This is a genomic window from Thermostichus vulcanus str. 'Rupite' (assembly GCF_022848905.1).
Taxonomy (GTDB): domain Bacteria; phylum Cyanobacteriota; class Cyanobacteriia; order Thermostichales; family Thermostichaceae; genus Thermostichus; species Thermostichus vulcanus_A.
Window position 1 is genome coordinate 1 of record NZ_JAFIRA010000015.1, and the last position, 57,671, is coordinate 57,671.

The 57,671-nt window shown below is 55.9% G+C and carries 48 protein-coding genes, 1 tRNA gene and 2 pseudogenes (1 of these 51 running past the window's edge); 31 read left to right on the forward strand and 20 right to left on the reverse strand.

From position 1 onward, the window contains the following. The coding region (locus tag JX360_RS07360; RefSeq protein ID WP_244350013.1) for an AAA family ATPase at nt 1–706 on the reverse strand (706 nt) is incomplete at its 3' end. A gap of 303 nt (nt 707–1,009) precedes the next feature. Further along, nucleotides 1,010–1,665: pseudogene (locus JX360_RS07365) on the reverse strand (IS1 family transposase). 112 nt (nt 1,666–1,777) lie between these two features. Here JX360_RS07365 and JX360_RS07370 point away from each other — a divergent pair. Beyond that, complete coding sequence (locus JX360_RS07370; RefSeq protein WP_244350014.1) at nt 1,778–3,955, forward strand: AAA family ATPase; 2,178 nt, start codon at nt 1,778–1,780, stop codon at nt 3,953–3,955. A gap of 215 nt (nt 3,956–4,170) precedes the next feature. Here JX360_RS07370 and JX360_RS07375 read toward each other — a convergent pair whose 3' ends face one another. Beyond that, entirely contained in the window at nt 4,171–5,175 is a 1,005-nt protein-coding gene (locus tag JX360_RS07375) for a carboxypeptidase-like regulatory domain-containing protein (RefSeq protein WP_244350015.1), read from the reverse strand. Between the two features lie 156 nt (nt 5,176–5,331). Next, a complete protein-coding gene (locus tag JX360_RS07380; protein WP_244350016.1) occupies nt 5,332–7,278 on the reverse strand; it encodes a carboxypeptidase regulatory-like domain-containing protein in 1,947 nt (648 codons plus the stop codon). A gap of 166 nt (nt 7,279–7,444) precedes the next feature. Here JX360_RS07380 and rpmJ point away from each other — a divergent pair, with 166 nt between their 5' ends. From rpmJ to prfA, 10 genes are all read left to right on the forward strand, one after another. After that, nucleotides 7,445–7,561 carry a 50S ribosomal protein L36 gene (gene rpmJ / locus JX360_RS07385; RefSeq protein WP_011433187.1) on the forward strand — a complete coding sequence of 39 codons (117 nt, stop codon included), beginning with the start codon at nt 7,445–7,447 and terminating at the stop codon, nt 7,559–7,561. 202 nt (nt 7,562–7,763) lie between these two features. Further along, complete coding sequence (gene rpsM, locus JX360_RS07390) at nt 7,764–8,147, forward strand: 30S ribosomal protein S13 (protein ID WP_244350017.1); 384 nt, start codon at nt 7,764–7,766, stop codon at nt 8,145–8,147. Nucleotides 8,148–8,222: 75 nt separating this feature from the next. Continuing rightward, nucleotides 8,223–8,609 carry a 30S ribosomal protein S11 gene (gene rpsK / locus JX360_RS07395; RefSeq protein ID WP_244350018.1) on the forward strand — a complete coding sequence of 129 codons (387 nt, stop codon included), beginning with the start codon at nt 8,223–8,225 and terminating at the stop codon, nt 8,607–8,609. 124 nt (nt 8,610–8,733) lie between these two features. Continuing rightward, nucleotides 8,734–9,729, forward strand: a complete 996-nt coding sequence (locus JX360_RS07400) for a DNA-directed RNA polymerase subunit alpha (RefSeq protein WP_279611329.1) — start codon at nt 8,734–8,736, stop codon at nt 9,727–9,729. Between the two features lie 60 nt (nt 9,730–9,789). Beyond that, nucleotides 9,790–10,140: a 50S ribosomal protein L17 gene (gene rplQ, locus JX360_RS07405; protein WP_244350019.1), complete on the forward strand. Its 351-nt coding sequence runs from the start codon at nt 9,790–9,792 to the stop codon at nt 10,138–10,140. A 15-nt stretch (nt 10,141–10,155) separates the two neighbouring features. Continuing rightward, complete coding sequence (gene truA, locus JX360_RS07410; RefSeq protein WP_244350020.1) at nt 10,156–11,001, forward strand: tRNA pseudouridine(38-40) synthase TruA; 846 nt, start codon at nt 10,156–10,158, stop codon at nt 10,999–11,001. Between the two features lie 18 nt (nt 11,002–11,019). Beyond that, nucleotides 11,020–11,475, forward strand: coding sequence for a 50S ribosomal protein L13 (rplM, locus tag JX360_RS07415; RefSeq protein ID WP_244350021.1), 456 nt, complete (start codon nt 11,020–11,022; stop codon nt 11,473–11,475). After that, nucleotides 11,472–11,882: a 30S ribosomal protein S9 gene (gene rpsI, locus JX360_RS07420; protein WP_244350022.1), complete on the forward strand. Its 411-nt coding sequence runs from the start codon at nt 11,472–11,474 to the stop codon at nt 11,880–11,882. The genes rplM and rpsI overlap by 4 nt, the downstream gene beginning before the upstream one ends. A gap of 80 nt (nt 11,883–11,962) precedes the next feature. Then, nucleotides 11,963–12,187 (forward strand): 50S ribosomal protein L31, encoded by a 225-nt coding sequence (gene rpmE, locus JX360_RS07425; protein WP_244350023.1) that lies wholly within the window; start codon nt 11,963–11,965, stop codon nt 12,185–12,187. Nucleotides 12,188–12,244: 57 nt separating this feature from the next. Further along, nucleotides 12,245–13,333, forward strand: coding sequence for a peptide chain release factor 1 (gene prfA / locus JX360_RS07430; protein ID WP_244350024.1), 1,089 nt, complete (start codon nt 12,245–12,247; stop codon nt 13,331–13,333). 56 nt (nt 13,334–13,389) lie between these two features. Here prfA and JX360_RS07435 read toward each other — a convergent pair whose 3' ends face one another. The 3 genes from JX360_RS07435 to JX360_RS07445 form a co-directional block, all read right to left on the reverse strand. Next, complete coding sequence (locus JX360_RS07435) at nt 13,390–15,657, reverse strand: RelA/SpoT family protein (protein ID WP_244350025.1); 2,268 nt, start codon at nt 15,655–15,657, stop codon at nt 13,390–13,392. 229 nt (nt 15,658–15,886) lie between these two features. Then, complete coding sequence (locus JX360_RS07440) at nt 15,887–16,117, reverse strand: DUF4327 family protein (protein ID WP_244350026.1); 231 nt, start codon at nt 16,115–16,117, stop codon at nt 15,887–15,889. A gap of 331 nt (nt 16,118–16,448) precedes the next feature. Further along, nucleotides 16,449–17,582, reverse strand: coding sequence for a PP2C family protein-serine/threonine phosphatase (locus tag JX360_RS07445; protein WP_244350027.1), 1,134 nt, complete (start codon nt 17,580–17,582; stop codon nt 16,449–16,451). A gap of 445 nt (nt 17,583–18,027) precedes the next feature. Here JX360_RS07445 and JX360_RS07450 point away from each other — a divergent pair, with 445 nt between their 5' ends. The 13 genes from JX360_RS07450 (at nt 18,028) to JX360_RS07510 (ending at nt 33,970) form a co-directional block, all read left to right on the forward strand. Continuing rightward, nucleotides 18,028–19,839: a hypothetical protein gene (locus JX360_RS07450; protein WP_244350028.1), complete on the forward strand. Its 1,812-nt coding sequence runs from the start codon at nt 18,028–18,030 to the stop codon at nt 19,837–19,839. Between the two features lie 135 nt (nt 19,840–19,974). Continuing rightward, entirely contained in the window at nt 19,975–20,139 is a 165-nt protein-coding gene (locus tag JX360_RS07455; protein WP_244350029.1) for a hypothetical protein, read from the forward strand. A 60-nt stretch (nt 20,140–20,199) separates the two neighbouring features. Further along, nucleotides 20,200–21,240, forward strand: a complete 1,041-nt coding sequence (locus tag JX360_RS07460; RefSeq protein ID WP_244350030.1) for an NADP(H)-dependent aldo-keto reductase — start codon at nt 20,200–20,202, stop codon at nt 21,238–21,240. Nucleotides 21,241–21,478: 238 nt separating this feature from the next. Continuing rightward, nucleotides 21,479–23,281: an S-layer homology domain-containing protein gene (locus JX360_RS17540; protein WP_279611331.1), complete on the forward strand. Its 1,803-nt coding sequence runs from the start codon at nt 21,479–21,481 to the stop codon at nt 23,279–23,281. A 116-nt stretch (nt 23,282–23,397) separates the two neighbouring features. Further along, complete coding sequence (locus JX360_RS07470; protein ID WP_244350031.1) at nt 23,398–24,354, forward strand: hypothetical protein; 957 nt, start codon at nt 23,398–23,400, stop codon at nt 24,352–24,354. 60 nt (nt 24,355–24,414) lie between these two features. Then, on the forward strand, nt 24,415–25,635 hold the full coding sequence (locus JX360_RS07475; RefSeq protein ID WP_244350032.1) for a DUF445 domain-containing protein: 1,221 nt from the start codon (nt 24,415–24,417) through the stop codon (nt 25,633–25,635). A 74-nt stretch (nt 25,636–25,709) separates the two neighbouring features. Continuing rightward, entirely contained in the window at nt 25,710–27,371 is a 1,662-nt protein-coding gene (locus JX360_RS07480) for a bifunctional metallophosphatase/5'-nucleotidase (RefSeq protein WP_244350033.1), read from the forward strand. 144 nt (nt 27,372–27,515) lie between these two features. After that, nucleotides 27,516–28,319, forward strand: coding sequence for a nucleotide exchange factor GrpE (gene grpE / locus JX360_RS07485; RefSeq protein WP_244350034.1), 804 nt, complete (start codon nt 27,516–27,518; stop codon nt 28,317–28,319). Nucleotides 28,320–28,607: 288 nt separating this feature from the next. After that, nucleotides 28,608–30,419: a molecular chaperone DnaK gene (dnaK, locus tag JX360_RS07490; protein WP_244350035.1), complete on the forward strand. Its 1,812-nt coding sequence runs from the start codon at nt 28,608–28,610 to the stop codon at nt 30,417–30,419. Nucleotides 30,420–30,549: 130 nt separating this feature from the next. Further along, nucleotides 30,550–31,734 (forward strand): molecular chaperone DnaJ, encoded by a 1,185-nt coding sequence (dnaJ, locus tag JX360_RS07495; protein WP_244350036.1) that lies wholly within the window; start codon nt 30,550–30,552, stop codon nt 31,732–31,734. Beyond that, the gene (locus tag JX360_RS07500) at nt 31,731–32,012 is read left to right on the forward strand and encodes a sulfurtransferase TusA family protein (RefSeq protein ID WP_244350037.1); all 282 of its coding nucleotides are present in this window, start codon (nt 31,731–31,733) and stop codon (nt 32,010–32,012) included. Before dnaJ ends, JX360_RS07500 begins: the two co-directional genes overlap by 4 nt. Beyond that, nucleotides 32,009–33,130 carry a ribosome small subunit-dependent GTPase A gene (gene rsgA / locus JX360_RS07505; RefSeq protein WP_244350038.1) on the forward strand — a complete coding sequence of 374 codons (1,122 nt, stop codon included), beginning with the start codon at nt 32,009–32,011 and terminating at the stop codon, nt 33,128–33,130. Before JX360_RS07500 ends, rsgA begins: the two co-directional genes overlap by 4 nt. Before the next feature lie 108 nt (nt 33,131–33,238). Next, on the forward strand, nt 33,239–33,970 hold the full coding sequence (locus tag JX360_RS07510) for a hypothetical protein (protein WP_244350039.1): 732 nt from the start codon (nt 33,239–33,241) through the stop codon (nt 33,968–33,970). Between the two features lie 191 nt (nt 33,971–34,161). Here the strand turns inward: JX360_RS07510 and JX360_RS07515 are convergent, their stop codons facing one another. Continuing rightward, nucleotides 34,162–36,687: a serine/threonine protein kinase gene (locus tag JX360_RS07515; RefSeq protein WP_279611332.1), complete on the reverse strand. Its 2,526-nt coding sequence runs from the start codon at nt 36,685–36,687 to the stop codon at nt 34,162–34,164. 256 nt (nt 36,688–36,943) lie between these two features. On the opposite strand from JX360_RS07515, the gene JX360_RS07520 reads away from it, so the two are divergent. From JX360_RS07520 to JX360_RS07530, 3 genes are all read left to right on the forward strand, one after another. Then, entirely contained in the window at nt 36,944–37,909 is a 966-nt protein-coding gene (locus tag JX360_RS07520) for an NAD(+) kinase (protein ID WP_244350040.1), read from the forward strand. A gap of 65 nt (nt 37,910–37,974) precedes the next feature. Continuing rightward, on the forward strand, nt 37,975–38,613 hold the full coding sequence (locus JX360_RS07525; protein ID WP_244350041.1) for a histidine phosphatase family protein: 639 nt from the start codon (nt 37,975–37,977) through the stop codon (nt 38,611–38,613). A 106-nt stretch (nt 38,614–38,719) separates the two neighbouring features. Further along, nucleotides 38,720–39,679 (forward strand): patatin-like phospholipase family protein, encoded by a 960-nt coding sequence (locus JX360_RS07530; protein WP_244350042.1) that lies wholly within the window; start codon nt 38,720–38,722, stop codon nt 39,677–39,679. 6 nt (nt 39,680–39,685) lie between these two features. On the opposite strand, the gene JX360_RS07535 is transcribed toward JX360_RS07530, so the two are convergent. Both JX360_RS07535 and JX360_RS07540 read right to left on the reverse strand, forming a co-directional pair. Continuing rightward, on the reverse strand, nt 39,686–40,858 hold the full coding sequence (locus JX360_RS07535) for a DUF58 domain-containing protein (RefSeq protein WP_244350068.1): 1,173 nt from the start codon (nt 40,856–40,858) through the stop codon (nt 39,686–39,688). Between the two features lie 62 nt (nt 40,859–40,920). After that, complete coding sequence (locus tag JX360_RS07540; RefSeq protein ID WP_244350043.1) at nt 40,921–42,078, reverse strand: DegT/DnrJ/EryC1/StrS family aminotransferase; 1,158 nt, start codon at nt 42,076–42,078, stop codon at nt 40,921–40,923. A 233-nt stretch (nt 42,079–42,311) separates the two neighbouring features. On the opposite strand from JX360_RS07540, the gene JX360_RS07545 reads away from it, so the two are divergent. Further along, nucleotides 42,312–43,313: a glycosyltransferase family 9 protein gene (locus JX360_RS07545; RefSeq protein ID WP_244350044.1), complete on the forward strand. Its 1,002-nt coding sequence runs from the start codon at nt 42,312–42,314 to the stop codon at nt 43,311–43,313. Here JX360_RS07545 and JX360_RS17865 read toward each other — a convergent pair. After that, nucleotides 43,310–43,402, reverse strand: a pseudogene (locus tag JX360_RS17865) (sugar O-acetyltransferase); the annotation flags it as partial. The gene JX360_RS07545 and the pseudogene JX360_RS17865 sit on opposite strands and share 4 nt — an antisense overlap. A 199-nt stretch (nt 43,403–43,601) precedes the next feature. Here JX360_RS17865 and recJ point away from each other — a divergent pair. The 3 genes from recJ (at nt 43,602) to JX360_RS07560 (ending at nt 49,924) form a co-directional block, all read left to right on the forward strand. Then, nucleotides 43,602–45,866 carry a single-stranded-DNA-specific exonuclease RecJ gene (gene recJ, locus JX360_RS07550; protein ID WP_244350045.1) on the forward strand — a complete coding sequence of 755 codons (2,265 nt, stop codon included), beginning with the start codon at nt 43,602–43,604 and terminating at the stop codon, nt 45,864–45,866. 218 nt (nt 45,867–46,084) lie between these two features. Beyond that, nucleotides 46,085–49,252, forward strand: coding sequence for an AAA family ATPase (locus JX360_RS17720; protein ID WP_244350046.1), 3,168 nt, complete (start codon nt 46,085–46,087; stop codon nt 49,250–49,252). 78 nt (nt 49,253–49,330) lie between these two features. Beyond that, nucleotides 49,331–49,924 carry a DciA family protein gene (locus JX360_RS07560; protein ID WP_244350047.1) on the forward strand — a complete coding sequence of 198 codons (594 nt, stop codon included), beginning with the start codon at nt 49,331–49,333 and terminating at the stop codon, nt 49,922–49,924. 34 nt (nt 49,925–49,958) lie between these two features. On the opposite strand, the gene JX360_RS07565 is transcribed toward JX360_RS07560, so the two are convergent. The 9 genes from JX360_RS07565 to alaS form a co-directional block, all read right to left on the reverse strand. After that, entirely contained in the window at nt 49,959–51,137 is a 1,179-nt protein-coding gene (locus JX360_RS07565) for a 1-deoxy-D-xylulose-5-phosphate reductoisomerase (protein ID WP_244350048.1), read from the reverse strand. Nucleotides 51,138–51,380: 243 nt separating this feature from the next. Then, nucleotides 51,381–51,791 (reverse strand): GerW family sporulation protein, encoded by a 411-nt coding sequence (locus JX360_RS07570; protein ID WP_244350049.1) that lies wholly within the window; start codon nt 51,789–51,791, stop codon nt 51,381–51,383. An 82-nt stretch (nt 51,792–51,873) separates the two neighbouring features. Further along, nucleotides 51,874–52,137 carry a DUF2973 domain-containing protein gene (locus JX360_RS07575; protein ID WP_244350050.1) on the reverse strand — a complete coding sequence of 88 codons (264 nt, stop codon included), beginning with the start codon at nt 52,135–52,137 and terminating at the stop codon, nt 51,874–51,876. Continuing rightward, on the reverse strand, nt 52,137–52,448 hold the full coding sequence (locus JX360_RS07580) for a DUF2605 domain-containing protein (RefSeq protein WP_244350051.1): 312 nt from the start codon (nt 52,446–52,448) through the stop codon (nt 52,137–52,139). Before JX360_RS07580 ends, JX360_RS07575 begins: the two co-directional genes overlap by 1 nt. A 77-nt stretch (nt 52,449–52,525) precedes the next feature. After that, on the reverse strand, nt 52,526–54,001 hold the full coding sequence (locus tag JX360_RS07585; protein WP_279611334.1) for a cobaltochelatase subunit CobN: 1,476 nt from the start codon (nt 53,999–54,001) through the stop codon (nt 52,526–52,528). A gap of 135 nt (nt 54,002–54,136) precedes the next feature. Next, nucleotides 54,137–54,748 carry a pentapeptide repeat-containing protein gene (locus JX360_RS07590; protein WP_244350052.1) on the reverse strand — a complete coding sequence of 204 codons (612 nt, stop codon included), beginning with the start codon at nt 54,746–54,748 and terminating at the stop codon, nt 54,137–54,139. Between the two features lie 170 nt (nt 54,749–54,918). After that, nucleotides 54,919–55,001: transfer RNA gene (locus JX360_RS07595), tRNA-Leu, on the reverse strand. Between the two features lie 165 nt (nt 55,002–55,166). Then, nucleotides 55,167–57,104: a precorrin-3B C(17)-methyltransferase gene (gene cobJ, locus JX360_RS07600; protein WP_244350053.1), complete on the reverse strand. Its 1,938-nt coding sequence runs from the start codon at nt 57,102–57,104 to the stop codon at nt 55,167–55,169. 109 nt (nt 57,105–57,213) lie between these two features. Further along, on the reverse strand, nt 57,214–57,671 hold the final stretch of the coding sequence (gene alaS, locus JX360_RS07605) for an alanine--tRNA ligase (RefSeq protein WP_244350069.1). 2,206 nt of this gene lie beyond the right edge of the window; only the last 458 of its 2,664 coding nucleotides appear in the window; the start codon falls outside the window, past its right edge; its stop codon occupies nt 57,214–57,216.

Here is a 57,671-nt window from a genome sequence, read left to right on the forward strand (position 1 = left end):
TTCTGTTTCTATCACGTAGGACTTTGTAGACTTCATCTGCAACAGCAGAGATGCCAACGAGTTCGGTAAGATCCCGTTGATTGGGGTCAAAGTCAATAACTAAAGCTTTCCAACCTTGAATAGTCAGGGTAGCCGCTAAGTTGATCACTAAAGTTGTTTTTCCTACACCACCTCTGTTGTTGTAAACTGAGATTGTTAGACTTCGCTCAGGATGATCTATTTTTTGCTTCATTTTCTGCACTATCTCATCTACATTCTCAGAGCTAATGGGTGTGCAGGTAGTAGCTGGGAAGATAGCTCGACCATGCTTGCGAAAGAGCTGGATATGATTAGCATTGGTGAGGATCCCCCACCGAGCTGAATGAATACATTTTGGAGCTAGCAGATAGGTCTCCAGTTGCTGTCGGGTTTCGATGTAGCTCTTACTGCCCGGACTGAGATCACAGTTTCTTCCCTTTAGCTCTACGAGTACGGTTGGATTTTTTTTGGTTTGGAGAAAAATGTCATCGGTTGAGGTGTTCTTCCGCAGAGCATAGTCAACAGCGCTCCCACCGAGAGATTGTACCTTAAATTGAGGGACAGTTTCTCCCTGTTGAAAGCCCAGCGCCTCGAATAGCTTTGGAGAAAAGATGTTGCTAACAATGGATTCTGATGCATCTTCGGGGAGAACACGGAGGGCCTGCTGGAGGGGGTTGGAAGTTTCCATAGTTAAGACTGCCAATGAGGAGCAGGTAGTGTAAGACACGTTTACTGCGTCTGGTAAAACATTTTACCGCTAAATTGTGAAGGGGCTTTTAATCTTTTAATAAAGGAGCAATGTTTTTCAGGAAATCAGCCTTGTGACCATTGCCTCAGGTGAAGGTTCCTTGCAGGACTAGATGGACAGAACCATAACGCGGCTATCCCCGTCTTCAGCGAAGCAAGGCGGGGCAGGATAGCAGGCAGGCTGAAGGGTTCAATGCCCTGAAGACTGCCAACTAACCTCGAGTATGAAACTGAATGGGTAGTGCTAAACAAGTAATGACGCATTGTAATGATAGATGAAATACCAGAGCGCACCGATGGGATTCTCCAGAGATTTTGCGAAGGACAAGGTTGTTCGGACGAGTCGAGACACCCGTTGCCTCAAAGTATTGTTGAATCGCTCGCTGTAACTGGTTTTGCCGGTTTCCTTGCCAACGTCTCAATGACGCTTGCTCGCTAGCACCGCCCCGTAGGCTGCCCAAAAATCCGTGTAAGCAATGGCCCATTGACGATAAACCGGAGGCAATGAGTCCCACACTTGCACGGGTGTCCGCATCAAGCGCCAACCAAACCCACTGCTTATTGCCCTTGTTGTCCACAAATGACCATAACTCATCACATTGAATCGTTAATCTCCCCTTTTTTTGGGTGTCACCTGCACTTGCCGGGGCACCTGGGCAGATTTCTTGTTGACGTAGGTTTGGAGCCATTGCTCAGAGACCTGGGTAGCACGGGCAATGCCCGCTCGAGAAATCTGTTCTAAAAGCAAGCGGTCCATCAGTTCACGAGTGGCTTGGTCAATTTTATTGGGTTTTCAATGAACTGTCGTCCGCATTCGTGGCATTTGAACCGTTGTTTTCCATTGTGAATGTGACCATCCTTGACCGTGTGGGAAGATGCACAGCTAGGACAGACAGGCATGGGAGCAGGACACCGTGAAACTCTACTTCTCCATCGTTACATCTTGAGTACTACCCCCGGAGATGGGGATAAAGTAGACCTGTCGGGTTAGGTCAAGTGTATGCCGTTTCTCATGACGCTACTAGTAGTGCTGGCATTGCCGTTTGCCACTGGCTCTGCCCAAGCCCAAACCTCCTCTTGCCCCTATGCCAACTTGCGTTTTGAGTCCGTTCTGGCGGTGGATGCCAACCGAATCTGTGAAGCGGCTGCCCCCTGGTCAGAAAAAGGCTTTCGGGTGCTGGTTTATCTAACGGATGCACGGGATCCCACGGAAAATGCTTGGTTCGAGCGGATTGACCGCGTGGAAGCCGAAGCCGGGCTACGGGATCTTTCTCAAGCGGATTTTTATGATCGCAACGGGTTAACCCTGGCCGCTAGCACCGATACCACCCTGCCTTGGGGCTTCAACATCACCTACGGCGAAACCCTCTACGGCACCCGTCTCGACACCTCCGACCGCGAGTACGAACGCATCCGAACCAATGTGCGCTATCTGCTCCGCCAGGGGGATCCCTCACAAGCCCTCGTGACCGGACTGACGGAGAGCTATGCCCTGGCCTATCCGCCGCCCACTTCCCGCTGGCTGTTGGAAAGTTTGGGGATAGGCGGCGGGGCTGCAATCGGCAGCGTGATCTATCTGTCCAGACAGCGCCGCCGCAAACAACTCCAAAACCAAATCCAGGCCCTGCAAGCCTCTGTCGCAACCCTGCTCCTGGCCTTAGAGCACCTGTTGCCCAGCGAAAAAGCGGAAGAGATGATCTTGTATCGCCTCTACCTAGGGCTGGGGGGGGATCGCTACCCCCATCTGAGATCCCAAATTTTGAATACCCTGCAAAAGTGCCGTCGCTCCCTCACCCAAGCCTTTTTGGTGCAAGGACAACTGTCCGACCAAACTGCTACAACCCTCCCCGAACTGGAGCAACAGGTAGAAGCCTGGGAACGCCTTTACGTCAGCCTGGTGGGTAGCCGTGAGCATCTCCTCAACCTCACCGAAGAGCAACTGCAAACCCTCCTCAACCCCGTGCAATTTTTGCCCTCCGACCAGCGCCAGGGATCCCTCAGCCATCAACTGGAAGACCTGCGCCAACAGCTAGAGGGCCGCCCCTTAAAAGTGACGCTGCTGCGGGTGGATCCCAAGCAGCTGGATACCGATGGGATTTTGGGCCTGATTGACCAAATTCACCAGGATCTCAACCGGTTACAAACTGCCCCTACCCGCTTGCCTGCTCAACTGGCCACCCTAGGAAACCTGCTGCGCCGGCCTCCGGCGAGAATCCCGGTGCAGCAACTGGCTGGCCTACTCCGCCAAGCTCAGGCCTTGCGGCAAAACGGCCTGGATCTGGATGGATTGGAGTTGGTAGAAGCCGGGATCCGTTGCGTGGAAGTGTTGGCGCAAATTCAAACTTGGCGGGAACAGGGCTACCGCTTCCCCAAGCTAGCAACGGAATTGGCCCAACTCCAGGCGGCTCTGGGATCCCTGCTGCAAGTGAACCCCGGTCAACTGGCCAGCGCCATCCCCAGCCTGCAAAAGGCCATCGATGCCCTCGACAACCACAGTCGTGCTCACGTTCAACAGCACCAGAAAAACCAAGCCGAGCTCAGCCAAATTCAAACCCAACTGCAAACCCTCAGCTGCCAACGGCTGCCTGACTTGGAGCGCCGCATCGCCAAAGCTTCCAGAGGGTGGAGGATGTCGGGGATTCGCTTTCCCCTCCTTGATGAGGATCTCAACGCCGCCAAACAGCTTCTCTTTTATGTGGAACAGGAAGGGATCCCAGCCATCCAACGCTGGAACAGCCTGTCCGATCACGCCAGCGGAACGGAGTCCTCACAACAATTTGAGCGGGCAGAGCAGGAAATCAATCGAGTCAAGGCATCCCTACAGCGCTGCCAGGAAACCCTTGATCGCATCGAAAAGTACCTGCGACAAATCGAACAAGAAAGTTACGACTACGACCGCAGCAGCGATACCGTGGTGGTGGTCAAGTCGGAAAAGTCTACCTGGCGAACCCCTTCCAAGAGTTTGGATAAGTACTCCTCCAGCAGCCCGTATTGGCAAGATTCACCTAAACCCAATCCTAGAGCTTCTAAAAGTTCGGGTATGCACTCCTCCAGCAGCCCGCATTGGCAAGATTCACCTAAACCCAATCCTGGAGCTTCCAAAAGTTCGGATATGCACTCCTCCAGCAGCTCTTCTTGGCAGGACAATTCTTCCCGCGACTCCTCTGGGGGATCCTCCCGCCGCCGGTAAACGACTTTTCCACCGTGGCCAAAGCCGGCAGGGTGGGGAATAATACCTGACGATGGGTTCCCACAAGGTTGTCTATAGGGTTGTCCTCCAAGTATGAGTGACCGTAGAGGTTGTCAACTCGTAGTTAGAATACAAACCACTAACCTTTGAATCGAAACATATTAATTAACCCTAGCAATTCTAAGAACCACACTCCGGGATCCCGGCTAGGGAAACTAGGGGGGGGCGGGAGTGGCGGGGTCAGCAGGAATGCGCAGCTCAACCGTCGTATCCAGGCGAGAACGAGGGGGTGGGGCTTCTCCGTCTGCCGGTTCTAGGTACTGGGCGAGGGGGTGATTGTCCTGCCAACGGGATCCCACTTCCTGAGCCATCTGGGTCACCTGAATTTGATAGAGCTGCGCCAGTTCTGCGGCATTGAGATTGCTACGCTCCACTTGATCGCGACTGGCCTCCGCCAGGACTTGCACCACCAAGTTGCCCTGCTCATCAAACCGCCACAACTCCAGGCGGCTACGGGAGCGCAGGCTTAACTCCGTCGGCGAAGCGGGGCGGGTGAGGACATCGACTCGGGCAATCACAATCGCTTCTAAACCCAGGTAATCGAAAAATTGGGCGACCGCTTCCGGTTTGCGGCGATCCCACTCAAACAGCTCGTAGATCGGCCAACCCACCTTGCGCAGGATGGGCTGAATGCGGCGATTGTCCAGTGGGACGACCGTTTCGCCATCCGGGATCAGTCCCAGACGTACCACCTCCAGGGTCAATCGTTGTCCCAAAAGCTGGGTTTGCTCCAGCCCCCCCACCCCCAAAATACCGAGGCGACGACGCGGCTGGGGTCGGATCGGCACCTGTAGCACCACATCCACTGGTGTGGTCAGGCCCGCTTGCAACACAATCTCTTGCTGGGCCGATTCGTAATCCGGATGCCACACCGTTAGCAGCCGTCGTCCCGGTTGGGCTTGGTTGAGTTCAAAAGCACCCCGTTCATCGGTTTGAATCGGTTCATTGGGGTTCTCAGTTCCCTCCAGTTGTACTTGTGCGCCGACCACGGGTTGTCCCACACTGTTGCTCACCTGCCCCACCACCCGGGCGGATCCCTGGGGGTTACTTTGGGAACCATTCCCGTTCGCCGGAGGAAAGGGCGGGTTTTGAAAGGGAAACAGAGGCGTCAAGCGAGGAATAGGGGTAGCGGGAGCTTGTGCCCATGCTCCAGAAGACAAAGCCAGCCAACTCCAAAGGGAAAGGATCCCCGATCTAAAAGCTCTGTGGGTCTTGAGCATTCGCATTCTCTGCGGGGTGAGGGGGAAGAAAACACACATGGGCAACCGTATCGGTTAAGTCGAAAACACATCCGGCATAAAGCCCTGCTGCAGGGATCATGACCCAGAAAAGGGGTTATTGGATTGCCATTGATCGACGAAGACGGGCACCATGTTCCGCACCTGCAACCGAAACAGGCCCGCCGCTGCATCTTCAAACATCGGATCCCCACCCACATCATCCCGTCCGTAGGCTTCGTAGTAGCGAGCCCGATCTCCGGGCCGATCCCGCTGTAGATCCACCACCACCACCAATCCGCGGCTGCGCAACTGGTTGGGAGTAAAGTTGGGGATCTCCACCGGTACCATCGGGGCGACGAAGCGCAAGGCCGTATTCAATAGAGAACTCCCCTGGCGGCTGTAATCGCGTGAGATTTGCATCTGGGTCAAGAGGATGTAGCGCAATCCCAAGGCATCGCCAATCACCTTCAGTTTGGCCAGATCAGGTGTGTACCGTTCATCCCGATCCAACAAGGTGAGGCCACGGGTGAGGGGCAAAAGCGGTTCAAATTGCGGATCCGGCCCCAAAGGCCCATTCAAAAGCATCACCTGCCGATGGGGCTGTAATTCCCTCAGGGCAGTGCTGAGATGACGGGCCAACTCATCCGAATAGACCGGTTCATCCGGCAGCAGGCCAATGCCCTCCGGCTTGCGCACGGGATCCCCTGGCGGCAGTCGAATGTCTTGGGTGGCCACAAAGCCCGCCCGCACCTCCACTTGGGTGCTGGTGACCGGAAAACCCGGAACCTCCACATCCACCAGGTACAGTCCCGCCGGCAATTCCGGGAGCACATAAGTGCCATCGGCAGCAATGCGAACCTGCTGTTGGGGCTGGGTGGCAGTGGCATTTAGGGTCAAAACCCCCGTCTGGACGGGCTGACCGGCAATATCCAGCACTCGCCCCGTCACTACACCCCGATTGGCCGTGGCCGCTCCGTCCAAGGATCCGCCATTGTTGGCCACTGCTGCCCGGGCTTGACCTTGAATATCCTCCAGCCAGCGCAAAGCCGGGATCCCTGCCGAGACGACCAGCAGATCCCGCGTTCCCAACACCGCCAGTCCCGTCGGTTGTCCTTCTAGGCGTAACGAGGCTTCCAACCGTCCCGTCTCCAAGTTCACCACCTGCAAACGGTCGCTATCCCGAGAGGTGACATAGGCCCAACGGCCATCGGGAGATAGCGCCAGCCGAGTCGGTCGCCAGTCGAGGCCAATGCGCTGCAGGGCTTCGCCCCCTTGATTGAGATCCAGCACTGTCAGATCTTGACTACCGGAGTTGAGCACCACCAAGCGCCGCTGTTCCGCATCCAGCGCCACCATCTCTGGGGTATCCCCGCCGCGCCACCGCGCCAACAGCTCGCCATTATCTGGATTGACCACCACCAAACTGAGGGGATCCTCTCCAGCCAAACCGACAAAGAGGGATCCCCGCTCCGGGTCATAGACCAACGCCAAAGGCGGCCCCGGCATCGGCAAGGTGCGCGCCTGCGGTTGATCGGGTTGGATCACGGCCAAACTTTGGGCCGAGGGCATAGAGGCAAAAACCCGTCCTGTGGCTGGATCTAGGGCAATATCCAACACCCCTGCCGCCAATCCATAGGCTTGAATCAGCTCTCCCGTCAGCAGGTCAATGGCCACCAACCCGGGTGCATTCGGGCCAGAAGCATAGAGCAGCTGCCGCGCCTCATCCACCCGCACAATACTGGGGGCAAAACCCACCGATACTCGCCACAAGGGATCCCCACTGGCCAAATCTAAAAGAGTGACCGCCTGATCCTCCAGCAAGCCAACGGCAATCCAACCCTGCTCCGTCACCCCATCAATCCGGTCGGCAGAGCTGCTCAAGGGCAGCAGCAAATCTGTCTCTGCTGCCCACCCCTTCTTGTCCGCAGCAGATTCCTCAAGCGAAGAGGGAGAGCCTGACACAGGTGCGGAGATGGCTTGTCCCAACACAGGGGATCCCAGCCCCAGCACACCGCTCACCACCACTAACCATTGCCACCGCATTCACCTTCTCCACTCCACAACCCAGCAGGCCGCAGACTTAGCCAGCACTTGCTCAACCAGCATAGCCAACCCACTCCATCCATCCACTCAGGAGACCCAAACAAGTTTTGACAGGTTGCACAGATAAACTTAGAATGGATATTCGCTGGTTTTGTCAGGATCAACCATGAAGGTGCGGCCCTCCGTCCGTCGGATCTGTGAAAAGTGTCGTGTCATCCGCCGCCACGGTCGGGTGATGGTGATTTGTTCTTCCAACCCGAAGCACAAACAACGGCAGGGATAAAGCTTTTCAGCCTTTCTTTTGGGTTGGGTATCCACCCGAGATTGGGGTAAGTCTAGCCTAAAGCTGAATTCAGAGCTGAACACTCCCTAAGGTTGCACCCTGTTAACCTAAACAACTTATTGATCCGAGAACAGGAACAGCGAGATCCGCCGCAAACCCCACCTCAAGTTTATTCGAGTTTGTTTGGAAGGTATCACCAACTATGGCACGGATTGCGGGAGTTGACATCCCACGCGAAAAACGAGTTGAGATCGCCCTTACCTATATCTACGGGATCGGCTTAACTCGCGCCCGCCACATCTTGGCAAAGACCGGGGTTAACCCAGACACCCGCACCCGCGACCTGACGGATGCAGAAGTGGCTGCTCTCCGGGCAACCGTGGAAGGTGACTACCAGGTGGAAGGCGATCTGCGCCGCCAAGAGGCGATGAACATCAAACGGTTGATCGACATCGGTACCTACCGAGGCCGTCGCCATCGTCTGGGCCTTCCCGTCCGGGGGCAGCGTACTCGCACCAACGCTCGTACCCGCAAAGGGGCAAAGAAAACGGTGGCTGGGAAGAAAAAAGCGCCTGCCAAAAAATAATCGCCGCCTTTTGGCAAAAGGCAAGACAATCCCAATCCCGGATCCCAAACAGTTGAGAAAAGGACGCACAGGTACATGGCTCGGCAGCAACGGCGCGGACGTAAAGTCAAAAAGAACATCCCCAGTGGGGTGGCTTACATTCAGTCCACCTTCAACAACACCATCGTCACGATTACGGATCCCAACGGCGATGTGGTGTCTTGGGCTTCGGCAGGATCGACCGGGTTCAAGGGTGCCAAAAAAGGTACCCCCTTTGCAGCCCAGACCGCGGCAGAAAGTGCAGCTCGTCAGGCGATGGACAATGGTATGCGCCAAATTGAGGTGATGGTGAGCGGTCCTGGAGCGGGTCGAGAAACAGCGATTCGTTCTCTACAAGCAACGGGCTTGGAGATCACCCTGATTCGGGACATCACTCCCATCCCCCACAATGGATGTCGTCCCCCCAAGCGGCGGCGCGTCTAGGGAAAAGCTCAGGATCCCTGCGGTTCACAACTTTGCCTGGGATCCCCTCAGGGATGACCGATTCCCAAGAGTTAACAGAGAGTTACCAGTTTTGTCAGAATCGAGCCAAACGGACGGGGCCCCTATGATGCAAACCAGTCGAACACTCCACAACTTGGGCAGCAAGGGGGGGTTTAGTACCGCTGCCTATCAAACTGAGTGCGTCGAATCCCACCAGGATGCTGCCGGTGTTCACTACGGCAAATTTGCCTTGGGGCCATTGGAGCGCGGCCAGGGGATCACGGTGGGCAATGCGCTGCGCCGAGTCTTACTCTCCAACCTGGAAGGGGCGGCGGTTACAGCCGTTCGTATTGCCGGGGTGAGCCATGAATTTTCTACGGTGCCGGGGGTGCGGGAGGATGTCATGGAAATCCTCCTGAACATGAAGGATCTGGTACTGCGTTCCACAGCCCCAGAAAATCAAATGGGCCGTTTGGTTGCCCAGGGGCCAGGGGAAGTCACTGCCGAGAAGCTGCAACTACCTAGCGAAGTGGAGGTAATCAACCCCCGCCACCATATCGCCACCCTCTCTGAAGGGGCGATTTTGGAAATGGAGTTCATGATCAGCCGTGGACATGGCTACCGTGCGGTGGACTACTCCGATAGTCAGGCGATGGCCATTGACTTTTTGCAAATCGACTCCATCTTTATGCCGGTGCGCAAGGTGAACTACTCCGTGGAAGCGGCCCGCGTTGGGGAATCTTTGGAAAAAGATCGTCTCACCTTGGAAATCTGGACCAACGGCAGCCTCACCCCCCAGGAGGCCCTTAGTCAAGCCTCGCGCATTTTGGTGGAATTGTTCTTGCCGCTGCAAGAGGTCAGCTTTGATGCCCCGATTGCGCCACAGCAAACGGAAGACAATCAGAAAAATCAGATCCCGATCGAGGAGTTGCAGCTGTCGGTACGCGCCTACAACTGTCTGAAGCGGGCTCAGATCAACACCGTTGCCGATTTGTTGGTCTACACGGAAGAGGATTTGCTTGAGATTAAAAACTTTGGCCAGAAATCTGCCGAAGAAGTGGTGGAGGCCCTGAAGCAGCGCTTGGGTCTGACCTTGCCGCGTGAAAAGGGTAAGGCTTAGGGAGGGATCCCACTGCTCCGTTGATGGATTGAGATGGATTGAGTCAGGATAAGGTTTACCATGCGTCACCGTTGTCGTACCCCCCACCTGAATAAGCCGGCTGACCAGCGCAAAGCCCTGTTGCGGGCGCTAACCACAGCCCTGTTGCGGGAGGGGCGTATCATCACCACCAAAGCGCGTGCCAAGGCGATTCGGGCCACCACCGAGAAAATGATCACCCTGGCTAAAGACGGATCCCTGTCTGCTCGTCGGCAGGCCATGGGCTATGTCTACGACAAGGCCCTGGTTGGCTCCCTATTTGAGCAGGCTCCTGAGCGCTATCGGGATCGGGCAGGTGGCTATACCCGCATTCTGCGCACCGTGCGACGGCGGGGAGATGGGGCAGAAATGGCTGTGATCGAGCTGGTCTGACAGGCAAGGGATCCCATGCAGTACCGTCGCATTGCCCTCAGAGTTCAATACCTCGGCAGCGCCTTCCATGGTTGGCAGCGTCAGGCAGCCCACCGCAGTGTGCAGGGGGTGTTGGAAGAGGCGATTGCGTCTCGGGCCGGACACAAAGTCACTGTGCATGGGGCAGGCCGGACGGATGCTGGGGTTCATGCAGCTGGGCAAGTGGCCCATTTCGACACCACCTCCACCATTAGGGATTGGAGCCTGGTTTTGAATGCCTGTCTGCCGGAGGATGTGGCGGTACTGGCCTCGGCAGAAGTACCCAGTTCCTGGCATGCTCGTTTTTCGGCGACACGGCGACGGTACCGCTACTTGATCCTGAACCGGGAGCGCCCGGATGTCTTCTGGCGACCGTTCAGTTGGCATGTGCGCTGGCCCCTTCAGGTGGAGCGTATGGCGGAAGCCCTCAACTCACTGCTGGGGGAGCACAGTCTGGAAGCCTTTCGCTGTACGGGATCCAAGCGAGCCCACTCGACTGTGCAGGTGCAGGAGGTGCTCTGCCAACGGTTGGGGGAGATGGTCAGCATCGAGGTGCAGGCCAGTGGTTTTCTCTATCGCATGATGCGGCTGTTGGTGGGATCCCTACAGGTGGTGGGTCGGGGTGAGTTGAGCCCGGAAGGTTTTGTGCGTCTGTGGCAACACAACGACTGGAGCCAGATGCGCACCCGCTACAGCGCCCCGCCCCAAGGGTTATGCCTGACGGATGTGGGTTATGCTGCGGATCCCTTTGGCCAGCTGTTTGCCCATTCCCCCCCGTTTTGGGCAATACCCCTTGCTGCTCCCCCTTCCACACTTGCTCCTCTTGCCCATTCTTTTGCTTGACCTTTTCCCTCCTCTGCTATGAACAAAACCCCCCTTCCTACCCTGCAAACCACGACCCCTCGGTGGTACCTGGTGGATGCCACCAATCAACGCCTCGGTCGCTTGGCTGCCACTGTTGCTACATTGCTTCGCGGCAAGCACAAGCCCGACTTCACTCCCCATTTGGATACGGGTGATTATGTCATTGTGATCAATGCCGAGAAGGTCGCGATTACCGGTAGAAAGCGTACCCAGAAGATTTACCGGCGCCATTCTGGCCGTCCCGGTGGGATGAAAACCGAAACCTTTGCCCAACTCCAAGCCCGCCTGCCGGAACGGGTGGTGGAAAAAGCCATCAAAGGCATGTTGCCCCACACCCGCTTGGGCCGCCAGCAGTTTACCAAGCTGAAGGTTTACGTCGGGCCACAGCATCCCCACGAGGCCCAACAGCCTCAGGTTTATCCTCTCAACACGATCCCAGGAGCAAAAGCATGACGCAAGCGAGCAGCAGCCCCGCCGTCTATTGGGGAACCGGACGCCGCAAAACCGCCATTGCCCGTGTTCGTTTGGTACCCGGTACTGGCCAAGTCATCATTAACGACAGACCGGGTGACCAGTATTTGCAGTACCAGGCCGTGTTGTTGGCCAACGTCAAGGGACCCCTGGAGATCCTCGGATTAGAAAGCTCCTACGACATCTTGGTGCGGGCCCACGGCGGTGGTGTCCATGGCCAAGCGGATGCCATCAAACTCGGAGTGGCACGCGCCTTGTGTGAGATGGATCCCGCCAACCGCGGCCCCCTTAAAGTGGAAGGCTACTTGAGGCGGGATCCACGGGCGGTGGAACGGAAGAAATACGGCCTGCGCAAAGCCCGCAAAGCCCCCCAATACTCGAAGCGTTAATGCCGCCCTAGGTTGGGGATTGACTGGGATCCCTGTCATTGTTTTTCATGGATGAACATTAGGTCAACTTGGAGGTTGTTATGCCAAAGAAAGGATTGCACCCGCAGTGGTACCCAGAAGCCAAAGTCATTTGCAACGGTGAAGTGGTGATGACAGTGGGATCCACTCAACCGGAGCTGAAAGTGGATGTTTGGTCGGGCAATCACCCCTTTTTTACGGGTAGCCAAAAGATCATTGACAGCGAAGGCCGTGTGGAGAAATTCATGCGCAAATACGGTATGGGGGGCAGCAAAAAGGCCCGGTAGCGTACAGGGCCAGACTTGGGTGTTGTGAACGCTGGAATTCTTCTTGGCGCTAGGTCTATGGCTTCTGCTCAACTGATCGATCAGCTCAAAAACGTCGAAGCCACCTTTGATGAACTGACGGTGCGTCTGGCGGATCCAGATGTGGCCACTGACCCGGCTGAGTTGCAACGCATCGCCAAAGCACGCTCCTCCTTAGAGGCCACCGTTCAGGCCTTTCACGATTGGCAAAACCTGATTCGCGACCTCAAACAAACAGAAGAAGTCTTACGGGAGTCCGCCTCTGACCCGGATATGGTGGCCATGGCCACACGGGAGCTACAGGAATTGCGTGCTCGTCAGGAGCAGCTAGAAGCCCAGCTAACCCTGCTGCTGTTGCCTCGGGATCCCAACGATGACAAAAACATCATGTTGGAGATTCGCGCCGGTACAGGTGGAGATGAGGCAGCCTTGTGGGCGGCGGATTTGGCCCGCATGTATATTCGCTATGCCGAGAGTTTGGGCTGGTCGGTGCGCTTGGCGAGCCTCTCGGAAGGGGAACTGGGGGGCTATAAAGAGGCAATTTTAGAAATTCAAGGGGATCAGGTTTATAGCAAGCTCAAATTTGAAGCGGGGGTGCATCGGGTTCAGCGGGTGCCAGCCACAGAAGCCCAGGGGCGCGTCCACACCTCAACAGCGACCGTGGCAGTCATGCCCGAAGTGGATGAAGTGGAGGTGGTGATCGACCCCAAAGATATTGAAATCAAGACAGCTCGCTCCGGCGGGGCCGGTGGTCAAAACGTCAACAAGGTGGAAACGGCGGTGGATCTGATTCACAAGCCCACCGGGATCCGTGTGTTTTGTACCGAAGAACGGTCACAATTACAGAACCGGCAGCGGGCCATGCAGATTTTGCGGGCCAAGCTCTACGAGATCAAGCTGCAGGAACAACTGGCCTCGATCAGCTCCAACCGGCGCATGCAGGTGGGGACAGGATCCCGTTCGGAGAAAATCCGCACCTACAACTACAAAGACAATCGTGTGACCGATCATCGCCTGAATCAGAACTTTCTTCTGCAACCGATTCTGGAGGGGGAACTGGAAGATTTAATTCAAGCCTGTATCGGGCTCTATCAAAAAGAACTGTTGGCAGAGATGCAATCTTCTTAGCTGCCTTTGCTGGGCTGAGGTCTCTCCGGGATTCCATCCCCGCTTCTTGGACAGAGCTAACGGGATCCGTTCTGATGGCGGGAGCGCAGCACGATCACATCCGATAACTGGCGCAGTTGACTCTGAATCTGGGTCAGTTGCTTTTTATCCCGCACATCAATGCAAAGGTCGATCAGGGCCGTGCGATTGGCAAAAGTCTGCACCTTGGCATTGCGCACATTGATGCTTTGATCCGACAAGCGGGAGAGAATATCCCGTAGTACGCCGACCCGATCGATCACCTCCAGGCGCAATTCCACCGGGTAAATCTGGGCATTGTGCTGCAGTTGTTCCTGGTTCCAGCGCACCGGTACCAGTCGTTCTCCCGAAAATTGAGCCACCCGTGGGCAGTCCTGATGATGAATGGTGATGCCCTTGAATCGGGTCACCACCCCCAAGATCGGATCCCCTGGCAGCGGGTTACAGCACTTGGCCAGTTGGTGTTTCAGACCCTCTACCCCCAAAATGGGCGATTGGGTCTTGCTGCGGCTAGTCGGGGCGGCTGAACGGGGTAGCAGAGTTTGGGTGATTCCCGACGAAAGGGGAGGCGGTTCGGGTTTGGCACCCTCCTGTAGACGGTTGATTACCAGGGTAGGGGTGGTTTCCCCATAACCCAGGCCCGCCAACAAATCATCAACACTGGCATAGTTGAGCTTTTCAGCAACCTTTTGCATCCGCTCCGATTTTAAGAGCGCATCAAGGCCAGTTTTGCCCAACTCCCGCTCCAATAGATGTCGGCCTCGCAGCAGGTTTTGTTCACGGTTGGAACGCTTGAACCATTGGCGGATGCGGTTGCGGGCGGAACTGGTGGCAACAAAATTAATCCAGTCCAAACTGGGATGGGCATTCTTTTGGGTGATGATCTGAACAATATCGCCGTTGCGCAAGCGGGTGTCGAGGGGCACGATCTTGTTGTTCACCCGTGCCCCAGCACAGTGATCCCCCACTTCCGAGTGAATGCGATAGGCAAAGTCCACAGGGCAGGATCCCTGCGGTAAAGCCAACAAATCCCCTTTGGGGGTAAAAACGTAAACCTCGCTCTCGAAGAGGTTCTCCCGAATTGTTTCCAGGTACTCTTTGTCGTCTTTGAGGTCGTTTTGCCACTCCAGTAGCTGCCTTAACCAAGTGAAGCGTTCCTCATCTGGCTTCACAGCAATGCTGCCTGCCTCCTTATATTTCCAGTGAGCAGCAATCCCATACTCTGCCACTCGATGCATCTCTTCGGTGCGCAGCTGCACTTCCACAGGAAGCCCCTGCGGCCCTATCACCGCGGTATGCAGAGATTGATAGCGATTGGGTTTGGGCAAGCCAATGTAGTCCTTAAACCGACCAGGGATAGGGCGAAAACAATTGTGGACGACTGCCAAGGCTCGGTAACACTCGCTGTTGGTCTGCACAATCACCCGCACCGCCGACAGATCGTAGATCTCATGAAATTCTTTGCGCTGCTGCTGCATCTTGCGATAGATGCCGTAGAGATGCTTGGGTCTGCCACTAATCTCGAAATGCTCGATCCCAGCTTCAATCAAGTGTTGCCGAAGTTTTTCAATGAAGGCTTGCAGCTCGGCTTCTCGTTCGGTACGTTTGGCGTTGACCAGTTCCTGGATCTGCCGATAGGCTTCGTAGTCCAGATACTTAAAAGCCAAATCCTCCAGTTCCCACTTAAAATGCCAGATCCCAAGTCGGTTGGCCAATGGAGCGAAAATCTCCATGGTTTCTGCTGCAATTTGTCGTTGCTTGCTCGGAGCCAGATATTGCAATGTGCGCATATTATGCAGGCGATCTGCCAGCTTAACCACAATCACCCGAATATCTTTGGCCATGGCCACAAACATGCGGCGAAAATTTTCTGCCTGCTGCTCCGTTTTGCTAGAAAAGTTAAACTTAGAAAGTTTGGTTACCCCCTCCACCAGCAGGCGCACTTCAGCGCCAAATTCGGATTCTAGAGCCTCTAATGTGACTTCGGTATCTTCAACAACGTCGTGCAGGAAGCCGGCAGCAACGGTGACCGCGTCCCCCCCCAAATCCCGCAACAAACCGGCCACCGCCACCGGATGGGCAATGTAGGGATCCCCTGATTTGCGTTTTTGGCCCTGATGCAGACAATAGGAAAACTCGAAGGCCCGTCGCAGGAGGTCGGCTTCTTCAGGGGTATAAGGTCGTAGCCCATCCCCAGGATCCACAGCCCCCGAAAGCAAAGCACGTAACCATCCCGGAGCCTCAAAATCGAGGCTATTCAGGTCGAGACCTCTATCTGAGGTGGCAACGACAGCAGTCTGACCCATGCGAACCTGAGGGGAAAGGAGCGGTTGATTACTGACTATAGTTCATCCAGCCTACCGCTGACAGTGAGAAAACAGTCTACCCCTCTGACGGAGCAAAGAAAAAACTCAAAATAAAGATTCCAAGAACAAACATGGGGGACTGAACCGTTCGGCTAGCCCCCAACCCAAAGTTAACCTTTTCGCATCCTCTGAAGCTCTCTGAAGCTAATGGAGCCAAGAAAACACCCCATCAATCTTCACGCCATTCTTCGCAACCGCCAAGCAAGTCGCAGATCGGGTCGGAAGGGCAGTAGTCCTGCAGCTCCAATTCTTCAGCAATGGACTGCCATTCCCGCTGCGAGAAAAAGGGCTGGAGGTGGGAAATGGCTTCTGAGCGGCGCAGGGATCCCTGCCGGATGAGGCGACGGGCTTCCTCTTGGATCGCCTCAACCGCATAGTGGGTGGCTTGTAAAGTGGGCATAACTTTACCTGTTTACCTGAACGTAGGACTAAGGCAGCACACTGAAGGGCTAGGGATACAAATCTCGACCTGCCTTCCCATTTCCATGATAGAACCTGGCCTCATTTCGTAGCAACAGATACAACTTTGTGCTGCAGTTGACATACCCCAACGTTGAGATGGATCCAGAGGGGGACAGGAAGGCAGCAACTTCCCTAGGAATAGTGGTTTCGCCTAGGAAACTATTCATATTTGCACTAGTATTTGCACTAGGGCTGTTGGATGTGTGCCTCTGCAGAGCCTCATTCTTTTCCGCAGGAAGCCCCCTGCAGGTAGAGAACTTAACTAAGATTTAACCAAAGCTGACCCGCAGCAGCGAGAAGTCATCTTCGAAATCGGGTTGGCCCCGGAACGCTTGGGCTTGTTGAGTGATTTGATCTAGATCTAAACTGCCGGCAGCATCATGGTTGAGCAAGGCGATCAAATTGTCCAACCCCCACAGCTCTTTTTCTTGATTGGCCACCTCATAAACTCCATCGCTAAACAGGTAAAGGTGGCTGGAAGCTGGGATCCACACCTGATCCATCTGGAAGCTCGGGTTGGGCAAAATCCCAATTGGCAAATTGGGGGTTTTCAGCTTGATCGGGGTCGTCTGCGTTGGATCAATCAGTAACGCCGGTGGATGACCAGCACTGGCAAAAGAAAGTAGACGCGATCCTGGATGATAAACCCCATACCAAAGGGTGAAGTACATCTCATTGTGGGATCCCATTTGAAAGGAGTGATTGAGGGCACGCAACACAGCTTCTGGTTGGCGGGGATCCGTATCCGGTAATCCCTGAGTGCGCAACTGGTTCATCACCGATACCGACAACAGAGCGGATCCCACCCCATGCCCTGATACATCCAGCAGATAGATGGCCAAATGCTCAGCATCCAACCAGTGATAGTTAAAGGAATCTCCCCCCAATTCTTGCGAGGGCAAAAAGCGCCAGTCAGTCGTGATATTGCAGTCGGGGAAAAAGTCCGGCTTGGGCAAGAGGGAACTGACGTAACGAGCGGCCTCCGCCAACTCTGCCTGCAGTCTGGCTGTTTGCTGCCGCAGGTCGTGGCTGAGTTGGTGCAGCCGCAACCCAGCCCGAACACGGGCTTGCAACTCATTGGGGTCAATGGGCTTACTTAAGAACTCGTCCGCCCCGGCATCCAATCCCTGCACTCTGTCCTCCACCTCAGTGCGAGCTGTCAGCAAAATGAAAAAAGTAGTGGAAAACTTAGGATCTGCCTTGATGCGTCGGCACACCTCGAGGCCATCCATATCTGGCATCATCCAATCGCAGATAATCAGCCCAGGGGAGATGAGGTGCGCCTGTTCCATTCCCTCCAGACCGTTGGTGGCCATCTTGACGGTATAGCCTTGCCGCTCTAGAGAACGCTTCAGCACCAGCCGAATGGTGGGATCGTCGTCAACAATCAGAATGGCAGCCATGATCGCTGTACCCAGATCCAAACATCGGTTGAAGGGCAGTTTAACAAGCGAGAGAGGAATTGATAATGGATATCTGTCACCAGGACCGTTGCCATTGTCGCACTCTTCAGCCTCCATCGGTGTCAGAATGCCAGCAGGCTCCCCCCCAAGGGTCGGAGGATGGAAGGCTTGCAGTAGCGAGGCCGGTTAGCGATGATAGAAGGGGCCTCAGCAATTTCCCGTATTTTTAGCGTTGTGCAGAAGTTTACATAGCTACAAAAACCGTGGTTGCACGATACACAGAGGACGATAACCCCAGGATACTGTTAGCAGAGGAATACTCCCTTTGCCAATGGCTGAGGCGGTGGAGGGCAGGCCTGTACTTGAAGAATGTACAGATGAGTTTTGATGGCGTTCAGCGATCCCTCTCACCGAGTTCCGTTGTGCCTGTATGGGGCTTTGTCGCATGAGTGCATCTCCTCTTTCGGGATCCTCTCCGCCGACACCGGATCCTCGCGCCACTTTGCCTCCGGTTCCGATCAAGTTGCCGGATGGGGAAATTCGTCTGGAGGATTTGGACGAGAAGCAACTGCTGGCCAGCTTGTCTCTGGTGGTCTTGAACCAATCTGCCTGGAGCTGTTTTAGCATCAGCGAAACTAGCCGCCTGTTGCGACCCCTACAAATTTGCCCAGAACTGACGGGCACACCCGTGCTTTCTCAAGAAGCCACTGCCGAGATTGTCTATAAGTTTCTGCTGAGCAATGGTCGAATCGGAACCATGAAGGGCACGATTTCGATCGAAGACTTTCGTGGGGATCGGCTGCGTTCGATCTACGAACAACTGCATATTGAGAAGATCGTACCGACTTTCACCGAGTCGATTGTGGTGCAAATGATCGATCACCTGAAGCCGATTTTCGCCCGCGATTTGGATGAGCTCCTGTGGCAGGAAACCTTTTTCTTCACAGCCCAGGATTTGCGACAAGAAGAGTTTCTCTTGCGGGGCTTGCGACCGGAGGCGATTCCACGCAGTTTCCGTCCGCACCTACAGCGGATGTATGAAAAGATCATGCAGGTCTGCCGGAGCCTGCCCAATATTGCTTTCCAACTGTGTTTGCGAGCCTATTTGGAGTACAACGAGATCAAAAATAAGTATCTGCTGGCTACGTTGCTGAGCAAGTATTTTTATACGCTCTATCGTATTGGCGGGTTGTCACGCCTGGAGAGCTGGGCCCCGATCGAGGTGGGATCCCTGCGGTCTTCCAGCCACAGAGTGCGGGTACGCGCCCTTTCTCGTCTTCTCACCATGGACAACGATAGCGATGATCCGCTGGTGGGTGTTGGGGAGACAGGTTTGGCGAGCGGCTATTTTAGCGGGGTTCGGGAAGCCTCCAGCATGGAAATGGTGAGCGCAGAGGAGATCCACAAGCTACGGCAGGATGTGGAGATGGCGCGTGGTGAGATGACCCAAGCCCAACGATTGGTGGCGCGATATCAAGAAGAAGAAAAACAAGAATTGCTCAAGCGCCTTCAGGATCCGGATAAATTTTTACTCTTTAGCATTCATCAATTTTTTGATAATGTTTTCGGATCCCTGCCCGGTGAAGTCAAAAGCGAGTACGGAGCTGTTTGGGTGCCGCGCACTTCCCATTTGGATGAGAGGGATCGAGATCAGCTGATAGAACATTTACACCTAATCACCAGTGAAACCTATCTGCTCAGTATTCCATTCAGCGAAGCCACAATCATTGGCTATTGGCGGGTTTTGGCGGACTCATTCTACAACCAGTGGGTGCTGAATCAATACAAGCAGTTGCAAGGGTATGGGGTAGACCTAGAACCCAACGGCATCAATGTTCTAGCCCGGGAGCGCTTTCTGGAAGAAGTGCAATTGCGCTTTGCCGCCCGTCACCGAGAGATTGTCAATCAGAATGTGGGGAAGATTGCCCAAATTGTGGTGGATAGCCTGGCGAAACGGGTGGCAATTAACACCAGTCAACAAAGCTTCCAGGCGATGCGAGCCAAGTTGACAACCGTTCTAGATATGGATATTTCCCGCAAAGATGTTGGGGAAGTGAAACGGCTGATCGACTACTTTACCGATGTCTTTTTGGGCAAGCGGGAAGAACTGCGCTCTCCCTACCCGGTGGGTACAATCTTGAAGGTAAAAGTGGCAATCGAGGCTCGCCCCCCCGACGGTCGCACCCGAATTGGTCTGGAGATCTTGAATCAACTGTACCGTGAGTACGTCCCAACCCTGCGGCATGCGCCAGTCTAGGGGTTGAAACTGAGCTGCCTGGCACGGGATCCCTGACGCTAGGGAGGCTTTGAGCAAAATGGGGTCTGGAGCGTGTTATCCAAGACACGAAATATTTTCGCCCTAAATGCTTTCTTTAATAGAAACTAATCTTGCTTGGCACTGCTCAGTCCTCCCGACTTTAGTCAGCTTATGGTTTTGGCTCAACACCGCGATCTGGCTGCACTGGTACAAGCCCGTTATGGTCAACTGCTCTCTGGGATCCCAGCGGCCCACTCATCCATGGACAGTTTGTTTTTTACCTCTTCATTTGCACCTTAGTTCCTATTCGTTAGGTTCTTGTTCACTCTTCCATAAGCAGGGCTATTTAGGAGACTTTCCATGCGCTACCTTCCCCTTGGCCATAGCTCGCTAACTGTCTCAGAGATTGGTTTGGGCACCATGACTTTTGGGCAGCAAAATACGATGGCTGAGGCCCATGAGCAGTTGGATTACGCTTTGGAACAGGGGATCAACTTCATTGATACTGCCGAGATGTATCCTGTCCCTGCCCGGGCAGAAACTCAGGGATCCACCGAACGTTATATTGGCGAATGGCTACAACATCAACAGCGGGATCAGTTGATTATTGCCACCAAAATTGCTGGCCCTGGTCGGCCTTGGCACTGGATTCGCAATGGATCCCTGTCGATCACCCGCGACAACATTAAACAAGCGGTGGCCGACAGCCTGAAACGCCTGAAAACCGACTACATTGACCTTTACCAAATCCATTGGCCGGATCGTTATGTTCCCCAGTTCGGAGAAGTTTCTTACGATCCTAGCCGGGAGCGGCCTACGGTTCCCATTGCCGAGCAACTAGAAGCCCTGGCAGAAATGGTGCAGGCGGGGTTGATTCGTTACATCGGCCTGAGCAACGAAACCCCCTGGGGTGTGAGCGAATTTTGCCACCTGGCAGAGCAGTTGAGCCTTCCTAAGGTGGTCTCTATCCAAAATGCCTATAACCTGATTAACCGTGTTTTTGAAGTGGGGCTGGCGGAAGTATGCCGTCATGAACACATAGGGCTATTGGCCTACAGTCCGCTTGGGTTTGGGGTGCTGACAGGTAAGTATTTGCAGGCAGAAAAACCGACGGGATCCCGTTTGGCTTTGTTTGAGGGCTTTGGACGGCGCTATCTGAAGCCCAATGTGGCGGAGGCTGTGGCAGGTTACGTGAGCATCTCCCAAAAATATGGTTTAACCCCGGCACAACTGGCTTTAGCTTTTGTCCGCAGCCGTTGGTTTGTGACAAGTACAATCATTGGGGCGACCAACTTGGCGCAGCTCAAAGAAAACCTCAGTTGTTTGCAGGTGGAGCTATCCGCAGAGATGCTGGTGGAGATCGAAGCCGTCCATCAGCGCTATCCCAATCCCGCCCCTTGAAAAGATAGACCCGAAACCTGACCTAGCTGCTTGAAAAGGAGAACGCCTCGACTTTGCATGGGTGGTTCTCCCTAGAGAGGTCTGAGGGGGATGTGGACGGGCAACTGCAGCTGCCCCAGTAGAGAACTTTTCTCTGGGGTTTTCCGTCTGAAGGTAGTGTTCGTAGGCATGGATTCCGGATCCCTTCTGGTAGATAGTAAGGGTGAGGATCCAGAAGATAACCCTTGAGGTGTGAACGATGCGTGAGTTTTCCCTTTGGCACGGTTGGAAGACTGCGGCTCTGGTGGTGAGCTGTGGCAGCTTAGCTCTGGTGGGGGATCCCGTTTGGGGACAACTGTCCGATATCAGTACCTACTGGGGTGCCCAGTACATCGCTGGTCTGAATGAGCGGCAAGTGATTGGGGGCTTCCCCGATGGCACCTTCCGTCCTAACGAATCTGTTACCCGTGCCCAATTTGCCGTCATCGTCACCAAAGCCTTTGGCCTGGATACCAACGTCCCTTCCCGCCCGTTTGCCGATCCGATCCCCAGCTGGGCAGCTCCTTCTATTGGCGCGGCAGCAGCGGCAGGGTTTGTTTCTGGCTTCCCGGATGGCACCTTTCGACCCAATGATGTGTTGACCCGCGCACAGGCGATCACCGTTCTCACCAAAGCGGCCACCAACGACAACTTCATCCAAGATGCCAACCAAATCGACCAGATTCTATCTGGGTTTGCCGATGCAGGGCTGGTTCCCAATTTCGCCCGTGCTCCGATCGCGACCGCTGTTCAGGAAAGCCTATTGGTACTCTATCCCAGCCCCGTGCAACTAAACGCCCAAGCGGTCGCTACCCGTGGAGAAGTGGCTGCCCTCACCTACCAAGCACTGGCCAAAGTGGGGCGGGTTCCTCCTCTCGATCCGCCAGTAGGAGCTGCCGTTCCCGGCCCTGGCATCAGCACCGAGATCATCGCAGAAGTCACTCCTACCCCCGAACCCCTGGCTACACCGGATATCCCCGTAGAACCTTTGGTGGAAACCCTGCCCACTGCTCCGGAGGTAAGGACATTCTTCACCCGTGAGGAGCTGGGATCCGTGAATCCGGGGGATACCTTTACCGTGTTTTTGTTGGGATCCCCGGGAGCCCAGGGGACTTTCTCCATTCCAGGCATTGCCTACAACATTCCCCTCCAAGAAACCCGTCCGGGCCAATACGAGGGATCCTATACCTTTCGCAGCCAAGACCAAGCCTCAGAAGTACCCATCTTTGCTCGTCTAGAACGGGGAGGCTTGGTAACCTTGGTACAGCTGCCTGACAAGACCATCTCCATTGGCCGGGTAACCGATACCACCTTCCCCACCATCAGCGAACTGGCCCCTGCCAATGGGGCTACGGTGGATAACCTGCGCCCGCAGATCTCGGCCCGTTTCCAGGACGACCAAGGCATTGATCTCAACAGCTTTACCCTGCTTGTCAATAATGTGGATGTGACAGCCCAAGCGCAGCTCACCGCCACCAGCTTTACCTATACCCCAGCGGAGCCCCTGCCCACCGATCAGCCCACCCTAATTGCTGTCCAGATCGCCGATACCAGTGGCAACACCGCCATTCAACAGTGGTCTTTCCGGGTGCAAACACCCACCCCAACACCTACCCCGACAGCAACGCCCACACCCACCGCCACTCCAACTCCGACTCCCGAACCCACCGCTACCCCTACGGCTACCCCAACCCCAGAGCCAACACCTACCCCGACTCCGGCAGCTACCCCAACTCCGACTCCCGAACCCACCGCTACCCCTACGGCTACTCCAACCCCAGAGCCAACACCCACCCCGACTCCGGCAGCTACCGCCACTCCAACTCCGGCAGCAACGGCTACCCCAACCGCAGAACCTGTGGCAGAGCCTTTGCCCTCTCCGGAAGGCCGTTCTCCAGAAGAGACAGAAAAAACCGAACCGGAAGCCGAAGCCGCGGATCCCTCGCCAGAAGCCCCAACAGCTGAAGAAGCCTCGCCTGAGCCTGAGGAAACTAACGAACCCTCTCCCTCCCCCAGCCCTTAGTGGACTAAGTCTTAATGGTGTTCCAAGGTCTATTTTGATAAAGTTGCACTCCACATTTAGTGGTCAGGGGAGAGGAGGGATGTTAAGCTACTGCCAGTTGTGACCGGGTGGGATCCATGAATCAAGCCAGATGGATGCAGTCTCTGCAGACTGTTTTGCCTTGGCGCTCCTTGCTCCTCAGCGGGGTCCTGTTGACCAGCGCAATTGCTCCTGTTGCGGCCCAAGAGTTTGAGTTCACACCGCCAAGACAACCTACGCAACCACCCTCCATTCCCACTTTGCCCTTGCTCACAGCCCCGCCTCCGGAAACCTCTGCCGTCCCACCCGCCCTGCCGGCGGTGCCGCAAGTACCCCAAATGCCCCTGGGAGGGGATCCCACTGCTCCGGTTTTGGATCCCAACACCGCTCCGATTCCAGTTGTGCCGTTCCAGGCCGCTCCAGGCCCCCAAGCCCCTTTAGGAGAAGCCTATTCCTATCAACGTCAGCCTGGCGTGAGCCCGGGCGGAGATCTATCGGGTCTAACCCGTGGTGAGTTGCCCGCCGGCACCACCATCCCTCTGACGGTTTATCGGGAAATCACCTTCCAACCCTATCAGGCCATCAACGGCAATCTGGAGGTGTCGGATCCGGTGGTGGATCGGTTTGGGCAGGTGGTGATCCCGGCGGGCAGTGTGGTGTGGGGAACCTTTGAGCCGGTTTACCGCGAGATCCAGCCCCTCAATCGTGTAGAAGACAATGCGGATCCCCAGGAACGGATTGTCGGCAGCCGCTTTGTGGCCAACCGCATCACCATTGGCTCCTCTACCTACCTGCTCAGGGGGCGTTCCCCCTTGTTGCGCGTCGGACTAGATCGCGGTGCTGATGTCAGTACAACGGTAGCTCGTGGAGCGGGGTATGGAGCGGCTGGAGGCTTAGCTCTGGGGGTGCTTACGGGTGGCATTGGCTTTCTACCCATTCTGGCTGGTGGGGTGGCCGGAGCAGCTGCAGGCAGTACCAATATCGACCGGGTGGTGACGTTACAACCCAATACTCTGGTGGAGTTGGAATTGGCGGATAGCCTGATCATCCAGTGACCTCCGAAGCGACCTCAGGCCGGTCGGTAGAGTAGAAGAGAGCCCCCTTGGTTTTCTCCCATGGCCCTCTGGATCTATGTTGTGCCCCCTCTAGCTGGGCTGGTGATTGGCTACTTCACTAATGACATTGCCATCAAAATGCTGTTTCGGCCCTACCGCCCCTATCGGCTGTTGGGTCGTCGCATTCCCTTCACCCCCGGCTTGATCCCACAGAATCAGCCTCGCCTGGCCAAGCAGATCGCCAACACGATCATGGGATCCCTGCTCACGCCGGAGGAGCTGCATAATCTGGCGCGTAAGCTGTTGCAGACAGAGCGGATGCAAGCCGGGATCCGCTGGCTACTGGGGGTGGCACTGGATCGACTGCAAAACCCGGAACAACAACAGCAAACGGCTCAGGTTTTGGCTCGCATTCTAGCGGATCTGTTCAATGAGTCGTTACCGCGCCTGATCAAGGTGCTGGCTCGCCAGGAGGAGTTTCTGGAGGGGCCGATCAACCAATTGTTCGACCAGGTGCTGCTGGATTTGCGCCTGAGCCGTGAGCAAGCCAAACAGCTCTCGGAGTGGATCCTCGATCAGGCGTTGCCCCCGAAAGTGTTGCGGCAAAACTTGGTGGACTTTCTAACAGACCGCAACATTGAGTCACTGGATGAAGAGTTTCGGGAACGAGCAACGGGATCCTACTGGGTGGTGGCCAACTTGTTCGGCCTAAAGAATGCCCTGCTGCGATTGCGAACCTACTGCCTGGAAGACCCCGAAGGAGCCGAAGCCATTTTGGAGGACTTACTCAAAGACATCAGCGCCAATCGCCGTCTAGCAGAGATCCTACAGAATCTCTCCCTACAAAACTTGCCCGTGGGTGCAGTGCGCCAGTTGCGCCGTACTCTGCGGGACGGGATCCAAGACTACCTGCGGGCCCAGGGGCCGGATTTGCTCCAAGGACTGGGTCATAGTATCGATTGGGAAAAGGTAGCCAGTTTGGTGTTGGGGCGTCTGCGCAACTCGAAAGTGTTGATGACCTCCATCGATCAGATCAGTGCTGACCTGGCTCTGGTGTTGGAGCGCTACCTGGAACGGGATCTGGAATCGTTAATGACGCAGGTGATCCCGGTGTTGAATTTGGATCAGGTGATCACCGACAAGGTCAATGCTACCTCTCCTGCCGACTTGGAACAGGCCATTCAGCAGATCGTGCGGCAAGAGCTACAGGCGATTGTCAACTTGGGAGGCATCTTGGGCTTTGTGGTGGGCTGTGTGCAGGTGCTGTTTTTGCTCCTCTAGGGATCCTGATCCCTCAAACAGAGTTCTGTCGCCCCAGCGGAACAGAGATCAACGAGGAGATCTATGATGGTGGAATGAGATTAACGATTCTCCATACTTCTGACCTGCACGCTAACCTCCATCCCTGGAACTATTTCACTGGGGCACCTGCTGAGCATGGTCTGGCCAAGCTTGCCACCCTGATCAAGCGAACCCGGGCTTCAACCCAGGATCCAGTGCTGTTGATCGACAGTGGCGACACGATTCAGGGATCCCCGTTAGGCACCTATTACGCTCAGGTGGAACGGGTCTCCCCCCACCCGATGGCTTGTGCTTTCAATGCCCTCGCCTACGATGCCTTCACCCCTGGGAACCACGATTTCAACTTTGGTCCACAGGTTCTGCAGGACTTCGTCACCGATTTGAACTGCCCAGTGATCTGTGCCAACATCCTTCGTCAAAACGGGGATCCCCTGTTTCAGCCCTATCGAATTCAAACCGTGCAGGGAATCCGTGTCGGACTCTTGGGCCTGACCACCCCCCGCATTGACACCTGGGAGCGTCCCGATCACATTGTTGGCTTGCGATTTGCCCCGATCCTGGAAACCGCCCATCACTATCTGCCTCTGCTGCGACCCCAAGTGGATGTGCTGGTGGTCATCCTGCACAGCGGCCCCAACCGCCTGCCCCCGCAACGCAGCCCCGAGCACTGGCGTACCCCGGATCGCTCTGATTGGCGCAGCAACAAAAGCCTGAATGGAGAAAACGAGCTCCTCAGTCTCGCTCAACTAGAAGACATCGATGTCATCCTCTCCGGCCATACCCACCAAACCATTGCTGGACTGGAGCAGGCCAAACCTCTGGTGGTGCAACCTGGCTTTTGGGGATCCCATCTATCGCGGGTCAGCCTGGAATTGGAAGAGCAAGGGCAAGGTTGGCGAGTCCACGGCGGACAGGTGGATATCCTTTCGGCAGAAGGGATCCCGCCAGATCCAGAATTGTTAGCCCTGACGGATCCCTATCACCAGGCTACCTTGCACTATGTCCATCAACCGGTTGGACATGCCCGTGCCCCCTATCCGGGGGGGTTAGCGGCGCGGCTAGGGGCCAATCCTCTGGCGGAACTGCTCCATCAGGCGCAGTTACAAGCGGTGCGGGAGGCTGGCTTCCCGGCAGAACTCTCCTTGGTTAACATTTGCAGTAGTGCTGGCTTGGCAGCGGGCCCCATTCGCTTGCAGGATGCCTATGGCATCACCGTCTACGACAATACCCTGTGTGTCTTAGAAGTCAGCGGGGAGATTCTGCGGCGGGCTTTGGAGCAGACAGCAGGCTACTTTCGACAGTTGGATCCGGATCATCTGCCTGCAGAGCCTACCGCTGTGGTTGCCCCCGATGCCCGCGGCTATACCTTTGATCTTTACCACGGCATCGACTACTGCTTTGATCTCACCCGTCCAGTCGGCAAGCGATTGGTCAACCTCCAGTTCCGCGGACAGCCCGTTGAGCCAACCCAAACTTTCCGTCTGGCGATTAACCACTATCGGGCAGGCGGTGGCGGTGGCTATGTGATGTTCCAGGAAGCAGAAACCCTCTGGATTTCCGCCGATAGCATTCGTGATTTTCTCGTCTACTACATCAACACCCATTCCCCCATTCAGCCCCTCTACAGCCACAACTGGAGCTTGATTCCCGATCTGGCCGAGATCTACTTCCCCAATTACTTCAGCCGACCCCAGGAAAGTCTGCTGGTAGGCTAGAGAAAGTCCCCCAAGAGCTAAGGATCCTGTCCGATCCAACGAGCGTTGGGGGAAGTCGGTAGAATACAATCAACGCGGCGGCCCGCTTTGGCTCGGTTCACGTCTGGTTCTGAAACCTGCCCAACTGGGGATCCGCCGACCTTTATGTCTATTGCTCACACTCTGCCTATTCAACCCATGACCTCTGAAGAAAAGCAACCGATGGCCCCAGAAGATGCCTATCCTGAACTACAGGAGGAGGAGATCGATGTGGAAGCGGAGCTAGAAAAGCTGATTTTAGAAGATAGTGAGGCCGAAGCCAGTGCCGCAGCAGGGGAAGCCACTGCTGAGCCTTCACTGGCTCAAAGTGAAGCTCTGAAGCAGCTCCAGCACGAATTGGAAGTGATGCGGCAGCAACTCAAGGAGAAAGAAGAATCCTATCTGCGCCTCTATGCCGACTTTGAAAACTACCGACGCCGTACTCAACGGGAAAAAGAGGAATTTAGCCAAAAGGAACGGCAGAAGTTTGTGCTGGAGATCTTGCCGGTTGTGGATAGCTTTGAGCGAGCCCAGCAGCAGGTGAAGCTAGAAACCGACCGAGAGCGAGAACTGCACAACAGTTACCAAAGTGTCTATCGGCTGCTAGTGGAATCCTTGAAAAAGATGGGGGTATCCCGCATGAAGGCCGTGGGTCAACCCTTCGACCCCAATCTGCACGAGGCCATTGCCCGTCAACCCAGCAGCGATTATCCCGAAGACGTGGTGGTCACGGAGTATCAAGCCGGCTACAAGCTAGGAGATCTCGTGATTCGGCACGCTATGGTGGCGGTTTCGGAAGGGATCCCGGAGAGAGAGGCGGTTGCCAACGGTGGGAGCCCGACTCCAGAGGCTCCAGAGGTAACCTCTGATCCCCAACCTGAAACTGATCCCCAACCTGAAACCGAAACCAGTCCTTCCCCAGAAAGCTAACTGGGCGATTTTCTGACCGTCAACTCATCTGGACTGGATCGATCCCTAAGACTTGGCAGCGTCCTCTGTGTGGGGCCTCGGGCACCACTGCACTCTGTAGCGGATTGAAGGAAGAGCATACATAACCCTGACGAATGCAGAGTCTCATTGGCTTCAAAGGCGCTACAGTGGGGCTACGTGAAGTGAGAGTATTGTCTGAAGGTTTCCACTGCTTTTTGGGCAGAATGGTTCTAGGCTCCGTAAAATCACGCGCTTGGGCTGAAACTTGACGCACTGGGACAGGGGACTATGGGCAAAGTCATCGGGATCGACCTAGGCACCACCAACAGCTGTGTGGCGGTCTTGGAGGGCGGACAACCTGTCGTGATTACCAATGCCGAAGGAGGTCGCACAACCCCCAGTATCGTCGGATTTGCCAAAAATAATGCGCGACTGGTGGGGCAATTGGCCAAGCGGCAGGCCGTCACCAATGCCGAAAACACCGTGTTCAGCGTCAAACGCTTTATTGGGCGCACCTTTGCTGAAACCGAAGCAGAGCGTCTGCGGGTTCCCTATAAGGTGATCCCCGGTCGCGACAACATGGTGGAAGTGGCCATCCAAGATCGGGCCTACACGCCGCAGGAGATCTCCGCCATGATTCTGCAAAAGCTGAAGGCGGATGCCGAAGCCTATCTGGGAGAACCCGTCACCCAAGCGGTGATCACCGTTCCTGCCTACTTTACCGATGCTCAGCGACAGGCCACCAAAGATGCCGGTACCATTGCCGGGTTGGAGGTGCTGCGCATCATCAATGAGCCGACGGCTGCTGCTTTAGCTTATGGGTTAGACAAGCAGGATCAGGATCTGTGTATTTTGGTTTTTGACCTCGGGGGGGGCACCTTCGATGTCTCTGTCTTGCAACTGGGCAGTGGCGTATTCGAGGTACGGGCAACTGCCGGCAACAACCACCTGGGGGGCGATGATTTCGACCAAAAAATTGTCGATTGGCTCACCCGCGAATTCATGAACATGGAGGGGATCGACCTCTCGCAAGATCGCATGGCCCTACAACGGATGCGGGAAGCTGCCGAGAAAGCCAAGATTGAACTCTCCAGCACCCAAGCCACCTCCATCAACTTGCCTTTTATCACCGCCGACGACTCTGGCCCCAAGCACTTGGAAGTGGAGTTGACCCGAGGCAAATTTGAGGAATTGGTGCGGGATCTGGTGGAAGCAACCGTAGAGCCAACCGAGCAAGCCCTCAAAGATGCTGGAATTTCTGCAGAAAGCATCGATAAAGTTTTGTTGGTGGGGGGATCCACCCGCATTCCTGCCATTCAAGAAAAGATCAAGCAGATTTTCAAAGGCAAAACCCCCGATCGCTCGGTTAACCCCGATGAGGCAGTCGCCCTCGGAGCCGCTATCCAGGCAGGGGTGATGGGTGGAGAAGTCAAAGATCTGCTCTTGCTAGACGTGATTCCCCTCTCCATTGGGGTGGAAACCTTGGGAGGGGTTTTTACCCGTATCATCGACCGCAACACCACTGTACCCACCAGCAAGACCCAAATTTTCTCCACAGCTACGGATGCCCAAAGTGTGGTGGAGATCCATGTTTTGCAAGGGGAGCGAGCCATGGCCCGAGACAACAAAACCCTGGGGCGCTTTCAACTGACCGGGATCCCGCCTGCTCCTCGCGGGGTACCCCAGATCGAGGTGTCTTTTGATATCGATGCAAACGGGATTTTGAAAGTGTCTGCCCGCGAAAAAGGTACTGGCATTGAGCAGAGTGTCAAGATCACCAACAATGGTGGCTTGAGCAGCACCGAGATCGAGCGGATGCGCCGGGAAGCTGACGCTTATGCCGAAGAGGACCGACGCCGACAACAGGTGGTAGAAGCCCGCAACCAATCCGATGCCCTACTCTACAACTACGACAAAACCTTGGAAGAACATGGTAACCGACTCAGTGAAGCCCGGCTGGAGCGGGGAGCCTACATGGCGGGCACATTGAGGGCATTGCTGGCAGATGATAACGTAGATTTAGCAACTTTACGGAATGCAATGGAAGATCTGCGGGTCGTCCTCCTGGAGATGGGTAGCGAGATCTATGGCACTCGCTGAAGTCTATCTTCAGGGGAAGATGCGCCCCTGTTCCATCGCTTGCGGGCTTGTTCCGGCAAGAGGGCTGTTGCACCGCCTGCCAGGTTGCGTTGTTGATCGTATTTGATCTTTATCCCTCTGAAGCGCTTCTATGGCTCGTGACTACTACGAAATTTTGGGGGTTAGCCGTGATAGCTCCAAAGAAGATATCAAGCGAGCTTATCGACGGTTGGCTCGTAAGTATCACCCCGATGTCAACAAGGAGCCCGGTGCTGAGGATCGCTTCAAGGAGATCAACCGCGCCTATGAAGTGCTCTCCGACAACGAAATGAAAGCCCGTTATGACCGCTTCGGGGAGGCGGGCTTGGGAGGAGCTGCGGCTGCAGCGGGTGGCTTCCAGGATTTTCCCGGCATGGGGGGCTTTGCCGATATCTTCGAGAGCTTTTTCACCAACTTCGCTGGGGCGGGCACGGGTTATACCCGTAGTCGCAATGGCCCGGTGCGAGGAGATGATCTGCGCTTTGACCTGAAATTGGAGTTTCTGGAGGCGATCTTCGGGGGAGAAAAGCAAATTCGCATCAGCCACCTGGAAACTTGTACTGTGTGTGGGGGCAGTGGGGCAAAACCGGGTACCGATGTGAAAACCTGTCCAACCTGTGGGGGAAGTGGGCAAGTGCGGCGGGCAACTCGCACTCCGTTTGGGAGCTTTACCCAAGTGTCCGTTTGCCCCACCTGTTCCGGTTCTGGCCAAGTTGTGGAGGAGGTTTGCTACCACTGCAACGGCGAAGGCTTAGCCCAAACCACCAAGAAATTGCGCATTAATATCCCGGCGGGGGTGGATAGTGGTACCCGCTTGCGGGTGTCTGGAGAAGGGGATGCCGGTCGTCGCGGTGGCCCACCTGGGGATCTGTACGTCTACCTGTTTGTGGAGGCAGATCCCGACTTCCAGCGGGATGGTCTAACCATTTTGTCGGAAGTGCGTGTGAGCTATTTGCAAGCCATTTTGGGGGCAAAAGTCTCGGTGCCCACCGTGGACTCAAAGGCAGGTCTGGAGGAGGAAGTGGAGCTGACGATTCCCGCCGGATCCCAACCTGGTACCGTGCTGACCCTGGAGGGTAAGGGAGTGCCTCGTATTGGCAACTCGGTAGCCCGTGGGGATCACCAGCTCACCCTTGTGGTGGAGATCCCGACTCGCATTAGCGCCGAAGAGCGAGAACTGCTGATGCGCTTAGCGGAATTACACGGAGAACGGATCAACAAACGGGATGGTTTCTTGGGGGGTTTGCTGCGAGGACTTGCCCAAATGCCCGGTAACCGGGAGCGTGAAGAGGAATGACGTCAGAGATCGGTTTTTCCACTGGCTCTTCCCCAGTAATCAAGTCTGTTCTCGATCAACGCGGGATCCCTTGTCCCCTAAACTATGTGCGGGCCAAGTTGCGGCTGGAACGGATGGCTCCAGGAGATCTGCTGGAACTCTGGCTGGATGCTGGGGAACCTCTAGAGCAGGTGCCCAATAGCTTAGCCATGGCTGGACATCAGATTGAGAAGCAACAGGCAGCGCCAGAAGGGCATTACATTCTCTGGGTCCGTCGAGGCACCCCTGAGTCTGTATGAACCTGCAAACACCTGTTTCGTCAAAGGGTGATGTTCCCGGCACCTACATCGGTTGGGTGCGAGCGGTACAAGCCAATTTTTATCGAGTACGGCTTGATCCTGCTTTAGTGGCTGCAGACTCCCATTTAGACCTTCCCGCCCCTGATGAAAAATCAACTCCAGCCGAGATTCTCTGTACCCGTCGGGCCAAGTTAAAAAAAACCAGGCAACAGGTGATGGTGGGAGACTGGGTGGAGGTAAGCCTTTCCCCTGGGGTTGGGGATCTCTGGCCAGAACAGGGGGTCATCGAAGGGATCCTACCGCGACGGACTCAGCTGCATCGACCGGCTATTGCCAATTTGACCCAAACCTTGGTGGTAATGGCTCTAGCAGAGCCTGCCCCAGATCCCCATTTGCTCAATCGTTTGCTGGTGCAGGCAGAAGCTAGCCAGTTACGAGTGCAGGTGATTCTGAACAAAGCCGATTGTGTGGATCCGGCTGTGGCTGTGTCTTGGATGAATCGGGTGCAGAGTTGGGGATACGCTCCCTTGCTAGTCAGTGTTCGCACAGGCTTGGGGATCCCGGCACTACTGGAGCGGTGTCGGCAGCAAATTTCAGTGGTGACAGGCCCTTCGGGAGTGGGAAAATCCAGTTTGCTCAATCGGATATTGCCAGATGCTCAGTTGGCTACCCAGGCCGTTTCTGGGCGGTTGCGTCAGGGTCGGCACACCACCCGTCATGTGGAGCTGTTTCCGCTGCCAGAGGGCGGTTGGATCGCCGATTCTCCAGGCTTTAATGCCCTAGAAGGGATCCCGCTAGTTCATCCTGTGCAACTGATTCAGTGTTTCCCGGAGGTACGGGATCGCTTAGGTCACTGCCAGTTTCGAGATTGTTTGCACGATCAAGAACCGGGCTGCAGGGTTCGGTATCCGGAATGGGAACGGCATTCACTTTATCTGGAACTGTTACAAGAAGTTCAGGAACTACAACAGGGGGAAGGAGGATCTATACCGGCCCGTCAAGAGCCTAGAGATGGCAGCGAAAAAAAAATTCCTCCTCGCCATCGCCACCTCTCCCGCCGGTACATTCGCCAAACCTTCCACAGTCAAAAACTAGACTCTCTGGGGTCAGAAAAATGAGGGTTCTGGTGAAAATTGTCAATGATCTTCATGCTTGTCGTACAGCCCTAAGTTCGTCGTACTCTGGAGATGCAAATCATCCAATGCCAAATATCTGGAGGAGTGCTTATGTCAACATCTAAAGTTTCTGGGGGACACCCGGGATCCCTGACGCAAAAGGGACGCCAGCTCTTCTCCGGTCTTTTGGCTTCGACGTTGGTTTTGGCCGGCTGTGGAGGAGGAGGAGGGGGTACGGTTCCACCGCCCTTGGTTAATGTTTGCCAACAAGCCTTTAACCCGCAGCTTTTCGCCTCTATTGGCTTGCAACGGCAGGGGGATAGCCGCAGTGGAACTCTTGGGCCAAACAGCCTGCTGGAGTTCTACTTTGATGGTGCTGGCAATTTGCAAAATGCGCGGACAAATCCTCCCCCGGCGGGTACGTTCACCTTCTTTTCTGATGCTTTCCTCTACTTCCCTTCCGCTGCCAATGTAACTGGGGTAACGATTCGCCTCACCAGCCCTGTCTTTGATCCGTTGTTGCAAATTGGGGGCTTTGACAGCAACCGCACCTTGGATCGGGATCTCATTTTTGTGAATGATGATGCCGCTCCCGGCAACTTCACCATCTCTGAGCTGACCATTCCTGTCCGTCAAGACCGATGCTATTTGGTACAAGTACAAAGCTACTGGGCTCAGAATGCTTCCCCAACAGCTGGCCCGGGTAGCCCAGGACGGGGTGCCTTCACCCTTCAGGTTGTCAGTGAAACGTTTGCAGCTCCTCCTCCTCGCCCTCAACAGCAGCAGAAACCTCCCAGTGAAGCTGGCGGTGGTGGTGATCGAGGGGGCGGCATCGGTATTTGACCCCGCCCTGGATCCCTCTCAATAACGGGATCTCCTGGAAAACAAACAATCAACATAGAAAAGCCCGGGATCCCTACTCAATCCTGGGCCTTTTTATTGGAGCCTGCTGCCATCTGGTCAGAGCACTGGGAAGTCAGGCGAATCAGTGACTATTGGTTCCCAAGCCTCAGGAACTGAACGCCACAGATGTTCTAGCCCTGACGAGTTAGGGTAATCGGAAAACTTGCGCTACCACAGGTGGCTGTGCCGCGAATGGAGCGCCCATCTGGGCTGACGGTACCACTCCAGGTAACGTTCGGGGTGCCAGCTCCACCGGCTCTGCCACTGACAGAAAATTGGTTGTTACTGAACTGGCCACTGCGCTCTCGAAAACTGGGAGAAGCAATGCTGATTTGGTCTCCATTGTGGCTGATGGAAACCGTTTCTCGTACCCCGCTTGCGGAATTGACTCGACAGGTGGATCCCTGCCAGGCAAAAGATCCTCCCTCGTAAACCCACTGACCACTCAGGGCAAGCTCGACTACAGGTGTAGGCGTTGCAGGGGTAGGTGTGATGACCGGTGGGGGAGCGGGCGTTGGAGTCGGGGGAGGAGTGGGGGGAAGAAGAGGGGTAAATGTGGGGATAGGGGTGGGTGGAGGTGTTGGGGGAGCCGGAGTCAGCGTTGAGGTGGGTTGAGGGGGCGCCGGAGTGGGGGTCGGGGTGGGCGTGGGGGTCGGGGTCGGTGGGGGTGTTGGAGTAGGTGTTGCTACGACAGGGGTAGGCGTTGGGGTAGGGACTGGCGGTGGAGTTGGGGTACAGCGAGGCACAAGTTGCTGGCGATACTCTTCCAATCGAGCTTGTTGATCCGGGTAATCCTGCAAAATCCGCTGAATGAAATCCAGAGCAGGCTGACAATTGCGGTTGGTCACCGCTTCGTTTGCCAACTGATCCAGGCGCTGATAATACTCTGCCAAGGGTGTTGGGGTCGGCGTCGGAGCGGGAGTCGGGGGCGGTGGAGTAGGTGTAGGGGGTGGAGTGGGGGTCGGCGTAATTTCGGGAGTAGGTTCTGGCGTAGGGGTTAAGGTTACTTCCGGTGTGGGGGTTGGGATGACTTCAGGTGTTGGAGTGGGAGAGGGGGTGACAACTGGAGTCGGGGTAGGTTCGGGTTCATCCTCGATATCAATGACGGTAGGGCGTGGCCAGAGGAAAAAGGCCGCCAACAGAGCGACAACACCCAGGGATCCCCCTGCCAAGATCCACTTCAGACCGTTGGCGGAGGACTGTTGCAATACCGTCTTTGCTTGTGGCGCCCGCAGCGGGTGGGTGCGAGGGGTATCGGAGATGGGCGGTGTTTCTGGTGGGGGCGGGGCTGGGGGTGGAGGAACTTGGACAGCAGCACTATCTGCTGGGATGATGGTTGATTCTCCTGATTTGGGTTGCCCCTTGGGTTGAGATGCGAGGGCTTCAGTTTCCGGCAACGACTTTACAGGGGGATCCGAGAGAATGGGTTCTCGATCGGTGATGTAATAAGGGATCCCTGGCCCCGTAGGGGGAGAGAAAACCGGTTCGTCCTCAATGAGCTCCAGATCCTGATCGCGGATATCTTCAAACCCCCCCGCAGCAGAGCCTGTATTTCCGAGAGTTCGGAGTGGTAGTTTAGGGCCGTTGGAGGGAGAAGGTATTGTGGTCGCTTGTCCAGGGGGAGCAGTTGACCCCGTGGGAAGTATTTCTGTGCTGGCCTGGCTTGGAGAAACTTGGGTAGCGACTGTCAGGTCGTAGGCTTGCAGCAATCGTTCCCCTAGCTCCCGCATAGTTTGGGGTCGTTCATCGGGGTTTTTCTTCAGGCAGTCCATCACCACCTCTGCCAAACGAGGTGGGATCGGCTGAGAGGTCGTATCTGGATTGATGTCTATCGGGGTTTCATAGCAATGGGCGTGGATCCAACTGTGCAGAGAGTCGGTCTCCAGTTGGAAGGGCATCGAGCCAGTGAGCATTTCATAGAGCACCACCCCAAAGGAGTAGATATCAGAGCGGGCATCCAAAGATTTACCCCGCATTTGCTCTGGAGAAGCATACCGGGCAGTCCCAATAAACCCGCCTCCTTTCTGGGTACCGAGGCTGAGGGTTTGATCCGCTAGAGTCTTGGCCACGCCAAAGTCGAGGATTTTGAGTTGGGTGGTGGGTTTGCCGTTTTGGAGAATTTGCTCGATGAAGAGGTTGCTGGGCTTAATGTCGCGGTGGATAACCCCACGAATTTCACGATCATCTAACTTGGCTTGAAAGGTGTGGGCATAGTACAAACCTTCACAAGCTTGCAGGGCCAAGCGAATGGCTTGTCGAACGGGTAAGGCGCCTTTGGATCGGATCCATTTAGCCAGATCCTGACCTTTCAGGTACTCCATGACCAAATAGGCTTGCTCACCTTGCTGCCCATGATCCAAAACTTTGATGATGCGCGGGTGTTGCCCAAGTAGAGAGCTGACGCGAATCTCTTCAGCAAACCGACGGCGCAAATCGGTTTGAGAATCCCCTCGACCCACCATCATCGGGGCATACAACACTTTGATAGCAACTTCTTGCCGGTTGTTTTGCAAGTCTAGGGCCCGAAAGACGGATCCCATGCCACCGCCGCCAATCTCCTGTTGCAGTAGATAGCGATCGCCCAAAATGCGGTTGGTCAGCTCTGAGGTCATGGCTTTGGACGTTTTAGGAGGGGCAGTTTGGGTGAGGATGTTCATACAATAAACCGAATTACTGGGGCTGTCTTGCCCATTCTGGTGGCTGAACTCAGGGATCCTGAACCGACATCTAAGTTATAGAAGGATGCTGGGTTATCGAGGGTGACGGGACGGGGGGTGTTACCGTGATCGCCCTCACTACTCGGTTGGCGGTTTTCTGTTGAGCTGAGGGGGATTTGCCGGTCACGGTGGCCATCGGGGAGCGGGGAGGGGATGATCGATTCTGACTGCTAGGGATCCCAGCACGAGGTGAGCCATGGATTTGGGTTTGGTGGTGATTGCCTATAAAGAAGGGGATCGGGAGAGCAAAGCCGCTTGTCAGGTGTGTGCCGAACAGTTGCGCCATCGTGGGGTGACGGTGTTAACAGCTCCGACCGGTTTGCACCACAATCCTTACCCGGTGTTTCTGGAGGCCACTTCCGAACCCATCGATTTGGCGGTGGTGCTGGGGGGAGACGGTTCTGTATTGGCGGCAGCTCGTTTTTTAGCCCCGCATGGGATCCCGATTTTGCCAATTAAATCCGGGGGTAGGTTGGGCTTTTTGGCTCAGTCGGAACAGGTGTTGCGGCAGGATCCCTGGGATCGCATCCAAGCCGGAGATTTTATTGTGCAGCCCCGCATGATGTTGCAAGCCCAAATCCTAGAACAACCCCAACTGGGGCAAGGGGATCCCCTACCGACTCGCGGTGAAGGGAAACAGGGCCGCCCGGTCAGTGAGGTGTACTACGCCCTCAATGAAATGTGCCTCAAGCCGATTAACCGGGAACGGTTGCCCGCCGCGATTATGGAAATTGAGGTGAATGGCGAAATTTTGGATCAGTACCACGGGGATGGGGTACTGGTCGCTACACCCACGGGATCCACCTCCTATACGCTGGCTGCCAATGGCCCGATTATTGATCCTGCTCTGGAGGTGATCACCATCACCCCCATCTGTCCCTTGAGCTTATCCAGTCGTCCGATTGTGATCGGTGGCTCGGCCAAGGTGGAAATTTGGCCGCTTTCGGATGCGGAAGGATTGGCCCGCTTATGGACGGATGGGGTATTAGCGCAGTCGGTCAACCCCGGTCAATGGGTGGAAATTCAACGGGCTCCCACAGCAGCCAAGCTAATAATCCTAGAAAACAATCTCTCCTACTTTCGAACCTTACGGGAAAAATTGCAGTGGGCGGGCAGCCGGATTTACATCCCCACCACCAATCACCGTCCCGATTGGGGATAAGTAGATTTTAAGGTTAGCGGGTTAAGGTGACGAAGTTCAACTGGGATCCACAGCGGAGCATACTCATGAGCCTGAGACTCTATCTCCTTAGACATGGTGAAACCCCCTACAGCCGTTCTGGTGGGTTTTGTGGGGCTTTGGATCCCGACCTGACTCCAGAAGGGGAGCAGATGGCGGTAGCCTTTGCCACAGCCTATGCCGGGATCCCTTGGCAAGCCCTTTACGTCAGCCCGATGAAGCGCACCCTAGCTACCCTCCGACCGCTGGCAGAAAAGACAGGCTTAGAGATGCAAATCCGGGAGGGACTGCGGGAGATCCACTACGGTGAATGGGAAGGCAAAACCCACCCAGAGGTGCGAGACTCCTACACCGAAGACTATCTGCGTTGGATGACCGAGCCTGCTTGGAACCCGCCCACAGGCGGCGAAACCGCTGTACAAATTGCTAACCGCGCCATGCCAGTGGTGGCCGAGATCGAGGAAAAATTTACCGATGGCAACGTGTTGATTGTTTCCCACAAAGCGACGATTCGGGTTATTCTATGTAGCCTACTGGGTATTGATCTGGGCCGCTATCGAGATCGGATTGAAGTTCTGGCTGCTTCTGTTAGTGTCATTAAGTTTGATCGCTACGGCCCTCTTCTGGAAGTGTTGGGAGAACGCAACTATTTACCTGAATCTTTGCGAGAGAGAGCGGGTACTTGACCTTTCTCATTCAGGATGAAAAATAGCTTAGAGTTCTAGAGTCAAGAAGTGTCAAGAAATTAAAACGTGCTTCTCCAAAACGGGATTCTTTTCTAAATAGGCAACCATGAGCAAGAAAATCGGATTGGCGCTGGGCAGCGGCGGAGCGAGGGGATGGGCACATATTGGGGTAATTCGGGCACTAGAACGGGCTGGGATCCCGATTGACTATATTGCCGGAGCCAGTATTGGTGCTTTTGTGGGGGCCATTTATGCGGCAGGGGAATTGGATGAACTAGAAGAATTTGTGCGGGATCTGAACTGGAAGATGATCTTATCCTTGTTTGATGTGGTATTCCCCACCTGTGGGCTTTTGGATGGCAACAAGATTTATGATCTGCTCACAGAACATCTGCAAGAACTGTGCATTGAAGAAGCCGGGATCCCATTTTGTTGTGTTGCAACCGATCTGATCACAGGGAAAGAAGTGCTCTTGCGCTCTGGGAAAATGGCAGACGCTGTGCGGGCCAGTATTTCTATTCCGGGAATCTTCACCCCCTTTCAACATGAAGGGTGCTACCTAGGGGATGGGGGAATTGTCAACCCGGTGCCGGTCCAGGTGGTACGAGAGATGGGAGCGGATATTGTAATTGCGGTGAACCTCAATCACGTGGATCCCGCTGATTTAGAGCCTCAGCTCGAAGAAACGGAGGTGGAAGAAACTTTTCAGCGCCGTCAACGGCTTAATGCCGCAGGGGAAGTGATTGAAGAAGAAACCAACTTCATCACCCGCATTCGCAAACGCTACCAATCCTTGCAAGAAGGGATCCAAGAAAAAATTAGCCAGTGGATTCCGGATGAACCTGCCGGCCCCAATATTTTTGATGTGATTGGTACAACCCTTAACGTCATGGAGCAGAGCATTACCCGCAGCATTTTAGCCCAGTATCCACCGGATTTGCTTTTACAACCCAAGCTCAGCCAATACGGTATTTTTGATTTCCATGAGGCGGATCCGATTATTCGGGAAGGCTACCGTCAGATGCGCAGAGCGATTCCAGAATTACGCCAAAAGTTGGAGGGTTAAGGAAGTCTATTCTGTATCGATGGGGATAAATTGCAACAGGGATCCCGTCGGAATCAAATGAGCTGGTATAGCATCTCCACCTGCAATCCGATGGGCCATCAATAAACAGCGATCATGGGCGGTCAGGCTAAACACAGCCTCAGAATTAGTCCCTGCTTTCAGTTGGGGATCCCCGACAAAAGTGAGTTGTGCCAACACGGCCAAAAGGTGATCCTGATGGGCCAAATCTGCTCCAAAGCGAGTCCGCTCTTGCAAGGTTACCAACGCAACTGGATGCCCTTCCTGGATCAGATAGGAGAGGATCCCGGCACAACGCTCTACAGCCCGTTCTAACTGGTTTCGATGAGCCTCGGGAGTTTCTCCTTGAGGTTGCCAGCGATTTTCGAAACAGAGGGTGATTGCCTGGGAACGCGGTCGTTCGAATTCCCGCGCGATCAGCTGATCCCGTTTGGCGGAGATCTTCCAATGGATAGAGCGAACATCCTCCTGAGGGCGATATTGCCGCAAGCTAAGGTAGTCCCCCTCTTGACCCGGTTGTGGGCGCAATTGGCTGCCACCGCTGAGAAAATCCAACACTCTCAACCCCTGAACAGGAGCTGGCTGAGGAAATACGATCACGGGCTGGGGATCCGCAATCTCAACAGTCTTGCGGAATAATTCAAACGGAAAGCTGCTGGCAATCTCAAAGCCCTGTAACTGCCACACCCCCCGCTGAGGAAAGATATGCCGATAAAAGGTATTCACACTGGCTTGGGCATCAGCCCGCAAGATGTAGCTAGAAGGCCAGTCTTCCCGCTTGAGACCCTCAATGCGTTCGCTCACTTGCAAAGAAAAACTGGGCAGGCGCCGTTTGCGATTGGTTAGCGTAAGGCCCACCAAGACAGGCTGACCGGCAAAAATTCGGCTAGGTAACTGCCGAGAAACGTCCAAATCTTTGAGGGTGGCATCGCAGATCATCCCGCTGATTAAGATTAAGCTAAGCAACATCCCCAGCAACAAATAAAGGGGATTATTGCCCGTATTGAAAGCAGCAATGCTAACTAACAGGGTGATCCCAATAAACCGCCGTCCAATTCGAGTGGAGCGGAAACGGCGAGGAAAGCGAAATTTAGGCTTGGATCTCGACTGGAGTGAGGAGGGAGTAAGGCTCAACCCCAACTGAGACAAGAACCGAAACACTTTGGTCAACACAGCAATTACCTAAGCGTTATATCTGTTATTTATTTACATCTGATGAATAATCACGCACGGATTTCTTCACTAATTATCTCAGCAATGGCCTTCGCCACCCGTTCTTGCTGCCGTAGAGTCAGTTCGGGAAAACAAGGCAGAGAGAGAACCTGAGCGGCACAGGTTTCGGCATGGGGCAAATCCCCAGGCTTGTACCCCAGTTTTTGGTATACCGGTTGTCGATGTAATGGGATGGGGTAGTAAATGCGGCTGCCAATTCCCCGATCTTTCAGGTGCTGTTGTAAAGAATCCCGACGATGGGGATCCGTCGGGTCAGCCCCGGCAACCCGCACCGTATATTGATGCCAGACGGAGCTTCCTCCCGCTGCTACCCTGGGCAGGATCAAGCTAGGGATCCCTTGCAACAGGCGATGGTAAACCTCCGCGATCCCCTGTCGGCGCCAGTTCCATTCCCGCAAATGGGGCAACTTAACTGACAAAATCACCGCTTGCAGCGCATCGAGGCGGCTGTTGATGCCGATCTGATCATGTTGGTATTGACGGGCTTGGCCGTGTTCCTTAAGGATGCGTATTTGGCGCGCCAAGTCCGGACTGCGGGTGACCACTGCCCCTCCATCCCCGGCAGCCCCCAGATTTTTGGTGGGGAAAAAGCTGAAACAGCCCACATCCCCCCAAGTGCCCACAGGCTTGCCTCCCCAGCAGGCTCCAACCGCCTGGGCACAATCTTCGATCACCGCCAATCCATGTCGTCGGGCAATCGTCAGAATCTCGGTCATATTGGCCGCTTGACCAAACAGATGCACCGGGATAACCGCCTTGGTGTGGGGGGAAATTTGGGCTTCCAGGAGAGCCGGATCGAGATTAAACGTATAGGGATCCACATCCACAAAAACGGGGCGTGCCCCGACCAGATCGATGGCTTCCGCAGAGGCAAAAAAACTAAAAGCGCTGGTGATCACCTCATCCCCGGGTTGGATCCCAAGGGCTCGCAAGGCTAGCACCAAAGCATCCGTTCCCGAATTGCAGCCGATGGTCTCCAGCTCCCCGCCCCCCAAAAAGTGGGAAAACAGCTCCTCAAAGTGCCGCACAGCCGCCCCACCGATGTATTGCCCAGAGGCCAGCAGCGCTTCCACCTGGGGCTGAATCTCAACAGCTAAGAAGCGGTATTGCAGGGTTAAATCCAGCAGCGGGATGGGTTCATCCGTCATGGCTCTCCCTCTCGGGGAGGTTGCTGCCCCATACAATCAAGGATGCGATCCTGCCTATACTCTGTACCGGCACTGGCCATGCGGGGTTTGACTTCAGATTGTTCTTTCGTAGCTTATCTTCTGGGTGGATCAATTGGATCCCATCCCGATCCGAATCTGAGATAGAGTTAACGCGGTATATCCCTGGTTAGGGATCCCACCGGCTGGATGTGGCCATCTATTTAGGATGATCTATGCAGGTTGCTTCTCTACAAGTTCGCGGCAGTTTGGCACAACGGATCCTTGCCCTTGTCCCTGGAGGGATTGGCGACCAGATTCTCTTTTTCCCCACCCTAGCAAGCTTGCGGCAACGCTACCCAGAAGCCGAGATTGAGGTGATGGTGGAGCCACGGGCTGTTTCTGCCTATGAGGTGTGTCCCTCCGTGAATAAGGTGCTCACGTTCCCCTTCAAGGAACAGCTCTCCCTAGGGGATCTCAGCGATTTGCTCGGGCGAATTCGGGAACGTCAGTACGATGCGGTGCTCAGCTTGGGAAAGGGCATCGGCGCAAAACTTCTGCTCTGGTTGACCGGGATCCCCAAGCGGGTTGGCTATGCCCCTCCCGGACGGCCTTGGCTCACCGACCCGGTGCCGCTCAAACCGGCCCAGTACGCAGCGGACATGTACCACGATTTGTTGCAGGGGTTCGGCATTTTCTCCAAGGCTGGGATCCCGCAAATTCGTCTGAAAAAGACCCACTTGGAATGGGCAGAACAAGAACGGAAACGCCTCTTGGGGGATCCAGCCAAGGATTACGTGCTGCTGCACCCCGGAGCCAGCCAACTGTCCTTACAAAAAGGGATCCTGAAGGTGTACCCCCCTGCCAACTGGGTAAAGGTGATCAAGGGGTTCCGGGAAAAACGACCCGAATTGCCCTTGGTGCTGGTGTTGGGGCCGGAGGATGAAAAGCTGGCGGAGGGTTTCTTATCGCAACTGCCGGATTTGTCGGTCAGTCGACCTGCTCAATTGGGACAACTGGCGGCCTTGATCGCCGGAGCAACGTTGCTGTTGTGTACCGATAGTGCCCCGATGCACTTGGCGGTAGCGACTCAAACCCCCTTGGTGGCTTTGTTTGGCCCTACCGATCCGACGCGCCTATTGCCCTCAGAAGGGCCGTTTCGGGCAGTCACTGCCCCTGATGGGGTGATCGATTCGATCCCTGCCGAGCAGATTCTGCAGGTGATCTTCCCTGCGTAGATCTGTACATAGGGGGCGCAGAGAACGTTATTGCCAATCTCGACCCAGGCACAATCGAGAATGACACAGCCAAAATTCATGTAAAGCTCCCCTGCCAACATTTTTTCCCGTTCGCTTCTGGGATCCCCGTGTATAGGACTCTGTTCTGCTGGCTCGATAGGTTTCATTTTGGCCTCTGCTGCTCATTATCCCGGCTCTCCCTGACCTGCTGCCTGGCTCTTGAGGGTGCTTCATCTCATGGCAGAGTAGTTTTTGATAGGCTCCTGAAAGTTTCCTTTCCTCCCCTTCATGCAATATCGCTGGGATCTGCTGCCCACTCCCCCTCAGTTCAACCTGGAGTTGAGCCGCGAATATGGAAAATATGCCGCCAAGTTGCTGGCTCTGCGGGGGTTGCATACCCGAGAAGACGTTCAGGCTTTCTTATACCCTGAGCACTATACCCCCACACCGGCGGGATCCCTGCCAGATCTGGAACGGGCGGTGCAGCGGCTTTTACGGGCGCTGGAGTTGGGGGAAAAGATCTGGATTTGGGGAGATTTTGATTGTGATGGTGTAACCAGCACTACCCTTTTGCTCTCGGCCCTACAACCGCTGGGGTTTCAGGTGCAGTTCACCCTACCGCTACGCAGTGGAGAAGGCCACGGACTGAACCGGCCACGGCTGGAACAGGTCTTGGCCCAAGGCTGCCAGGTGCTGCTGACGGTGGACTGTGGGGTGGGCAATGGAGCGGAGATTGAGCTGGCCCAATCCCAGGGAGTCGATGTGATCGTGACGGATCACCATACGTTACCGGATCCCTTGCCAGCAGCCCATGCTGTGGTGAACCCGCTGCGTTTGCCTGTCGAACACCCGTTGCGCTTTTTGCCGGGGGTGGGGGTGGCCTACAAGCTGGCAGAAGCCCTCTATGGGGCGCTGGGGATCCCGGATGTGGAGCAACATCTGGACTTGGTGGCGGTGGGGATTGTGGCGGATGTGGCGGTGCTGCAGCGGGAGTGTCGCTACTTGGTGCAACGGGGGTTGCCGGTTTTGGCCAATACCCAGCGGTTGGGGTTACGGGCTTTGCTAGAGCAGGAAATGAGCCACGCTCGGCGGGATCTGTCTGCCCAGGATATTGGCTTTCGCATTGCCCCCAAACTGAATGCGATTGGGCGGTTGGAGGATGCCAGCCTGGCGGTAGAGCTGTTGACCACAGGGGATCCCGTGCGGGCTCAGGAGCTGGTTCAGCAATTTGTGGCCACCAACGAGGAGCGCAAACACCTCACTCAGCAGGTCATCCAAGCGGCCAGCCAGCAGGTGGATAGTCTGGACCTAACCCAGGAACGAGCTATCGTTCTGGCGGGATCCGGCTGGAGTCAGGGGGTCGTGGGTATTGCGGCGGGGCGGTTGGTGGAGCAGTATGGCTGCCCGACGGTGTTGATTGCCAAGGATGAAACTGTGGGGCGAGGCTATGGGTCGGGTCGTTCCATCCCAGGGGTGAGTTTGGTGGAGGCAATCGAGGCGGTGCGCCCACTGCTGTTGGGGGGAGGGGGGCACCCCATGGCAGCAGGGATCCAAGTGGAACTGTCTCGGTTACCAGCCTTGCAATGGGCGCTGCGGCAGGAGTTGGCGGCCCGGGTTAGCCCGGATCAACACACCCGTGCTCTGAACATCGAGATTGTCATCGATCTGGCCCTGCTGGAATCCCAAGGTCGGGATGCAGTGGCGGAGTTGGACGACCTATACCAGCAACTGCAACTTCTGCAACCCTTTGGGCACGGCAACCCCCTCCCGATAGTGGCGCTGATGAACTTCCGTCCCAGCCGCTCCAATCCAAAAGCCTCGAAAAATGGCCAGCACCTCAGCTTTCATCTGCAGGGGGCGCTGGGATCCCGTACCCTGTGGTTTTGGCGGGAAGGGGAACAACTGGACAGTTTGGGGCGGCTGCCCGCTCTGGATATTGCCCTACACCTGGAGGCTAGCGACTGGGGCAATCAACCTTGGCAGGGGAAAATCTTGGCGGTGCGCCCCTCCGGTGATTGGCACGTTCCGGTTTTCACCCCCAAAACCCTACAGGTGGAGGATCGGCGACAAAGCGCTTCGCTAGATCTCCTGTCGGTGAGTGCGGCCAGCCGCTACGACGGACGGATCCCGCCTCCGGCCCCAGAACTGCTGCTGGCTCGCTGGCCCTGGTTACCGGCGGACTTGGCGGCGCTGCTGCAACAGGTGCAGCCCCAGAAGCTGATTTTGGCCGCTTCCAGGCATTGCTGGGAGCAGCTCCCCACCCAACTCACCCAGCTGATACAACTGTGGCAAGCCGGACAACAGGATCCCCAGGATTTGTCTGAGGCGACGGGCTTTCCCGCCGAGTGGCTGGCAGACTTGCCCAGTGCTGAGTCAATTGCTCCCCTGCTGATGAGCCGGGTTCAAGAATCCCAAGCCTTCCATCGCTGGTTAGACGAGGCCAGCCCCCAAGACATTCGCCAACTGTGTCAGCGGCTGTTGCGACCGGATCCCCCCCTGGTAACCGTCGAACCCGAGCAGGGATCCCTCTCCCGGTCACCAAGCACAGGGTAAAACGGTCAAAAAACAGAGGAAATACCCCAGAAAACCCCGACTGATGCCTCGAAAAGGGATCCCTTTTGAGTACGCTAGACACAAGCTCCTAACAATGGATTGACTTACATCCCAGCATGGTTCCAGCATGGTTTTGGATCCCGATGGATCAAATCTATTTTTTGGACATCCTTTTTTCTCTGTTTCCGTCAAGTAACTAGAGTCCTTTAGAGTCTTCAGTGATCCCGGTTCGCCTCACCCTACAAGATTTTCTTTGCTATCCTCAAGCGGTTCTGGATTTGAGTGGGATCCACACCGCCTGTATTTGTGGCCCCAATGGCGCGGGAAAATCTGCCCTCCTCGATGCCCTCACCTGGGGCATTTGGGGGCAAAGTCGAGCCAGCAACGACAGCGATTTAATTCGCAAAGGAGCGAGCGAAACCCACGTGGAGGTGATCTACCTCTCCCGGGGACAAACCTATCGCATCTTGCGCAGCCGTCATCTTTCCGGGCAGGGATCCCTGGAGTGGCAAATTCAGACCTTTGAAGGGAACTCCAAAACCCGCTGGCGGACCCTAACCCGGCGTGGCATGCGCGCCACCCAGCAGGCAATTCAAAGTCAACTCAGCCTCGACTACGACACTTTTATCCATTCGGCCTATCTGCGCCAAGGTCAGGCGGATGCCTTTACCCTGAAGCGCCCCGGCGAGCGCAAGCAAATCTTGGCGGAAATGCTCAAGCTAGGCCAATACGACCTGCTAGCAGAGCGCTGCCGAGAACAGATGCGCGGAGCGAAACTCAAGGCCGATCTCCTGCAAGAACGCCTGTACAAACTCGACCAACAGCAGGCCCAAGCAGAGCAAATTCAAGCGGAACTAACCCAGTTGCAACACCAGCAAGCTCACCTACAACAGCTCCTCAGCCAGCAACAACAGCAACTGCAAACCCTAGAACATCGTTGCAAAAGTCGCCAAACCCTACAGGATCGCCATCAGCAACTCACCCAACACCTGCACAAGCTCAGTGCCACCCTGCAACACACCGAGCAACAATGGCGAACGCAGCGGCAACACCTGCTGGAACTTGAAAGTCTGCTGGCCCAGAGGGAGTCGATTCTAGCAGGCTACGAACGCTATCAAACCCTGATGGCGCAAGACCGACATCTCAACCACCTCTTTGAGCAACAGCGCCAACTCAGCGAAGAACGGCAGAGGTTACAGACCCAACAAGCCGAGCAACAGCAGCACCACCTACAGGCCCTCCAGCGCCTGCAACAGGAACTGGCCAACCGAAAAGCCCAAGCCCAAGCGGATGCCCAGCTGCTGGCCGAACAAGAGCGCATTGAAACCGCGCTGCACAACTACCACTCGGCTCAAGAGCGTCTACAAATTCTAAGCGCACACCAACAACAGGCCATCATCCTGCTGGAGCAACAGCGACAGGCTCAGGAGCAAATCCGCCATGAGCAGGAACGCCTACAAGCCCGTGCCCAACTGCTGAAACAACAGCTGCAAGCGCAACACACCCAAGCGCAACGGCAACAGCAGATTCAACAGGCCCTTGCCGCAGGGGAAGCCGAATTGGCACAACTGGAGCGGCGACGACTCTATCAGCAGCGGGTACTGGAAAAAGGGCAAGAACGGCGACTGTTTGTGCAGCAGTTACAAGAACGGCAACGGGCCCTGCAGCAACAGTGGCAACAGGAGGAGGAGCAATGTTTGCTGCTTCAGGGTTCACTGGCGCTAGGGCAGGATCCTGCCGCCCATATCCTGGCGGGGGTGAGTGCTGTTGCGCAAAGTGAAAGGGATCCCAAGGGTGAACCGGCTTCTGAATCCCCCCTGCCTCAAGAATCGGCCATCGTTTCTGCTGGTGGGAGGAAGTCCTCTGCCTCCATCTGCCCTCTGTGTACGCGCCCTCTTAGCCCCCGGTTGCGAGACCTGGTGCTGAAAAAACATCGAGAGCGCCAGGAGGAGATTGCTGGAGAACTGTTTGTCATCCGCGAACAACTGGCGGTAGCTGACCGAGAAATTGAACTGTTGCGGGAGGAGGCTCGCCTCCTGAACCAAGAACTGGCAACCCTAGATGAGCGTTTACAGGCCCAAGGGCGTTTGCAGCAACAATGGCAAGCCGAACAGGAGCGTCATCGGCAAATGGAGGCTTGGCAAGCAGAATTAACAGAGCTAGAACAGATCCTGGCCAACCAGTCCTACGCAGAAGCTGCCCACCAGCAGTTGCAAGCTGTTGAGCAAGCCTTGCAGCAGCTGGGCTACGACGACCGCGAATATGCCCTACAACGGGGGGAAGTGGAGCGTTGGCGCTGGGCGCTGGGTCGTTCTCAGGACTTACGCAAAGCCCAGGAGCGTTATCCCCGCCTGAGCAAGGAGATTGAAGCCCTACAGACGCAACTGAACACTTTACAACAGAGGGGATCCCCGACTTCAACGCTCACAGAACGGTTAGCTCAGATCGAGCAGGCCCTCAGCCACCTCGGCTATGACGGAGCCTTGCATCAGCGCCTCAAGGCAGAACTCACCCAAGCACAAGTGTGGCCTGCCCGCCTACAAGCCTTAGAATTGGCCCATCAGGAGTTACCAGAAGCGGAAGCCCGCAGCCAGTCCCTATCACAGCGCCTGCAGGAAAGCCGCCAACATTTTGCCCAAGCCACCCAAGAGCTGGAACAGATCCATCAACAACTGACAGAGCAGCCCAACATTTCTGAAGCTCAGCTACAAGGGATCCGCCAAGCGATTCAGGAGTACCGCCAACAACTCGACCAGGTACTTTCTCAACTGGGGGCCACCCAACAACGACTGGAACAAGTAGCCCAGCAGGAGAAGGAGCGCCTGGACATTGAGCAACAGCTGCAACAGGCCCGCCGTCAGCAACAGGTGTATCAAGAACTGGCCACTGCCTATGGGCGCAATGGCATTCCTGCTTTGATCATTGAAAATGTATTGCCGGAACTGGAAGCCCAGGCCAATCACATTCTGGCGCGCCTCACCCAGCACCGCCTGCACCTGCAGTTTGTGACCCAGCGCTCAGGGCGCCGCTCCAGCAAGCTGATCGATACCCTCGATATCCTGATTGCGGATCCCCACGGCACCCGCCCCTACGAAACTTACTCCGGCGGAGAGGCCTTCCGCATCAACTTTGCCATTCGTTTGGCCCTCTCCCGCTTGCTCACGCAACGCTCCGGATCCGATTTACAGACGCTGCTGATCGATGAGGGGTTTGGATCCCAGGATGCCACCGGTCGGGCCCAGCTTTTGGCCGCCATCAACGCCGTGGCCCCCGAGTTTGCCTGCATTTTGGTGATCACCCACATCCCCAGCCTGCAGGATGCCTTTCCCCATCGCATCGAGGTCCAGCCTTCCCCACAGGGATCCCGTCTGCAGATTCGCGGTTAAGAAACCGATCTCAAGATTCTCAAGATCTAGAATCAAGGCAGTTGCCAATCCAGAGGCTCCTGGAGGAGGCTGCTAGCCATGTTAAGACGCTTGGATCAAGCTCTAGGAGGGTTCAATAGCCATCCTTTCTGGGCAGAACTGAAGCACATGCAAACCTTGCGGCAACTCTGGCCTGAAGTGGTCGGAGAGGTAGTTGCGGCTCAAACCTACCCCTTGAGTGTGCGCCGGCAGGTACTCCAGGTGGCCACTTCAAACCCAGCCTGGGCCCAAAATCTGGCCTTTCAACGGCACCTGATCCTCAAGAAATTGAACAACCACCTGCAGACTCCCCTCAATGATATCCGCTTTAGCCCCGGCGCTTGGCACGAGGGATCCGACCCAACTTCCCATCCTCATCCCGATGCAGAACTCACCGGTAAGTTTTACGGTGTTCCCCACCTTCCCAAGCCAGAGGGACACCCCCTCACTGCGAAACCCAAGTCTTCAGAGCAACAGCCGCCACGGGATGCCAAAACCGCCTTTGAACGTTGGGTGCGAGTGGTGAAACAACAGCAAACCCAGCAAAATAGGTTTCCCTGCCCCACCTGCCGTTGCCCCACCCCTGCTGCTGAGCTGGAGCGCTGGTTTGTGTGTGGGTTTTGTCATCGGCAATCGATACGCCCGCGCAGCTAATGCTAGGGATCCCCAGATTGCTCTCAAATGACTTCTAAACCAAAATCTGCGCCGGGATTTGCTCCGCCAGTTGCGTCATTTCCCGCCGCGCCCAGGTATCGGCCTGCAAAATATCCTCCAGGCCGGGATCCGCGATCACCCGATGCCGCTCGCAAACCTGCTCCAACAGACGCGGGATATCCAAAAAGCGGATGCGCTCCTCCAGGAACAGGGCCACGACGGCTTCGTTGGCGGCATTCAACACGGCAGGTAGGGTTCCCCCGGCTCGTCCGGCGGCATAAGCCAGCTTCATGCAGGGGTATTTGCGGTGGTCGGGAGCCTTGAAGGTGAGGGATCCCAGCTTGACCAAATCGAGGGGATCCCAGGGGGTAGCCAGGCGTTCTGGCCAACTGAGACCGTAGAGGATGGGCAGGTGCATATCCGGCCAACCCAACTGGGCCAGAACCGAGGTGTCCGCCAGCTCGATCAGGGAGTGGATGATGCTTTGGGGGTGGATGAGGATGTCGATGTGGTCATAATCCAAACCAAACAGCCAATGGGCCTCGATCACCTCCAAGCCTTTGTTCATTAGGGTGGCGGAGTCGATGGTGATCTTGCGCCCCATCACCCAGTTGGGATGTTTAAGGGCATCCGCCAAGGTTACTTGATCCAATTTCTCAGCTGGCCAATCCCGAAAGGCTCCTCCCGAGGCGGTGAGTAAAATTCTCCGCAGCGCCCCTTCAGGCACCCCCTGCAAACATTGAAAAATGGCGGAATGCTCGGAATCGACGGGGATTAGCTGGACACCGTACTCCTGCACCAACGGCAACACCACCGGGCCACCAGCAACCAGGGTTTCTTTGTTGGCCAAGGCAATGTCTTTCCCGGCGCGGATGGCTGCCAAGGTCGGTAACAAACCGGCACAGCCAACAATCCCCGTCACCACCCGCTCTGCTTCTGGATAGGCCGCCACTTGACATAGCCCCTCAGATCCTGCCACCAACTCCGGCAGCGGCTGGATCCCGTCCAACAGTGACCGTAGCTCCGGGAGCAAGTCTTCCCGGCCAATACCGACGATTTGGGGCCGAAACTGCCGCACCTGCTCTGCCAACAGGGTGATGTTGTTATGGCTGGTTAAACCAACAACCCGAAACCGCTCTGGATACTGGGCGACCAAATCCAAGGTTTGGGTGCCAATGGAGCCGGTGGAGCCGAGCAAGGTGATGGCTTGCATGAGAAATCCCTTTGCGCCTAAAGAAAAGGTGAAGATGCTGCTCCCTTCACCTTACAGCTTTTTCCAGCGGTACCCGATCCAGCGCACACAGGCTAGGCTCCTGCCTGAGAGGAATCCTGGGCTGTCTCAAAACCTACAGTCGGGGAAGTCGGGGAAAAGGCTACCAAGCTATGCCAGGATCCCACCCCAATCTGATCTATGGATCATGACCCATGGATCCAACGGGATCCACAAAAGGATCCCCTAGTCCTGTTCTGATCCCTGCGGGATCTCAACTCGGCTCTGCAACCACTGCTGCACCAGGGGGAGAAGGGTTTCGCTCAGTTGGTTCCACTGGCTGGGCTTTTGTGTAGTGGTCAGCAGCTCTACTCGATCTCCGCGAATGACCAAAAAGCCGACCGGCTCAATGCGCACCCCGCCCCCCGCCCCTCCAAATAGGCTGGCCGGATCCCCCCCATTGCCCCGAAAGCCGGGAGCCGTCTTGCCAAAGTTGCCGCCACCCCCGCCCAAGCCAAAGTGCAAAGACATGTAGGGCACGATAATCGTTTCACCAATGGTGATCGGCTGGCCGAAGGTTTGCCCTGTTTCCGCCAGAACCCGTAGCTTGCTCAGTACCGCTTCCAGCACCGTTTCGACATTAAACTCGGATCCCATCTCGGCTCACTCACCCGCATGACGATCCCAGCCTACCTTGCCCAACGGCGGCCCGTTGGCAAAGCAGACCCGAGAAAACAGCTTAATCTTCGTCGGGAGAGCCGGAATAGAGGTCTTCCAAGCGATTGCGGGCCTCATCCAAATTGGCAGAGCGGATCACCAACAGGGGCTCTTCCGTGAGGTTGCCATCTTCGTCCACCAGTTCCGGGTGAGGGATCCGCTTGCGAGAACGGCGGGGAGATGCCTTGCGCTCTTCCATCCCCAGGGTAATGAGGTTGGAAACCAGGTTGCGCAGGGCCAGAAAGGCAATGGCCGCAAAAGCGACGAGATAGAGGATCTGGAGCATCAGGAGTCGGAGGAGGGATGAATCTGGCGAAATCGACGACCAAGCTCGGCACATTCCATCAGCAAGCGATGCCATTTTGCCATCAGCCCAGGGTCGATGCCAACTTCATTATCCGATAACTGATAGAGAGTTTCCGCCACCTGTAACTCTGATTGAGCAGCCAGCACTCGCTCCAAAACGGACTGCTGCTCGTCCAAGCTAAGCCATTCCAGCCGTTCTTCTTGTAGAAACCGACGTGAGCGCTCAAACCAGTAGCGGTAGTCCTCCAGCAACGGCCCCAGGATCTCTTGCAACAGCTCCGCTTTGCTCATGGCTTGGGATCCCTCAATAGCTGGTCTAGATAAGAAAATCTTAGCAGAACTTAACTTTTGTTGCCCAGGGATCCCCTTCAGCGGGATTCCAGCCAGGCTTCCGCCTCCAGCATCAGGGTTTCCAACTGTGGCAATAGATCCCTGGCCCCCTCCTGCCAATAGCCCCGTTGATGGGCCTCCAGCAGCCGCTCGCTCATATCCCGCAACGCCCAGGGGTTGTGGGCCCGTAAGAAAGCCTGCACCTGGGGATCCAAGAGGTAGGCTTGGGCTAAACCCGTGTACATAAAGTCCGGCACAGTATGGGTGGTGGCATCGTAGGCAAATAGATAGTCCAACGTGGCCGCCATTTCAAAGGCTCCCTTGTAGCCGTGGCGCATCACCCCGGCTATCCACTTGGGGTTGACCACACGGGAGCGGTAAACCCGGTCGATTTCTTCTGCTAGGGCACGAATTTTCGGGTTTTGGGGACGGGCATGATCCCCGAAATAGATCTGGGGATCCCGGCCCTGAAGGGTGCGTACCGCCGCCACCATCCCCCCCTGAAACTGATAATAATCGTCAGAATCCAGCAGGTCGTGTTCGCGGTTGTCTTGGTTGTGCAGCACAATTTGCAACTGGGCCAATTGCCGTCGTAGCGCTTCTGGAGCTGCTTGTCCCTCGGCTTCGGCTCGGTAAGCATAGCTGCTCCAGTTCAAGTAGGCCCGCGCCAGATCCGCCTCGGTTTCCCAGTTTTGCGCCTCGATCAACCCCTGCAACCCAGCCCCATAGGCCCCTGGCTTGGAGCCAAAGATCCGCAGTCGCGCCCATTCCTCAGCTTGTTGGGGTGGGATCCCTTGCTGTTGCCAGTGTTGGGTGTCAGCCTTCACTTGAGCCCGTAAAGGGTTGTCGGTTTCCGGCTCATCCAGATCGGCTACAGCTTGCACAGCCCGGTCAAACAGGGCAATCAAATTGGGAAAGGCATCCCGAAAGAAACCGGAAATGCGCAGGGTAACATCCACCCGTGGCCGCCCCAACACCGAGACCGGCAGGATCTCGAAGTTCACCACCCGCCCCCCATCCCAACAGGGTTTTACCCCGAGCAGCGCCAAGGCTTCCGCCCAATCCTCACCGCCGGTACGCAGGGTGGCTGTCCCCCACACCGAGAGGCCCAAGCTGCGGGGATAGTCCCCCTGTTCCTGCACATAGCGCTCCACCACCCGTTCTGCCGCCAGGGATCCCACTTGCCAGGCGGTGGGGGTGGGAATGGCGCGGATATCCACCGAGTAGAAGTTGCGCCCGGTAGGTAAAACCTCCATCCGACCCCGTGTGGGTGCGCCGGAGGCACCGCTGGGCACATAGCCCCCATTCAGCCCGTGCAAGAGGTTGTGCAGCTCCTGGGGGGTTTGCTGCAGACGGGGCAGTAAATCCGTTTCAATCCAGTGCAACACCTGCTGGGCCGCTGGCCCCGGTGGTGGATCATAGGGGATCCCTTGCACCCGTTGGGCAATCCACAGGCGGGCTTGCGCCTCTAGGGCAGCGACTCCATCTCCGATCCAGCGAAAGTTATCAGACATCGGCAAGACAATCGGGGAGCAGGATCCCTCATGGAACAGAAGTGACAGAACGTTGGGCAGAATCTGAAATAATAAAGAAGAATCACTCAGGGGAGAACAACTTTTCTCAGCCCAGATTCACGATAGGCCAGGCCACTAGTCTTTGACCCACAACATCCCGGCCCGCAGCGGATCAAAAGAAGCATCGAAGATTGTGGAGTGATCGAAGCTGGCCCGTGCCAACTTAGCTCCGGTAATTTTCGCCCCTGAAAAATCTGCCCCGCGCAGATTGGCTTTGCTCAGGTCAGTACCGCGTAGATCCGCTCCTCCAAATTTGGCCCCTACCAGGTTGGCCCCGATCAGGTCTGCCCCAATCAAATCTGCACCCACTAAAGTGACTCCAGCCAGATTGGCACCATTCAGCTTGCTCATGCGCAGCTTGGCCCCGCCCAACTTGGCCCCCGACAACAGCGCCTCGTTCAGCATGGCCCCACTCAGATCTGCCCCACTCAAGTCCGCATCCGTCAAATCCGCCTGTCGCAGATTGGCCCCGATCAGCGTCGCCCCGATCAGCTCCGCCCGTGTTAAATTCGCTTCGTTGAGATTGGCCCCGATCAGCTCTGCTCCCACCAGATCGGCCCGTACCCATTGGATCCCTTGCAAATTGGCTCCAATTAACTCCGCCAAGCGCAGCGTGACCCCGCTGAAGTCTCGATTGCCCTGGGCATAGGATTCGAGCAGTTCGGAAGCTGAGTGGATATAAACCATCGATGCTTACCAACGCAAAAGGTTAAATCGATACAGTGTTCGATTTGTATCCTTACTGTAATCTGACCCGCACCACTCGCAAAGAGAAGAAATGAGGTACACCCCATTTAGTCAGTCCACAAGTGGCTCAGGCCAAGGAGATGATGAGCTTCTTATAAGCTTCTTAATAATGGGATCGGAGGGACTCGAACCCTCACGTTCTTGCGAACAACGGATTTTAAGTCCGTAGCGTCTACCATTCCGCCACGATCCCCTGCTGCAGCTGCTGCTGCACAGCCGTACTACTCTATCAAACAGTTTGGCTGAGCGGGATAAAGGTGATCATTATTGATTGATCACAGACCTTTCTTCAGTCATCTCCTGGGGGGATAATGAGCCCCAGATTCCTCATCATTCAGCATCGAGTTGAGATCAGCTTTCAGGGATCCCCCAACCGGTAGCCGCGTGGAGTAACCAGCCTTTGACCATATTGAAAGGTATTGGAGTTGCCAATCAGCACCAGCGTTAACATGTCCACTTGCTCGGGATCCAACTCCGCCAGCGTGGTGAGATGAAGCGCTTGTCCGGGGCGGTAAAGGTTACGGGCCAGGGCCACTGGGGTATGAGCTGAACGGGCCTGCAAAAAAATGTCAACGGCTCTCAGCAAGGGATCCAGCCGTTGTTTGGAGCGCGGATTGTAGAGAGCAACCACAAAATCGGCGGCGGCGGCTGCCTGGAGGCGCTTTTCAATCACCGGCCAAGGGGTGAGCAAATCGGATAGGGAAATGGCGCAAAAGTCGTGCATCAAAGGGGATCCCAACTGGGCTGCCGCTGCCTGGAGGGCTGAGATGCCGGGTAATACCTCCAGGGAAGGTTGGATCCCATCCCATCCCCTTTGGGTCAAACACTGTAACACCAGGCCCGCCATACCATAAATGCCCGCATCCCCAGAAGAGATCACGGCGACCTTGAGCCCTTGCTCTGCCCAGGCGATGGCTCGTTCCGCCCGCTGAATCTCCCGGGTAATCGGGGAGGGATCCCGAATTTGGCCAGGATGCAACAGCGGCTCGATCAAGTCCAGATAGAGTTGATACCCGATCACCGCATCCGCTTGGGTGAGGGCCATACGAGCCGCAAGGGTGAGCTGGGCCAGATCACCAGGGCCAGTCCCGATCAGCCACAGGTGCCCAGAGCGTGGGGAATATTCTCGGCTAGCCTGGGCAATCGCCAGGGTACAGGCTCCCTCCGTCGGGGAAGTATAAACCCGTTTGGGGCAGATTAGGGTCGCCGCAGGATTCGCAGTGTCGTAAACCGACTGCTGGCGCAGCTTGCTTTGAGACTCTGCCACCCGTAGAGCCGCCGCTTCTGCAACAGAGGGGGTGCCCACCGCTTGACGAACGGTTTCGGAAGGATGCGGTACTGGGATCCCAGCTAGCTCTTCAGCCGAAAAGAAGCGTAGAGGCCAATCGTAAGCCTGAGCCAGTTCCAGAAGCCCTGCTTCGTCTTGCTTGAGCGTCAAGGTGGCCAAACCCGCAATCGCTTCCCAGGCCAGCCCCTGTTCCTGGAGTAGCTGCCGCAGGGATCCCTCTAGCCAAGCTCGGGTGGTGCCCCGCTCACAGCCAATCCCGACCCAAAGCACCCGCGGATGCCAGCTCACGCTGGGGATCCCTAGGGGAGGAAGAGTCCGTTCGCCAATGTGAATTTGGGCCACTGCCTCTGCCGCTGGGGTGAACAGCCGTTGATGCTCAGCCCAAGCCCGCCGCCAGAGCTCGGTGCCACAGGTTTGCTGCACCTGGACAGGTTCTCCCCGGTTCAGGGCTGCCGCCACTTCAGTCCAATTCCCGCTCCCCCGCCGCCACCCATAGGGATCCCCGAGCAAATCCAAAGGTGGGATCCCCAATCCCTCCGAACCCGAGGTCAGCACCGGTTCTACCCCCAGAGCGACCGCCACCCGCCGGGCCAAGGCATCGGCACCGCCCACATGCCCGCCACACAAGCTGATCACCCAGCGACCCGCTTCATCCACCACCACCACCGCCGGATCGGTATGTTTGTTCTGCAACAAAGGGGCAATCAATCGTACCACTGAGCCCGTAGCCAAGATAAATAGACACCCTTGCACCTGGGGCCAAGTACGGGCAACCGCTTCCGACAGGGATCCTGGCCCGGAAGGATGGGTGGGATCGGCGTAGGCTTGCCAGGGTTGGGGTAGGGGATCCCCGTTGGGATTGGCTTTGCTCCAGTAGAGGATGGAAGCTGGCAAGCTGGAATCGAACTGTCTGTCGGCAATCGGAACCGGTTGGCCAGTCAGAAGGGATCCCAGTTGAGTAGCAATCTGGCGGCCCTGCGAAGTTGGGGCAAAGAGGGCAAGCTTCATTTGGATCTTCCTTAGAGCAAGCTATCCACTCTATCGGTATCCATGGCTGAAATTGTTCTTCCTTTGTCTTGGGGCGGCAAAAACAAGAGCCGGAAGAAAAAATCGATCCCTAACTGAGGGCCGTTTGCAACCGTTCTTGAGCGACCTGCAGGGCTTCCGGTAGTTTTTCCGGTTGTTTCCCGCCTGCTTGAGCCAGGTTGGGCCGTCCACCGCCGCCCCCGCCTGTCAGCTTGGCGATCTCCCCGATAAAGGATCCAGCCTTCAGACCTTTTTTCTGCACCAACGGGCTAAAGGCTGCCACCCAGCTCACCTTGTCTGGCTCTGGCAGGGATCCCAGCACCACCGCTCCTTCCCCCAGTTTGTGGAGCAGATGCTCGGCGGCGGTTTTCAGAGCTTCGGCAGCGGTGCAGCCCAATTCGGCCACCAGGATTTTCACCCCGCCGACGGAAATCGCCTGTTCCAAGAGCCGTTCTGCTTGCAGCAAGGCTAGCTTGGCGCGGGTTTCCTCCAGTTCCTTTTGGGTGGTCTTCAGCTCCGTTTGCAAAGCCGCAATTCGTTCTGGGATCT

Bases quoted from the DNA above. Each gene is read 5' to 3' on its own strand.
- JX360_RS07450 (WP_244350028.1), top strand. From the start codon at position 18,028: ATGAGTGCATCTCCTCTTTCGGGATCCTCTCCGCCGACACCGGATCCT.
- JX360_RS07400 (WP_279611329.1), top strand. From the start codon at position 8,734: ATGATGCAAACCAGTCGAACACTCCACAACTTGGGCAGCAAGGGGGGG.
- prfA (WP_244350024.1), top strand. From the start codon at position 12,245: ATGGCTTCTGCTCAACTGATCGATCAGCTCAAAAACGTCGAAGCCACC.
- JX360_RS07500 (WP_244350037.1), top strand. From the start codon at position 31,731: ATGACGTCAGAGATCGGTTTTTCCACTGGCTCTTCCCCAGTAATCAAG.
- JX360_RS07435 (WP_244350025.1), bottom strand. From the start codon at position 15,657: ATGGGTCAGACTGCTGTCGTTGCCACCTCAGATAGAGGTCTCGACCTG.
- JX360_RS07460 (WP_244350030.1), top strand. From the start codon at position 20,200: ATGCGCTACCTTCCCCTTGGCCATAGCTCGCTAACTGTCTCAGAGATT.
- JX360_RS07370 (WP_244350014.1), top strand. From the start codon at position 1,778: ATGACGCTACTAGTAGTGCTGGCATTGCCGTTTGCCACTGGCTCTGCC.
- JX360_RS07540 (WP_244350043.1), bottom strand. From the start codon at position 42,078: ATGACGGATGAACCCATCCCGCTGCTGGATTTAACCCTGCAATACCGC.
- JX360_RS07545 (WP_244350044.1), top strand. From the start codon at position 42,312: ATGCAGGTTGCTTCTCTACAAGTTCGCGGCAGTTTGGCACAACGGATC.
- dnaK (WP_244350035.1), top strand. From the start codon at position 28,608: ATGGGCAAAGTCATCGGGATCGACCTAGGCACCACCAACAGCTGTGTG.
- JX360_RS07570 (WP_244350049.1), bottom strand. From the start codon at position 51,791: ATGGGATCCGAGTTTAATGTCGAAACGGTGCTGGAAGCGGTACTGAGC.
- JX360_RS07380 (WP_244350016.1), bottom strand. From the start codon at position 7,278: ATGCGGTGGCAATGGTTAGTGGTGGTGAGCGGTGTGCTGGGGCTGGGA.
- JX360_RS07515 (WP_279611332.1), bottom strand. From the start codon at position 36,687: ATGAACATCCTCACCCAAACTGCCCCTCCTAAAACGTCCAAAGCCATG.
- JX360_RS07580 (WP_244350051.1), bottom strand. From the start codon at position 52,448: ATGAGCAAAGCGGAGCTGTTGCAAGAGATCCTGGGGCCGTTGCTGGAG.
- truA (WP_244350020.1), top strand. From the start codon at position 10,156: ATGCAGTACCGTCGCATTGCCCTCAGAGTTCAATACCTCGGCAGCGCC.
- JX360_RS07525 (WP_244350041.1), top strand. From the start codon at position 37,975: ATGAGCCTGAGACTCTATCTCCTTAGACATGGTGAAACCCCCTACAGC.
- JX360_RS07575 (WP_244350050.1), bottom strand. From the start codon at position 52,137: ATGCTCCAGATCCTCTATCTCGTCGCTTTTGCGGCCATTGCCTTTCTG.
- JX360_RS17540 (WP_279611331.1), top strand. From the start codon at position 21,479: ATGCGTGAGTTTTCCCTTTGGCACGGTTGGAAGACTGCGGCTCTGGTG.
- rplM (WP_244350021.1), top strand. From the start codon at position 11,020: ATGAACAAAACCCCCCTTCCTACCCTGCAAACCACGACCCCTCGGTGG.
- rpmE (WP_244350023.1), top strand. From the start codon at position 11,963: ATGCCAAAGAAAGGATTGCACCCGCAGTGGTACCCAGAAGCCAAAGTC.
- rpsI (WP_244350022.1), top strand. From the start codon at position 11,472: ATGACGCAAGCGAGCAGCAGCCCCGCCGTCTATTGGGGAACCGGACGC.
- JX360_RS07560 (WP_244350047.1), top strand. From the start codon at position 49,331: ATGTTAAGACGCTTGGATCAAGCTCTAGGAGGGTTCAATAGCCATCCT.
- JX360_RS07590 (WP_244350052.1), bottom strand. From the start codon at position 54,748: ATGGTTTATATCCACTCAGCTTCCGAACTGCTCGAATCCTATGCCCAG.
- recJ (WP_244350045.1), top strand. From the start codon at position 43,602: ATGCAATATCGCTGGGATCTGCTGCCCACTCCCCCTCAGTTCAACCTG.
- rpsM (WP_244350017.1), top strand. From the start codon at position 7,764: ATGGCACGGATTGCGGGAGTTGACATCCCACGCGAAAAACGAGTTGAG.
- JX360_RS07530 (WP_244350042.1), top strand. From the start codon at position 38,720: ATGAGCAAGAAAATCGGATTGGCGCTGGGCAGCGGCGGAGCGAGGGGA.
- rsgA (WP_244350038.1), top strand. From the start codon at position 32,009: ATGAACCTGCAAACACCTGTTTCGTCAAAGGGTGATGTTCCCGGCACC.
- JX360_RS07565 (WP_244350048.1), bottom strand. From the start codon at position 51,137: ATGCAAGCCATCACCTTGCTCGGCTCCACCGGCTCCATTGGCACCCAA.
- grpE (WP_244350034.1), top strand. From the start codon at position 27,516: ATGTCTATTGCTCACACTCTGCCTATTCAACCCATGACCTCTGAAGAA.
- JX360_RS07520 (WP_244350040.1), top strand. From the start codon at position 36,944: ATGGATTTGGGTTTGGTGGTGATTGCCTATAAAGAAGGGGATCGGGAG.
- JX360_RS07585 (WP_279611334.1), bottom strand. From the start codon at position 54,001: ATGTCTGATAACTTTCGCTGGATCGGAGATGGAGTCGCTGCCCTAGAG.
- JX360_RS07445 (WP_244350027.1), bottom strand. From the start codon at position 17,582: ATGGCTGCCATTCTGATTGTTGACGACGATCCCACCATTCGGCTGGTG.
- JX360_RS07470 (WP_244350031.1), top strand. From the start codon at position 23,398: ATGAATCAAGCCAGATGGATGCAGTCTCTGCAGACTGTTTTGCCTTGG.
- cobJ (WP_244350053.1), bottom strand. From the start codon at position 57,104: ATGAAGCTTGCCCTCTTTGCCCCAACTTCGCAGGGCCGCCAGATTGCT.
- JX360_RS07510 (WP_244350039.1), top strand. From the start codon at position 33,239: ATGTCAACATCTAAAGTTTCTGGGGGACACCCGGGATCCCTGACGCAA.
- JX360_RS07475 (WP_244350032.1), top strand. From the start codon at position 24,415: ATGGCCCTCTGGATCTATGTTGTGCCCCCTCTAGCTGGGCTGGTGATT.
- JX360_RS07480 (WP_244350033.1), top strand. From the start codon at position 25,710: ATGAGATTAACGATTCTCCATACTTCTGACCTGCACGCTAACCTCCAT.
- rpsK (WP_244350018.1), top strand. From the start codon at position 8,223: ATGGCTCGGCAGCAACGGCGCGGACGTAAAGTCAAAAAGAACATCCCC.
- rpmJ (WP_011433187.1), top strand. From the start codon at position 7,445: ATGAAGGTGCGGCCCTCCGTCCGTCGGATCTGTGAAAAGTGTCGTGTC.
- dnaJ (WP_244350036.1), top strand. From the start codon at position 30,550: ATGGCTCGTGACTACTACGAAATTTTGGGGGTTAGCCGTGATAGCTCC.
- rplQ (WP_244350019.1), top strand. From the start codon at position 9,790: ATGCGTCACCGTTGTCGTACCCCCCACCTGAATAAGCCGGCTGACCAG.
- JX360_RS07440 (WP_244350026.1), bottom strand. From the start codon at position 16,117: ATGCCCACTTTACAAGCCACCCACTATGCGGTTGAGGCGATCCAAGAG.